Origin of the sequence: Polaromonas sp. CG_9.7, from assembly GCF_015752205.1 — a bacterium.
Taxonomy (GTDB): domain Bacteria; phylum Pseudomonadota; class Gammaproteobacteria; order Burkholderiales; family Burkholderiaceae_C; genus Polaromonas.
Genome location: NZ_JADOVG010000004.1, coordinates 226173 through 268589, shown reverse-complemented (window position 1 = coordinate 268589; position 42417 = coordinate 226173). Strand labels below are relative to the sequence as shown.

General features: G+C 63.1%; 29 protein-coding genes and 1 riboswitch. Of the genes, 13 read left to right on the top strand and 16 right to left on the bottom strand.

Annotation, left to right across the window (positions count from 1 at the left end; translation table 11 throughout):
* The first annotated feature begins 366 nt into the window (after nucleotides 1–366).
* Nucleotides 367–852 (top strand): glutathione peroxidase, encoded by a 486-nt coding sequence (locus IWX87_RS06355; RefSeq protein WP_196862670.1) that lies wholly within the window; start codon nucleotides 367–369, stop codon nucleotides 850–852.
* A 142-nt stretch (nucleotides 853–994) separates the two neighbouring features.
* Here the strand turns inward: IWX87_RS06355 and glcF are convergent, their stop codons facing one another.
* The 7 genes from glcF to IWX87_RS06320 form a co-directional block, all read right to left on the bottom strand.
* Complete coding sequence (gene glcF, locus IWX87_RS06350) at nucleotides 995–2242, bottom strand: glycolate oxidase subunit GlcF (RefSeq protein ID WP_196862669.1); 1248 nt, start codon at nucleotides 2240–2242, stop codon at nucleotides 995–997.
* Between the two features lie 8 nt (nucleotides 2243–2250).
* Nucleotides 2251–3015: a YoaK family protein gene (locus tag IWX87_RS06345; RefSeq protein WP_196862668.1), complete on the bottom strand. Its 765-nt coding sequence runs from the start codon at nucleotides 3013–3015 to the stop codon at nucleotides 2251–2253.
* An 8-nt stretch (nucleotides 3016–3023) separates the two neighbouring features.
* A complete protein-coding gene (gene glcE / locus IWX87_RS06340; RefSeq protein WP_196862667.1) occupies nucleotides 3024–4175 on the bottom strand; it encodes a glycolate oxidase subunit GlcE in 1152 nt (383 codons plus the stop codon).
* Between the two features lie 196 nt (nucleotides 4176–4371).
* Nucleotides 4372–5298, bottom strand: coding sequence for an SMP-30/gluconolactonase/LRE family protein (locus IWX87_RS06335; RefSeq protein WP_196862666.1), 927 nt, complete (start codon nucleotides 5296–5298; stop codon nucleotides 4372–4374).
* A gap of 144 nt (nucleotides 5299–5442) precedes the next feature.
* Complete coding sequence (gene amt / locus IWX87_RS06330) at nucleotides 5443–6969, bottom strand: ammonium transporter (protein ID WP_196862665.1); 1527 nt, start codon at nucleotides 6967–6969, stop codon at nucleotides 5443–5445.
* A 34-nt stretch (nucleotides 6970–7003) separates the two neighbouring features.
* A complete protein-coding gene (glnK, locus tag IWX87_RS06325; RefSeq protein WP_196862664.1) occupies nucleotides 7004–7342 on the bottom strand; it encodes a P-II family nitrogen regulator in 339 nt (112 codons plus the stop codon).
* Between the two features lie 50 nt (nucleotides 7343–7392).
* A complete protein-coding gene (locus IWX87_RS06320; protein ID WP_196862686.1) occupies nucleotides 7393–8160 on the bottom strand; it encodes a TorF family putative porin in 768 nt (255 codons plus the stop codon).
* Nucleotides 8161–8385: 225 nt separating this feature from the next.
* Here IWX87_RS06320 and IWX87_RS06315 point away from each other — a divergent pair, with 225 nt between their 5' ends.
* The 3 genes from IWX87_RS06315 (at nucleotide 8386) to IWX87_RS06305 (ending at nucleotide 15897) form a co-directional block, all read left to right on the top strand.
* Nucleotides 8386–9930 (top strand): YifB family Mg chelatase-like AAA ATPase, encoded by a 1545-nt coding sequence (locus IWX87_RS06315; RefSeq protein WP_196862663.1) that lies wholly within the window; start codon nucleotides 8386–8388, stop codon nucleotides 9928–9930.
* A gap of 667 nt (nucleotides 9931–10597) precedes the next feature.
* Nucleotides 10598–11254 (top strand): 4'-phosphopantetheinyl transferase superfamily protein, encoded by a 657-nt coding sequence (locus IWX87_RS06310; protein WP_196862662.1) that lies wholly within the window; start codon nucleotides 10598–10600, stop codon nucleotides 11252–11254.
* A gap of 11 nt (nucleotides 11255–11265) precedes the next feature.
* Nucleotides 11266–15897: an amino acid adenylation domain-containing protein gene (locus tag IWX87_RS06305; protein WP_196862661.1), complete on the top strand. Its 4632-nt coding sequence runs from the start codon at nucleotides 11266–11268 to the stop codon at nucleotides 15895–15897.
* A 30-nt stretch (nucleotides 15898–15927) separates the two neighbouring features.
* On the opposite strand, the gene metH is transcribed toward IWX87_RS06305, so the two are convergent.
* A complete protein-coding gene (metH, locus tag IWX87_RS06300; RefSeq protein WP_196862660.1) occupies nucleotides 15928–18768 on the bottom strand; it encodes a methionine synthase in 2841 nt (946 codons plus the stop codon).
* A 14-nt stretch (nucleotides 18769–18782) separates the two neighbouring features.
* Nucleotides 18783–18874: riboswitch (S-adenosyl-L-homocysteine riboswitch) on the bottom strand.
* Nucleotides 18875–18940: 66 nt separating this feature from the next.
* On the opposite strand from metH, the gene IWX87_RS06295 reads away from it, so the two are divergent.
* The gene (locus tag IWX87_RS06295) at nucleotides 18941–19525 is read left to right on the top strand and encodes a cyclic nucleotide-binding domain-containing protein (RefSeq protein WP_196862659.1); all 585 of its coding nucleotides are present in this window, start codon (nucleotides 18941–18943) and stop codon (nucleotides 19523–19525) included.
* A gap of 48 nt (nucleotides 19526–19573) precedes the next feature.
* Here the strand turns inward: IWX87_RS06295 and IWX87_RS06290 are convergent, their stop codons facing one another.
* Complete coding sequence (locus IWX87_RS06290; protein ID WP_196862658.1) at nucleotides 19574–20650, bottom strand: homocysteine S-methyltransferase family protein; 1077 nt, start codon at nucleotides 20648–20650, stop codon at nucleotides 19574–19576.
* A gap of 258 nt (nucleotides 20651–20908) precedes the next feature.
* On the opposite strand from IWX87_RS06290, the gene recQ reads away from it, so the two are divergent.
* Nucleotides 20909–22807: a DNA helicase RecQ gene (gene recQ / locus IWX87_RS06285; protein WP_196862657.1), complete on the top strand. Its 1899-nt coding sequence runs from the start codon at nucleotides 20909–20911 to the stop codon at nucleotides 22805–22807.
* 118 nt (nucleotides 22808–22925) lie between these two features.
* Here recQ and IWX87_RS06280 read toward each other — a convergent pair whose 3' ends face one another.
* Nucleotides 22926–25295 (bottom strand): ATP-binding protein, encoded by a 2370-nt coding sequence (locus IWX87_RS06280; protein ID WP_196862656.1) that lies wholly within the window; start codon nucleotides 25293–25295, stop codon nucleotides 22926–22928.
* A gap of 203 nt (nucleotides 25296–25498) precedes the next feature.
* Here IWX87_RS06280 and IWX87_RS06275 point away from each other — a divergent pair, with 203 nt between their 5' ends.
* On the top strand, nucleotides 25499–26701 hold the full coding sequence (locus tag IWX87_RS06275) for a threonine ammonia-lyase (protein ID WP_196862655.1): 1203 nt from the start codon (nucleotides 25499–25501) through the stop codon (nucleotides 26699–26701).
* Between the two features lie 358 nt (nucleotides 26702–27059).
* Here IWX87_RS06275 and IWX87_RS06270 read toward each other — a convergent pair whose 3' ends face one another.
* Nucleotides 27060–27668, bottom strand: coding sequence for an MOSC domain-containing protein (locus tag IWX87_RS06270; protein WP_231374624.1), 609 nt, complete (start codon nucleotides 27666–27668; stop codon nucleotides 27060–27062).
* The gene (locus tag IWX87_RS06265; RefSeq protein WP_196862654.1) at nucleotides 27649–28113 is read right to left on the bottom strand and encodes a glycine zipper family protein; all 465 of its coding nucleotides are present in this window, start codon (nucleotides 28111–28113) and stop codon (nucleotides 27649–27651) included. Before IWX87_RS06265 ends, IWX87_RS06270 begins: the two co-directional genes overlap by 20 nt.
* A 123-nt stretch (nucleotides 28114–28236) precedes the next feature.
* Here IWX87_RS06265 and IWX87_RS06260 point away from each other — a divergent pair, with 123 nt between their 5' ends.
* Together IWX87_RS06260 and IWX87_RS06255 are read left to right on the top strand one after the other, a co-directional pair.
* Nucleotides 28237–28398 (top strand): hypothetical protein, encoded by a 162-nt coding sequence (locus IWX87_RS06260; protein ID WP_196862653.1) that lies wholly within the window; start codon nucleotides 28237–28239, stop codon nucleotides 28396–28398.
* A 149-nt stretch (nucleotides 28399–28547) separates the two neighbouring features.
* Complete coding sequence (locus IWX87_RS06255) at nucleotides 28548–29195, top strand: ATP-binding cassette domain-containing protein (RefSeq protein WP_196862652.1); 648 nt, start codon at nucleotides 28548–28550, stop codon at nucleotides 29193–29195.
* A gap of 139 nt (nucleotides 29196–29334) precedes the next feature.
* Here the strand turns inward: IWX87_RS06255 and IWX87_RS06250 are convergent, their stop codons facing one another.
* The 4 genes from IWX87_RS06250 to IWX87_RS06235 all read right to left on the bottom strand — a co-directional run bounded on the left by IWX87_RS06250 (nucleotide 29335) and on the right by IWX87_RS06235 (nucleotide 35133).
* Nucleotides 29335–30615: a DUF445 domain-containing protein gene (locus IWX87_RS06250; RefSeq protein ID WP_370583786.1), complete on the bottom strand. Its 1281-nt coding sequence runs from the start codon at nucleotides 30613–30615 to the stop codon at nucleotides 29335–29337.
* 710 nt (nucleotides 30616–31325) lie between these two features.
* Complete coding sequence (locus IWX87_RS06245) at nucleotides 31326–32627, bottom strand: NCS2 family permease (protein ID WP_196862650.1); 1302 nt, start codon at nucleotides 32625–32627, stop codon at nucleotides 31326–31328.
* Between the two features lie 134 nt (nucleotides 32628–32761).
* Nucleotides 32762–34081, bottom strand: coding sequence for a guanine deaminase (guaD, locus tag IWX87_RS06240; RefSeq protein WP_196862649.1), 1320 nt, complete (start codon nucleotides 34079–34081; stop codon nucleotides 32762–32764).
* Between the two features lie 11 nt (nucleotides 34082–34092).
* Nucleotides 34093–35133, bottom strand: coding sequence for a LysR family transcriptional regulator (locus IWX87_RS06235; protein WP_196862648.1), 1041 nt, complete (start codon nucleotides 35131–35133; stop codon nucleotides 34093–34095).
* A 106-nt stretch (nucleotides 35134–35239) separates the two neighbouring features.
* Here IWX87_RS06235 and xdhA point away from each other — a divergent pair, with 106 nt between their 5' ends.
* The 4 genes from xdhA to IWX87_RS06215 all read left to right on the top strand — a co-directional run bounded on the left by xdhA (nucleotide 35240) and on the right by IWX87_RS06215 (nucleotide 42376).
* On the top strand, nucleotides 35240–36913 hold the full coding sequence (gene xdhA / locus IWX87_RS06230) for a xanthine dehydrogenase small subunit (protein WP_196862647.1): 1674 nt from the start codon (nucleotides 35240–35242) through the stop codon (nucleotides 36911–36913).
* Nucleotide 36914: 1 nt separating this feature from the next.
* On the top strand, nucleotides 36915–39338 hold the full coding sequence (gene xdhB / locus IWX87_RS06225) for a xanthine dehydrogenase molybdopterin binding subunit (RefSeq protein WP_196862646.1): 2424 nt from the start codon (nucleotides 36915–36917) through the stop codon (nucleotides 39336–39338).
* A 3-nt stretch (nucleotides 39339–39341) separates the two neighbouring features.
* On the top strand, nucleotides 39342–40208 hold the full coding sequence (xdhC, locus tag IWX87_RS06220; RefSeq protein ID WP_196862645.1) for a xanthine dehydrogenase accessory protein XdhC: 867 nt from the start codon (nucleotides 39342–39344) through the stop codon (nucleotides 40206–40208).
* 299 nt (nucleotides 40209–40507) lie between these two features.
* Entirely contained in the window at nucleotides 40508–42376 is a 1869-nt protein-coding gene (locus tag IWX87_RS06215; protein ID WP_196862644.1) for a phosphoenolpyruvate carboxykinase (GTP), read from the top strand.
* Nucleotides 42377–42417 lie beyond the last annotated feature (41 nt).

Sequence of the window (42417 nt, the reverse complement as noted above, 5' to 3'; positions counted from 1 at the left end):
AGTGGTTTCGGAGAATATCGCCCACAAAACTGGCAAAAGTAACCCAGCAGAAAAATTTAGACTTTAATTAACGAATCAGGTTGACTGTCTACTAGTGCCCCTACGTTAGAAGCATTTGCACATCAACTGTACAAATCGCTTTTCTTGCAAAAGGGTTGAACGCAATACGCGTGCCATCTTTTTTACCTGCGGATGGCCTGTCCGGCCATGGATTTGGCACCACCCTGATCCAGCCAGGTGCAGTTGGTCATTGCCCTTGCGGTTGCAGCGCATTGTGTTGGTGCGCAAAATACGCCTTGCCCCGCACACGTTATTCCCTGGCGCCTGCCAGCAGGTTCTTGTCAGGCCCTCATTCTTGGAGATTCCATGCCCAGTATTTACGACTATCAAGCCCGCCAGATCGACGGCCAGGACCTGGCCCTGTCGGCCTTCAGGGGCCAGGTCATGCTGATCGTCAACACCGCCAGCCAGTGCGGCTTCACGCCGCAGTTCGGCGGCCTGGAAGAACTGCACAAGACCTATGGCGGCAAAGGCCTGGCGGTGCTGGGGTTTCCGTGCAATCAGTTCGGCGCACAAGACCCAGGCCCGGACAGCGAAATTGCCAGCTTCTGCCAGGTCAACTACGGCGTGACGTTTCCGATGATGTCCAAGGTCGATGTCAACGGCCCGGCTGCCCATCCGCTGTACCAGTGGCTGTCGAGTGAGGCGCCCGGCCTGCTGGGCAGCAAGGCCATCAAGTGGAACTTCACCAAATTCCTGGTCGGCAAGGACGGCCAGGTGTTGAAGCGCTATGCGCCGCTGGACAAGCCGGCCGACCTGGCCAAAGACATTGAAGCCGCGCTGGCCGCCTGAGCCGGCGAAAGGTGTTCAGGGAAATCTGAAAATGCAAACGCAGGTGCGAAAACCTGTCGCTTGCGTCTCGCTTCAAACCCACCCCACCCTGTCAATTCATAGACAAAATGGCTGTTTGCGCAATACTGGCAAACACTGACAGCTATTGATTCAATAGCGCCGAATCCAGCACTTCAACCCAGTGCCGCACCGGCGTGGCCGTGCCGCTTTGCAGGTGGGTGATGCAGCCAATATTGGCTGACACGATCACCTCGGGCGCCATGTCGCCCAGATTGGCCAGCTTGCGGTCGCGCAACTGGTAGGCGATTTCTGGCTGGAGCACTGAATAAGTGCCCGCCGAGCCGCAGCACAGGTGCGCCTCGTTCAGGGACACCTTGATGTCAAAGCCCAGGCTGCCCAGGTGCTGCTCGACGCCGCCGCGCAGCTGCTGGCCGTGCTGCAGCGTGCAAGGTGGATGAAACGCCAGTTTGGGCGCGCTGGCAGCGATTTTTTTCACCAGGTCGGGCCGGCTGGCCTGCAGCGATTCGGCAATGACCGGCAGCAGCTCGCTCAGGTCGCGGGTCAGCTCGCTGATGCGTGCGGCTTTTTCGGCATACGCCGGATCGTCCTTCAGGATGAAGCCGTACTCCTTGACCGTGACGCCGCAGCCCGAGGCGTTCATCACCAGCGCTTCGATGCCGCTCTCGACGTGCGGCCACCAGGCGTCAATGTTGCGGCGCATTTCGGCCTTGCCACCGTCCTGGTCGTTCAGGTGGAATTTCACCGCGCCGCAGCAGCCGGCCTTGGCCGCCACGACAGTCTGGATACCGGCAGCGTCCAGCACACGGGCCGTGGCCGAATTGATGTTGGGCATCATCGCGGGCTGCACGCAACCCGAGAGCATCAGCATTTTTCGGGCATGCGAGCGTGTTGGCCAGGCGCCGGCGGCCTGTTTGGCGGGCACCTTGTTCTTCAGCGAATGCGGCAGCAGGCCGCGCACCGCCTGGCCCATCTTCATGGCAGGGGCGAAGAGGGGCGACGGCAGGCCTTCCTTGAGCGCCCAGCGCACGGCGCGGTCGCTGGCCGGACGCGGCACGCGTTCATCGACCAGCTTGCGGCCAATGTCGATCAGGTGGCCGTACTGCACGCCGCTGGGGCAGGTGGATTCACAGTTGCGGCAGGTCAGGCAGCGGTCCAGGTGCAACTGGGTCTTGCGCGTTGGCACTTCGCCTTCAAGCACCTGCTTGATCAAATAGATGCGGCCGCGCGGACCGTCCAGCTCGTCGCCGAGCAGCTGGTAGGTCGGACAGGTGGCAGTGCAAAAACCGCAGTGCACGCATTTGCGCAGGATGGCTTCGGCCTGCAGGCCGTCGGGTGTGTTCTGGAATTCGGGGGCGAGTTGTGTCTGCATGGTGTTCTTCAGGTACTTTGACGGGCGGTTTTGCGCCGGATGATGCGCACGAGGTCGGAATACAGCGGCGGCAGGCTCATCCCCAGCAGCAGCAGGGCCAGCGGAATGACCCAGGTGAAACCGACATGCTTGAAGCCCGCTGCGCCGACGATGCCGCCGCCGATAAAGGCCGCCAGCAGCGTGCCGAGCAGCCGCAGCTTGATGCGGTTGGCGCGCACGCGCGATTCGAACGGGCTGGCCGTGCGGTTCCAGTAAAACAGTTTGCCCAGCTCGATGCCGATGTCGGTCACGATGCCGGTCATGTGGGTGGTGCGGATTTGCGACGACGAAATCTTGCTGACCAGCGCGTTTTGCAGCCCCATGGTGAAGGACAGCACCAGCACGGTGAACGGGACGGCAAACGGCGTCTGGCGGTTCAGCGTGGCGCCCATCAGGCCAAACAGCAGCAGCAGCAAGGCTTCGACCAGCAGGGGCAGCGCATATTCGCTGCGCAACGAATGCTGGCGCGCCCAGTTCACCTGAATGGCGGTGAATGCCGCACCGCAGGTGAAGGCCAGCAAGGCCCCAATGGCGCTCAGCACCAGGCGCATGTTGCCCAGCACCAGGTTGTCGGCCAGCAGCGAGGCAAAGCCGGTCATGTGCGAGGTGTACATCGCCACCACCAGGAAGCCGCCGGCATTGATGGCACCGGCATTGAACGCCAGGATGCCGCCCAGCAGGCGGTTGGTGGACGCCGTCCGGTGCTGGCTGGTCAGGTGGCGAAAACGGCGCATGCGCTGCTTCAGCCGTCCATCGGCATGCGGCCCGGATTGAAGATGCCGGCCGGGTCAAACTGCTTTTTGAGTTCGCGCTGGATGCGCGACTGCACCGGAGACAGCGGCGTGAACACCGGCACGTTTTCCGGCATCAGGGCAGCGCGCCTGAACAAGGTGGCATGGCCGCCCGCCTGCGCGGCCAGCTGGCGCAGCTGCGCAGCCGCAGACGCCGGCGCCCAGAGCCAGCGCAGGCCGCCGTGCCATTCAACCAGGGAGGCATAGGGCAAATCCATCGCCGGCGCGGTCTGCGGCACGCTCAGACGCCACAGGCAGGCATCAGGCGAAGGCGGCTGCGCGAAAAACGGCAGGGTTTGCTCGCGGCAGGCCATCCAGTCGGCGCTGGCTTGCGCGTTGTCCATGGGCACCGCCTGGCCACCGGCCGCCTGCACATCGGCCACCATGCGCGGGCACGCGGCCTCGACGGCGGCCAGGGCACCGCGCAGGCGAACAAACAAGAAGTCCTGTGCCGGTGCAGCGCTTGCATCGTGCACCCAGCAGCTGGCGTTGAGCGGCAGCGGCTGGCCTCCCCAGCGGTTGAGCAGGTTCAGCGCCTTTTGCTGGCTCAAGCCGCTGCACATCAGCGTGGCTTCGCCGGGAACCACCGGCAGCACCTTGAGCGACAACTCCAGCAGCACGCCCAGCGTGCCCAGCGTGCCGGCCATCAGGCGCGAGACGTCGTAGCCGGCGACGTTTTTCATGACCTGGCCGCCGAAGGTCAGGCATTCGCCTTTGCCGTTGAGCAGCACCACGCCCAGCAGGTAGTCGCGCACCGCGCCGCTGCTGGCACGGGCCGGGCCGCTCAGGCCGCTGGCGACCATGCCGCCGACCGTGGCATGCGGGCCGAAGTGCGGCGGCTCGAACGGCAGGCACTGGCCTTGTTCGGCCAGCAGCGCCTCCAGTTCGGCCAGCGGGGTGCCCCCGCGCACAGTGACGACCAGCTCGCTCGGCTCATAGCTGATAACGCCCGAATAATCGGCCATGTCGAGCACGTCGCCGCTGAGCGTTTGGCCGTAAAAGTCCTTGCTGCCGCCGCCACGGATGCGCAAGGGCGTGCCTGCCTTTGCCGCGTCGCGAATGCGCGTGGCCATCAAAGTCGTCATGTCGGTGTCTGCATTCATGGCTGGAATGGTACGCGTGCATGACGTTCAGGAGGTTTGATTTTTTTGAATGCGGCGTGTGCGGTTTTTTCGCAGGCTGGCGGCTGTCGCCTGCGAGAGTCACATCATCTCAATGAACGCTATCAATAAAATAGCTGCATATTCTTTACTGGCGTGCGCAAATGCCTGTTTTTATCAATAAACAAAGGATTGGCCGTCAATCCATGAAGAAATTCACCGGCAGCCCCGGCACCTCGACCGGCATCGACAGCACGCAGCCCGAAGCGGGCCACTGCTGCAGTTCGCCGGCCGGGCGGTTGTGCCGTGCGGTCGCGAGGTAAAGCGTCTTGCGGTCGGCGCCGCCAAAGCAGGGCATGGTCGGGCATTGCGCAGGCACGCCGAACTCGGCCAGCAGCTCGCCGGCGGGCGATAGCTTGAGCAGCCGCCCGCCTTCATACATGGCGACGTAATAGTTGCCTTCGGCATCGACCGCCGCGCCGTCGGGGCGGCCGCCATAACCCGGACTGCCCGGCTGCCAGCCTTCGGGTTTGCCGGGCCATGCACGGAACACGCGCTCGCGGCTGAGGGTGTTGCTGGCGCCATCCCAGTCCCAGGCGCGAACCGCATGGCTCGGCGTGTCGGCCCAGTACAGCGTGGCCGCGTCGGGCGACCAGGCCAGGCCGTTGGCCGTGGTGGCATCGGCCGCCTTGACATCGAGGAAAGGCGTGCGGCCACCCCGGGCGTCCAGGCAGAAAAGCTGCGCCCGGGCCGCATCGCGCGGTTCGTAAATCGTGCCGGCCCAGAAGCGGCCCAGCGGATCGGCCTTGCCGTCATTGAAGCGCGTGGTGGCCGGGTCGTGCTGCGCAGGCGCGAGCAGCACCAGATCACCCCCCCACTGCCGGGCGCGGTAGATGCCGTCGCGCAGGGCGATGACCAGGCCCGCGCTCTGGCCATTGCTGCGGGCCGGCGCGATGCAGCCGGGCTCGGACGGCAGCGTCCAGCGCTCGACGCTGCCGTCCGAGCCTGTTGACCGGCAGACCTGCCGGGCGGGAATGTCCACCCAGTACAGACGCTGCTCGTCGGGGTGCCAGAACGGCGATTCGCCCAGTTCGCTGGGCTGTGAAATGGCGATTTGCCAGGGCATGTTGCTCTCCTTGGACGCGTGTGGTACAGCGAAGGGGTTCGCCACGAACTGCGACTTTAGCGGCAAAAAAAAGCCCGCTGGCGAGATGCCAGCGGGCCAAACTTCTCAAGGAGACTTCTGTCAGCTTCTCAACCCAAGCAATCTTTAACGGTTGTAGGCAGTTTCGCCGTGCGAGGTGATGTCCAGCCCTTCGCGCTCGTCTTCTTCGTTGACGCGCAGGCCGATGGTCAGGTCAACGACCTTGTAGGCGATGAAAGACACGACACCCGACCACACCACCGTGATCAGCACGGCCTTGGCCTGGATCCACACTTGCGAGACGATCGAGTAGTCGGCGGCAGTGATGCCGGTAGCCGTCACCCAGTCGGCGACAAAGCCGGGGCCGCCCAGGGCGGGCGAATTGAACACGCCGGTCAGCAGCGCGCCGACGATGCCGCCGACGCCATGCACGCCGAACACGTCAAGCGAGTCGTCAGCGCCCAACAGCTTTTTCAGCCCATGCACGCCCCAGAGGCAGGCAAAACCGGCGATAAAACCAATCACCAGACCACCGCCGATGCCGACGTTGCCGGCGGCAGGGGTGATGGCCACGAGGCCGGCCACGGCACCGGAGGCAGCGCCCAGCATCGACGCCTTGCCGCGCATCAGCGCTTCACCGAGGCACCAGGCCAGCACCGCAGCAGCGGTGGCGCCCAGGGTGTTGATGAAGGCCAGGGCGGCAAAGCCATTGGCTTCCAGCGCCGAGCCGGCGTTGAAACCGAACCAGCCCACCCACAGCAGCGAAGCACCGACCATGGTCAATGTCAGGCTGTGCGGTGCCATGGCTTCCTTGCCGTAGCCAATTCGTTTGCCCACCATGAAGGCGCCGACCAGACCGGCCACGGCCGCATTGATGTGCACCACGGTGCCGCCGGCAAAGTCCAGCGCGCCCGACTGCCAGATATAGCCGGCCTTGCTGGTCATGGCGTCCACCACATCCGGGCTGGTGTAGGCGTCAGGGCCCATCCAGAACCAGACCATGTGGGCCATCGGCGCGTAGCTGAAGGTGAACCAGATGACCATGAACAGCAGCACGGCGGAGAACTTGATGCGCTCGGCAAAGGCACCGACGATCAGGCAGCAGGTGATGCCGGCAAAGGTGGCCTGGAAGGCGGCGAACACGATTTCAGGAATTACCACACCCTTGCTGAAGGTCGCGCCATTGGCAAAAGTGCCGGCGACGTTGTCCCAGATGCCTTTCATGAACAACCGGTCAAAGCCGCCGATGAAGGCATTGCCCTCGGTGAACGCCAGGCTGTAGCCGTAGATGAACCACAGCACGACGATCAGGGAGAACGTCACCATGACCTGCATCAGCACCGACAGCATGTTCTTGCTGCGCACCAGGCCGCCATAAAACAGCGCCAGGCCGGGCACGACCATCAGGATCACCAGAATGGTCGAGACCATCATCCAGGCGGTGTCGCCCTTGTTGGGCACCGGGGCTGCTGCGGCGGCAGGAGCCACTGCGGCAGCCGCTGGTGCAGCCATGGCAGTGGTTGTGGCGGGAGCCGCGGATACGGAGGAGGAGGCAGCAGCGGCAGGCGTTTCTGCCGGGGTTTGCGCCAGAGCGAAAGCGCCGGTGCCGAGCAAGCTCAGTCCGAGTAGCAGGGAAGCAATCAATTTTTTCATGGCAATGGTTCTCTTTTATTTCAGGAGGGAGACGTTAGAGTGCGTCATTGCCGGTTTCGCCGGTACGGATGCGCACGACCTGCTCAAGGTCGTACACGAAAACCTTGCCATCGCCGATCTTGCCGGTGCGCGCCGAGGTCTCTATGGCTTCGATCACGCGTTCCACCAGATCCTCGGACACGGCTGCCTCGATCTTCACCTTGGGCAGGAAATCGACAACATACTCGGCGCCCCGGTACAGCTCGGTATGGCCCTTCTGACGGCCAAAGCCCTTGACTTCGGTCACGGTGATGCCTTGCACACCCATGCCTGAGAGGGCTTCGCGCACCTCGTCCAATTTGAACGGTTTGATGATGGCAGTGACAAGTTTCATTTCAGTTTTCCTCCAGGATGAATAACGGGGCGGCAACAGATCCCGCCGCTCTACAAGGTTTTTGTAAGCATCACGACCAGCGTGTTTTTATTGATGGAGCGGCCGCTGGTGTCCACCACGGCAGGATAGACATAGCTCGACTTCTTGTCCGCGCCCACCAGCGCGCCCGACAAGGCCAGGCCATTGCCCAGGTCATAGCTGGCGCCCACGCTGTAGTCCATGTAGTCAGGCAGGCTGGCCGAATTCACGCCGCTCTTGAAGTTGGTAAAGCCCAGGGAAGCCTTCAGGGTGACTTTGGGCAGGAGTTCCTGGGCATAGGCCAGGTTGAAATAGCCGGTCCCGCGTCCATCGCCGATCAGGAATTCCTTGCCAATGCCGAAATAGCCCTTGGAAACCGTATGCGAATACTTGGCACTGACCGGTCCGTAACCGGCCCCCAGGTAAACCTCGGTCGTGTTGGCGCCGCTGGCGCCGGGGTAGAGATAGGTCAGGGCGCCGACATCCATGGCCAGCGGCCCGGCATTGAATTTATAACCGCCGTAAATATCGATTTCAATGTGGTTGCTCGGGTTTGACGGCAGGTACTTGGTCCAGTTCACCGTCGAGTTCCAGTTGCCAAGGTAAAAACCGCTGTCAAATGCGTAATCCACACCGCCTTGCAGGGCAGGCTTGAAAGCCTTGGTCTTCGACTGATCCTGGTCCTGTCCCCGGAATTTGTAGTTGCTGGCCAGCGCGAGGTTGAATGACAACGGCGATGCAGCAGGCTCGGTAGGTGCGGCGCTTTGGGCAAAGGCGGCGCCGGACAGCATCAAAGACATGCAACAAGCCAGGGGAACAGTGATTGGATTCATGACAACTCCGGGATTTTTAAAAAATGGATGAATTGCTTTAGCAGGGACCGTGCCAGCTACTTTTTTCCTCGCCTGCAAGCACTTGGCCGATTGCAACCGCTACCGGTTACGCTAGAGGATTACAAGATGTTACGCACCGTTTTGATGCGTCCAATGCGCACAACTTTGATGCATAAATAAGAAAGCAACCGAATGAGCCTGTCTTTAGTGCACAGCCGTGCCTTGTTGGGACTTGAAGCGCGTCCGGTGTGCGTTGAAGTGCACCTGGCCAACGGCCTGCCGAGTTTCACACTGGTCGGACTGGCCGATACCGAGGTCAAGGAGGCGCGCGAGCGGGTGCGCTCGGCCATCCAGAATGCCGGGCTGGAGTTTCCGGGCAACAAGCGCATCACGGTGAACCTGGCGCCCGCCGACCTGCCCAAGGACTCGGGCCGGTTCGATTTGCCGATTGCACTCGGCATATTGGCTGCCAGCGGCCAGATCGATGCGCGCAAGCTGGCGGGCTATGAGTTTGCCGGTGAGCTGTCGCTGGGCGGTGATCTGCGGCCGGTACGCGGCTCCCTGGCCATGAGTCTGGCGATTGCCCGGCCGCCGCACGGCGCGCCGCAACCCCTGCCCCGGCTGGTGCTGCCAGAAGGCAGCGCGCAGGAAGCCGCGCTGGTGCCGCAGGCCGAGGTCTACCGCGCGCAGCATCTGCTTGACGTGGTCAGGCAGTTCTTGCCGGGCGATGCCGTTCCCGAAGCAAGCGACGGCTGGACGCGCGCAGCTTCAAGCGCGCCTTCGCGGCAGCCCGCCTATCCCGACCTGGCCGATGTCAAGGGACAGGCCGCCGCCCGCCGGGCACTGGAAATCGCGGCGGCCGGCGGACACAGCATCTTGATGGTGGGCGCGCCGGGTTCGGGTAAGTCCATGCTGGCGCAGCGCTTTGCCGGCCTGCTGCCCGCCATGACCACCGACGAAGCGCTGGAAACCGCCGCTGTCGCCTCGCTGGGCGGGCGCTTCACGCTGGACCACTGGGCCGTGCGGCCGACCTGCGCGCCGCACCACACGGCCAGCGCGGTGGCGCTGGTGGGCGGCGGCTCGCCACCGCGCCCGGGTGAAATCTCGCTGGCGCACCGGGGCGTGCTGTTCCTTGACGAACTTCCGGAGTTTCCCCGTGCCGCGCTCGAGGCACTGCGCGAACCCCTGGAGTCGGGCCACATCACGATTTCGCGTGCTGCGCAGCGCGCGGAATTCCCGGCGCGCTTTCAACTGATTGCCGCGATGAACCCCTGCCCCTGCGGCTACCTGGGCTCCAGCCTGCGCGCCTGCCGCTGCTCGCCCGAAGGCATTGCACGCTACCAGGGCAAGCTCAGCGGACCGCTGCTTGACCGGATCGACCTGCATGTGGAGGTCGGCAGCCTTACCGCCGATGAACTGGTGAACGCGCCGCCGGGCGAATTCACCGAGGCCGTGCGCAGTCGGGTGGTCAAGGCCCGGGACCGCGCAATGGACCGGCAGGGCAGCGCCAACCAGGCGCTCGAAGGCCAGGCCATCGACGTCCAGTGCCAGCTGGACCCGGCTGCTGCCAGGTTCCTCAATGTGGCAGCAACGCGGCTGGGCTGGTCGGGCCGGGGCATTCACCGCTGCCTGAAGGTGGCGCGCACCATTGCCGACCTGGCCAGTGCCAAAACAGTGCAGGTCACGCATGTCGCCGAGGCGGTGCAATATCGACGCGTCCTGAAGGCAGCGCACTGAAGCACAAGGCTCCAGGATCAGGAATCCCGGCTTTTAGTCAAGTTTGAAGCATGATCAAAACTCATCAATGGAGTTATTTTTAGTAATTTAAGCAAGAAAATAAAATTTATTTTCTTGCTTGCAAACACTCTCAAAAAAACGCCTCTCTTGCTGAAATCACTTTTTCAGGGACAACACCGCAGCGGTTTTCCGGAGCCCGGGTTACCCATCAACACAAAAGCTTGCCGGCAATCAGTGTTTACAAAAAAATCTTCTTTTGCTACTATTTTTATAGCTAACAAGCCAATGCTTTATTGCGCAAAAGGCAATACTTAGCAAAAAAATAATTGTTCAGGCCTGTCTTTTTTTGTTATGAAAATATTACGCAGCTGCGGTTGTCGTAAGGACCGAGGCTATTTGAAATGGTTGTGAACGCAATGTAGCTTCCCTACAATTAATTTCTAATTGAGAGGAAACTTTGAGCATTGATGAAGCTGGCGGTATCCATATCTGGACAGCGCGCCCCAAGGATATTGAGCCGGCTCAATGGCCACAATTGACTGCGTGGCTTGGTGCACCGGAGCTTCTTTGTGCAGCAAAATTTCGGCACGATGAAGATCGCCGCGCCTACATCCTGGCGCATGCATTGCGGTGCCTGGCCGTGGCGACCCTATTGGGCGTGCCGTCCATGTCCCTTGCATTTTCCAGCGAAGCCAGCGGAAAACCTCTCCTGACAGTTCCGCCAGACCAGGCCATCTACTTCAGCCATACCTACGGCCGCACACTGGTGGTGTGTGCCGTCACGCGCATCGGCGAGGTCGGTATTGATGCCGAACCCCTCCAACAGGGCAACGCCGACATGGCGCTGCTGCGCGGCCTGATAGCGCTGCCCGATGCGCAGCAACGCCAGGCGGCGCCGGGGAGCGACAGCACGCAGCAGTTTTTCTTCTACTGGACGCTGCTTGAGGCGTACTGGAAATCCAAGGGAAGGGGACTGTCGTTTGACCATCCAGCGCTGCATTGCCAGCCAACACCCCAAGGCTGGTTTGAGGTTTCCACATCGCAGGCAGGCCTTGGCGGGCACGGCTGCCGCGGCGAACGCACATGGGCCATGGCAGTACAGGGGCCTTCCGACTGCGTGATCATGCTGGCCGTGACAGCAAGCCTTGCCCATGCAGCAAACAATGCGCTCCGACTGGTCCACCACACACCGGTCTTTGAACCGGTCCTTGCGACGCAGCACGGCCGCCTTCAAAAGCCGCGCCCGTTGCACCGGCTTTACCCGCCTGACGCGCCAGCCAGCGCTGCATCAAGCATGCAAGCGGCCACCTGCGTCAGCGCATGAAAGGAATGAGTATGAAAAGCCATCGGGCCAGCGCCCTGTTTGCAGGCCATGAAAGCCTGCTGATTCACTGTGCCGAGGCTTGGCTCAATGCCGGTCATGCGGTGCATGCCGTCGTCAGCACCGAGCCAGCCATCGTTCAGTGGGCGCGCACGCGCGGGGTTTCGGCCTTTGCCGATGAGGCGTCGCTGATGCAGCAGTCGGGGCAGACGTTCGATTACCTTTTTTGCCTGGACAAGCCGTGCAACGTATCGCGCGATTTGATGGCGCAGGCGCAAGCACTGGCCATCACGTTTCACGACGCACCACTGCCGCAGCACGCGGGCTGGCATGCGCCGGCGTGGGCGCTGATGGCGCAGGAAAGGTCGTATGGCGTTACCTGGCACGAAATGACGCCTCTGGGCGAAGGCCGCATCGTGCGCCAGGCACACTTTGCCATTCCGCCGGGCGAAACGACACTGGGCTTGCAGGCGCGCTGCTACGAAGCGGGCCTGCAAAGCTTTGAAGCCCTGGCCGATGCGATTGGACGCAACGACCTTGTCTTGGGCGAAGCATTGCCCGCCAGCCCTTGCGTTGACCGCCAGCAGCGTCCGCCCACACTGGGCACGCTTGATTTTTCACGCCCGGCCGCAGAACTGGCGGCGCTCGTCGCCGCGCTCGACTTTGGCCCTCACCCCCATTTCTCCAACCCGGTGGCCCGCGCCAAGCTTTACTTGGGCGATAAAACACTGCTGATAAACACGGCGTGCGCCCTGCCCGTCGCCGAGTCCTCCGGCGCGGCACCCGGCACGGTGCTGCAGGCCGATGCAGACAGCGTTCGGGTGGCCACGGCAAACGGCGACATCGTGCTGTGCGGGTTCACTGCGCCCTGGGGCACTGCACCTGGCCACGGCCTGCTGTCAGGCATGGCGCTGCCCTTGCTCGACAGCGTGACATGCGCCAAGCTGGCCGCCTGCGCCCCTGAAATTGGCCAGGGTGAACACTTCTGGCAACAGGCCTTGCGCACGCTGGCGCCCGTGGAACTGCCTTATCCGCAAAAAACAGGCGTGCTGCAGTTCGCTTCAGTGCCATTGCGGCAACTGGCGCGCGTGCCCCTTGCACTGCCAGCGCGCGGCGCGGCAACAGTGGCCGGTTTTTTCGGCTGGCTATCAGCCCTGACCGCGCAGCAGCGCATTTCCATGCTGTACGGTGACAGCACGCTGCAAGCCAGCGCCCAGGGGCTGGAATACTGGCTGTCGCCCTGGGTACCGCTGACGCTGGACACCGCGCCCGATCGGTCGGCACAGCAAGTCGCAGAACACGCGCAGGCACAGATTGACCAGATGCACCGGGCCGGTGCCTGCCCGCGCGACCTGCCGGCGCGGCTTGGCGGCACGCCGGAGGCCGGCGAACGCTGGAGCAAACTGGGAATCAGTCTGGAAGGCGCTGCCGTGCCGCCCGGGGCCGAACTGATCCTAATGAGCGAAGCGTCCGGTCAGCAGCTCGAACTCGTCGGCGACACGGCTGTTTTTTCAAGCGAAACCCTGGAAGCGATGGCCAGCCATCTGGCGGTTTACCTTCAGGCGTTTGAAGGTGCCGACCCGATCGCGGCGATTGCCCTGACACCTGACGTTGATACGGCTTCACTGGCGCACCTGAACGCGACCGCCACACCGTATGACACTGCATTGGGCATTCACGAAGCCATTGCCGCACAGGTGGCCCGCACGCCGCTCAGCACCGCCGTGTCCTTCCGGGGCCAGACCCTGAGCTACGACGCACTCCACGCGCAGGCCAGCGCGCTGGCAGAACGCCTGCGGCTGAGCGGTGTGCGCCCGGGCGACGTCATCGGCCTGTGCCTGGATCGCGGCCCTGACATGGTCGTTGGCATGCTAGCCATCCTGCAGACCGGCGCGGCCTACCTGCCGCTGGACCCGGACTACCCGCACGACCGCCTGCTGTACATGATCGAGGATTCCGGCGCGCCGCTGGTGCTTTCCAACCGCGCCGTCACTGCCCGGCTGCACCTTCCGCCGGAAAAGGTGTTCCTGCTGGATAAAGCTGAAGCCGGGGCGGGCTTCGCGCCAGTCCTGACGCGAAGCCCGGCGCCAGAGAAGGCGCGGCGCGCGGCTTACCTGATCTACACCTCCGGCTCAACCGGCCGCCCCAAGGGCGTGGTGGTCACGCACCAGAACGCGCTCAATTTTTTCGCCGGCCTGAACGCGCGTATTCCGCATGCGCCACCCGGCCGCTGGCTGGCCGTGACCAGCGTGTGCTTTGACATTTCGGTGGTTGAGTTGCTCTGGACATTGACGCACGGCTTTGCCATCGAGCTGCATTCCAACACCCTGCCCTACCTGTCGGTGGCCGACGCCCTGCGTCAAGGCCAGGTCACGCACCTGCAATGCACCCCGTCCATGGCCTCGATGCTGGTGTCGGACACTGCCGGACGCCAGGCGCTCTACGGCCTGGCGGTGCTGATGGTCGGCGGCGAAGCGCTGTCGATGAAACTCGCCCAGGAGTTGCGGGCGCTGGTGCCGGGGGCTTTTTTCAATATGTACGGTCCGACCGAAACCACCGTCTGGTCCACCGCCTGCGACCTGGCGACGCTGGACGACCTGGTGCCGCTGGGCCAGCCGATTGCCAACACGCAACTCTCGATCCGCACGCCGCGCGGCGCCGAATGCCCGGCGCTGGTGGCCGGCGAGTTGCTGATCGGCGGCGACGGCGTGTCCGACGGTTACTGGCAGCGGCCCGAGCTCAACGCCGAGCGCTTCCTGGAGGACAACGGCGCACGCTGGTACCGCACCGGCGACCTGGTGCGCCGCCATCCCGACGGCACGCTGGAGTTCCTCGGCCGCATCGACCACCAGGTGAAGATTCGCGGCCACCGCATCGAGCTCGGCGAGATCGAAAGCGTGCTGCTGCGCCAGCCTGGCGTGAAAGAAGCAGTGGTCATCGCCCGCGAAGATGCCGCCGGTGACTGGAGCCTGGCCGCTTACGTGACGCCGCAGGCGGACACGTTGCTCGACACCGACCAACTGCGCCGTGGCGTGGCCGAAAAGCTGCCCGACATCATGGTGCCCAAGGCCATCGCGGCGCTACGCGCATTTCCGCTGACGCCCAATGGCAAGGTGGACCGGCGCGCCTTGCTGCCAGCACGGTCACCGACCGCCGATGCGGGCGGGCTGCCGCAAAGCCGGTTTGAAAAAGCCATTGCCGCTGCTTGGGAGCCGATCCTCGGGCAGTCCGGCGTGCGCACCGGCGACAGTTTTTTTGATCTTGGCGGCAGTTTGTTCTTGGCCGTGCAGGTGCAGCGCCGGTTGCAGGAAACCTGCGGCCTCAACGTCCCGTTGGCTGACATGATGCGTTTTCCGGTCCTCGGCGAACTGGCCGGGCAGCTCGATGCCAGCGTGCCCGGCCAGTTCGCCGCAGCCATGCTGCACAACGGGATTGCCGCCGGTGCCGCCTTGGCACTGGCGTTGCCTGATGCCAGCCCGGTGGCGCAGGCAGTGCCAGTGCGTTCCTCCATCGAATCTGGCATTGCTCGGATGTGGCGCGAGTTGCTGGACATGCAGGACATCGCGCCCGAGGATGACTTTTTCGCGCTCGGTGGCCATTCGCTCACGGCCGTGCGCCTGTTCGCCCAGATTCGCAGTCAATTCGCCGTTGACCTGCCCTTGGCCACCCTGTTTCAGGCTTCGACCCTTGCAGGCTTTACGGCCATCGTCGCCAAGGCCTGCGAGATTTCGATGGCGCACATGCAGGCGGCAGCCAGCGCATCCGGCGCGCTGGCGCCTGCCGTGCCCAAGTGGTCTCCGCTGGTGGCCATTTGCCAGGGACAAGCAGACCAGCCCCCGCTTTTTTGCATTCATGCCGCCGGTGGAAACGTGATCAATTTCAAGCGCCTGGCAACCGAGCTGGGGCCGGCACAACCCTTCTATGGGCTGCAGGCCCAAGGCGTTGACGGCCACCGTCCCGCACTGGCGACCATTCAGGCCATGGCCGCGCAATATGTCGAGGCCATCCGTTCCGTAGATCCTCACGGTCCGTATTGGCTTCTCGGCTATTCCGCGGGCGGCGTGATTGCCTTCGAGATGGCACAGCAGCTCAGGCAGGCCGGCGCGGAGGTGGCGCTCCTGGGGATGATCGACACGCTGTCGCCAGAGGCGGCAGAGCGCAACATCTCATTTTTGAGAAGACTGTGGCTGATGCGGAACTGGTCTCTGAAGTTCATCAGGGAACGCTCCGAGCGCCGCCGCCAGACAAAACTCCTTGAAGAAAATCTTGCGTTGAAGCTGGGAGAATTTTCCCCCGGCGAACCCGTGACGCAAGACCTTATCGGGCATCACCTGTACCACCACTTCTTTGTGGCCCTCAAGCTCTACAGGCCCAAGCCCTACCCTGGGCCGATGGTTCTTTTCAAGGGCGCGTCCCATCTGGCCGAAATGCCTTATTTGAACGCCGGACAAAGCCTGGGCTGGGAAAAGCACATCCAGGGCGGCATTCGCCCGGTCACCATCGTCAGCCATCACGCCTCGATGATGGAGGAGCCCGGTGTGCTGCAACTGGCCCAGGCGCTGCAGCGGGAACTGGCCCGTACCGTCGATGCGCAGGCTGGAGCGCGGACGCGGATCAGATTGCAAGCCGGGCCGTTGCCGGCCTGAAGAAGCGCCCGCCCGGACGCGGCCCGCGCTTCAAAGATTGGGCGCCAGCAGGCGTTGCAGGTCTTCGGCCCGCGCGCCACGTCGCTGCGCCAGATCGTGCAGCTGGTCGTCGCCGATCTTGCCAACGCTGAAGTAACTGCTTTGCGGGTGGCTCAGGTAAAACCCGCTGACGCTGGCGGCGGGCGTCATCGCCAGGCTTTCCGTCAGCGCCATGCCGATGTCGGCGCATTGCAGCAACTCGAACATCTCTTTTTTTGCGCTGTGGTCCGGGCAGGCCGGGTAGCCGGGCGCCGGGCGGATGCCCTGGTATTGCTCGGCGAGCATCGCGTCCTTGTCGAGCGCTTCGGCGGGCACATAGCCCCAGAGGTCCTTGCGCACCCGCTGGTGCAGCGCCTCGGCAAAAGCCTCGGCCAGCCGGTCGGCCAGCGACTTGAACATGATGGACGAGTAGTCGTCGTGGTCGTCGAGGAAATACTTGTCCTTCTTCTCGGCGCCCAGCCCGGCGGTGACGGCAAAAATACCGATGTAATCGGCGATTTTTGAGCCATTTTGGCCGTTTGCGCATGTCTGGCTTGCACGAGCAGCTATTAATTCAGGAGTAAGCACCTTGGGCGCGACAAAGTCGGCCAGGCAGCGGCTGGGGCGCATCACGCCGTCAACGGCTGTTTTCTCGGTCTGCTGGCGCAGGCCGTACCAGGTCATGGCGACTTCGCTGCGCGTCTCGTCGGTGTAGATCTCGATGTCGTCGCCGACGCTGTTGGCGGGATACAAACCCATCACGCCACTGGCGGTGAGCCAGCGTCCCTCGATCAGCCGCTTGAGCATGCGCTTGGCGTCGGCATAGACGCGCACGGCCTCGGTGCCCACCACCTCGTCCTTCAGAATCGCCGGGAACGGCCCGGCCAGGTCCCAGGTCTGGAAGAACGGTCCCCAATCAATGAACTCGGCGAGTTCGGCCAGGTCGAAATTCTTGAAGACGCGCCGGCCGATAAATTTGGGCATGGGCGGCGTGTAGCTCGCCCAGTCCATCGCCGTGGCATTGGCCCGCGCCTTGGCCAGCGGCCACATCGGCACCTGCTTCTTGCTGGCGTGCTGGATGCGCACCTTCTCGTAGTCGGCGTTCAGCTCGGCGATGTACTTGGCGGCGTTGTCAGACAGCAGGCTTTGCGCCACGCTGACGCTGCGCGAGGCGTCGGGCACGTACACCACCGGGCCTTCATAATGCGGCGAAATCTTCACCGCCGTGTGCACGCGGCTGCAGGTGGCGCCGCCAATCAGCAGCGGAATGTTGTTGAGGCGGAAATGGTCGTCTTTTTGCATCTCGCTGGCGACGTACTGCATTTCCTCCAGACTCGGCGTGATCAGTCCGGACAGGCCGACGATGTCGGCGCCTTCGGCCTTGGCCAGCGCCAGAATCTCGTGGCACGGCACCATCACGCCCATGTTGACAACCTCGAAGTTGTTGCACTGCAGCACCACGGTGACGATGTTCTTGCCGATGTCGTGCACGTCGCCCTTGACGGTGGCGATGATGATCTTGCCCTTGGTCTTCACGTCGCCGCCGGCGGCCTGCAGCACCAGCTTTTCAGCCTCGATGTAGGGCAGCAGGTGCGCCACGGCCTGCTTCATCACCCGGGCGCTCTTGACCACCTGCGGCAGGAACATCTTGCCCTGGCCGAACAGGTCGCCGACCACGTTCATGCCGTCCATCAGCGGGCCTTCGATGACATGCAGCGGCCGCCCGTTTTCGGCAAGGATGGTCTGGTACATCTCCTCGGTGTCTTCGGTGATGAATTCGTTGTTGCCATGCACCAGCGCGTGCGACAGGCGGGCGCGAATCGGCAGCGCGCGCCATTCGTACTTCTTGCTCTCGTCGCGCGCACCGCTCTTGGCCGTTTCAGCCACTTCAATCAGGCGCTCGCCGGGTGTGAGGTGTTCCTCGCCTTCCTTGTAGAGCGGCTGGCGGTTCAGCACCACGTCTTCGACGCGCTCGCGCAGCACCGGCTCCAGGTCGTCATAGACACCCATCATGCCGGCGTTGACAATGCCCATGTCCATGCCGGCCTGGATCGCGTGGTACAAAAATACCGTGTGGATGGCTTCGCGCACCGGGTCGTTGCCGCGAAAGCTGAACGACACGTTTGACACGCCGCCCGAGACCTTGGCACCGGGCAAATTGGTTTTGATCCAGCGGGTGGCGTTGATGAAGTCAACCGCGTAGTTGTTGTGTTCGTCAATGCCGGTGGCAATGGCGAAGATGTTGGGGTCGAAAATGATGTCTTCGGGCGGAAAACCGATCTCGTCCACCAGCAGCCGGTAGGCGCGCTCGCAAATGGTGATTTTTCGCTCGTAGGTGTCGGCCTGCCCCTGTTCGTCAAACGCCATGACGACGGCCGCAGCGCCGTAGCGCTTGAGCAGTTTCGCCTGCTGCTTGAAGGCGTCCACGCCCTCCTTCATCGAAATCGAGTTGACGATGCCCTTTCCCTGGATGCAGCGCAGGCCGGCCTCGATCACGCTCCACTTGGAGCTGTCGATCATGATGGGCACGCGGGCAATGTCGGGCTCGCCGGCGATCAGGTTCAAAAACCGAACCATGGCCGCCTGGCTGTCGAGCATGGCCTCGTCCATGTTGATGTCGATGATTTGCGCGCCATTTTCGACCTGCTGGCGCGCCACCGCCAGCGCCGCTTCAAAGTCGCCGTTCAGGATCATGCGGGCGAAGGCCTTGGAGCCGGTGACGTTGGTACGCTCACCAATGTTGACGAACAGGGAATCCGGTCCGACAGTGACCGGCTCCAGGCCGGAAAGCTTCATGGGCGGGACGTTCGGAACGGGTGGGGCGACTGGCGGGATAGATTGAATTGCGGACATGGCTCACCTTGGAACAAAGGTGAGCGTCGTTGCCAAAAAGAGCGTTTTGCGCCCTGTTGACCCAAGCCTGACGAAACGGTGTTTCGCTGCAACGCTCCTTGAGTTAAGCTCGATTTTAAGCACCAATGCCGGCAGGCCGGTTTCAAGCCATCAAATTCCACCGGGTCGACCCATGACAAGCACCTTCCTTAGAAAAAAAAGCTTCCCGTCGATCAGTCCGCCGCATGACGCTACCGAAGGTTCGGAAACGGCCGACCTGGCGGCCCGCTTGCTGGTGGCGCCCACCGCATTGATGCAACTGACGATGCCAGAGGCGCGCACGGTGGTGCGCTACATGCAGCCGCAAATTGTGTCCAAGGACACTGTCTTTATCCGCGAAGGTGATGTTCTTGACACCGGATTCCTGATGCTCCTGCTCGATGGCGAAGTGACGGTGGAAACACAGGTGGTCAGCCGTGCCGAGCCCATCGTCATCACCTTGCTGGGCCCGGGCAGCCTGATTGGCGAACTCGGCATGTTCGACGGCCTGCCCCGCTACGCAAGCTGTGTTGCGGCCACGCAGTTGCGCTGCGCGATCCTCACCCGCGCAGGACTGAGCCGCCTGATGGAGGAAAACCCGGGCATTGCCGCCAAACTGCTGCTGGCCGTGTCGCTGCGCATCGGAGCGCGCCTGCGCGAAGTGACCGACAAGCTCAAGATGTATGTCCAGCTGACGCAGGCAATGGAGCAAGAGATCGGTTCGCGGCCCGAGGCCTGAACGGTCGTGCGCCACAAAGGCGCCCGAAGGCTCGTCCTGACCCTGCTTTCAGGCCGTTTCGGCGTAGAAGACACCGCGCTGCAGCTTGCGTCCACCCACCAGCGCCACCGACTGGGCAATCGCCGCGATGTGCTCGGGCGTGGTGCCGCAGCAGCCGCCCACGATATTGACCAGTCCTTCGGCGGCAAACTCGTGCAGCAGGCGCGAGGTCACGTCGGGCGTTTCGTCAAAACCGGTGTCGCTCATCGGATTGGGCAGCCCGGCGTTCGGGTAGCAGCTGATGAAGGTGTCGGGCGCGGCCTTGGCCAGTTCCTGGATATAGGGACGCATCAGCGCCGCGCCCAACGCGCAATTCAGGCCCACGGCCAGCGGCTCGGCATGGCGCACGCTGTGCCAGAAGGCCGTCACCGTCTGGCCGCTCAAAATCCGGCCTGACGCATCGGTCACCGTGCCGCTGATGATCAGCGGCAGGCGTTCACCGGAGTTGTCGAAGTACTCGTCGATGGCAAACAATGCCGCCTTGGCATTGAGCGTGTCGAAAATCGTCTCGACCATCAGCACGTCGCTGCCGCCCTTGACGAGCGCCTCGGTCTGCTCGTAGTAAGCCTTGCGCAGTTCTTCGAAACTGGTGTTGCGCGCGCCCGCGTCGTTCACATCGGGGCTGATGCTGGCGGTCTTGGGCGTGGGGCCCAGCGTGCCGACGACAAAGCGCGGCTTGTCCGGCGTTGAAAACTTGTCGCACGCCACCCGGGCAATGCGGGCCGATTCGTAGTTCATCTCGACCGCCAACTCGGCCATGTCGTAGTCGGCCTGGGCCACGGTGGTCGCGCCAAAGGTGTTGGTCTCGATCAGGTCGGCACCGGCGGCCAGGTAGCCTTCATGGATGTCGCGGATCACGTCCGGGCGCGTGAGACTCAGCAACTCGTTGTTGCCCTTGACGTCACGGTGAAACGCCTTGAAACGCTCGCCCGACCCACCGGGGCCGGCGTAGCCTTCCCCCCGGTACTGCGCTTCACTCAGCTTGAAGCGCTGGATCATGGTGCCCATCGCACCGTCAAGAATCAAAATGCGTTGCGCCAAAAGGGCGGGGAGTTGTGCGGCGCGGGTGTAGGGTATCGGCTTCATGGCGTGCATTCTAGGACGCGGTTCATGGCCGTTGACTTTCCCTGACAATACGGCAGTTGCCTGCTGGCGTTTGCTGAAGACCGTGCTGAACCGGCAACCGGCCCGAACAAGGGGACGCAAGCCTGCCGGCAAACGCTGCGAAGCGCTGATTAGAAAAATAGTGATTAAATAGGGTCTTTGCGCCCGTGTGCCTTTCGCAAGCAGCTATTTTTTTCATAGCAATCCGGATTTCACACCGCCAACTTGTACGTACCGAACTTGTCATCATTGCCTACTTCTTCCTCCCAGCCCACGCCGCTGGACGTGCTTGGCCAGGTCTTTGGCTACAGCGACTTTCGCGGGCCGCAGCAAGCCATCGTGCAACACGTCGTGCAGGGCGGCGACGCGCTGGTGTTGATGCCGACCGGCGGCGGCAAGTCGCTGTGCTACCAGATTCCGGCCATCGTGCGGCAAAACGCCGGGCACGGCGTGACCATCGTGATTTCACCGCTGATTGCGCTGATGCACGACCAGGTCGGCGCGCTGACGGAAGCCGGCGTGTCGGCGGCCTTCCTCAATTCGACGCAGACCTACGAGGAAAGCAGCGCGCTGGAAAAGCAGCTGCTGGCAAACAAGCTAACGCTGCTCTACGCCGCGCCCGAGCGCATCAACACGCCACGCATGAAGGGCCTGCTGGCCTCGCTGCACGAGCGCGGGTTGCTGAGCCTGTTTGCCATTGACGAGGCGCATTGCGTGAGCCAGTGGGGCCACGACTTCCGGCCCGAATACCGCAGTTTGAGCCTGCTGCACGAATCCTTTCCCGACGTGCCGCGCATGGCGCTGACGGCGACGGCCGACCACCTGACGCGCCAGGACATGGTCGAGCGGCTCAAGCTCGAAGAGGCGCGCGCGTTTGTCAGCAGCTTTGACCGGCCCAACATTCGCTACACCATCGTGGAAAAAGTCGACGCGACGCGTCAGCTGCTTCGCTTCATCCAGTCCGAGCACGACGGCGAGGCGGGCATCGTCTATTGCCAGTCGCGCAAACGCGTGGAAGAAATCGCCAGCATGCTGGAGGCCGCCGGCATCAAGGCGATGGCCTACCACGCCGGGCTGGACGCCAAGCTGCGCCAGCAGCGCCAGGACCGGTTTTTGCGCGAGGACGGCATGGTGATGGTGGCGACGATTGCCTTTGGCATGGGCATCGACAAGCCCGATGTGCGCTTCGTCGCGCACCTGGACATGCCGAAAAACATCGAAGGCTACTACCAGGAAACCGGCCGGGCCGGGCGCGATGGCTTGCCGGCCGACGCCTGGATGGTCTATGGCCTGCAGGACGTGGTGAACCAGCGCCGCATGATCGACACCAGTGAAGTCGCCAGCGAAGAATTCAAGGCCGTGATGCGCGGCAAGCTCGATGCGCTCTTGACACTGGCCGAAGGCACGCGCTGCCGGCGCGTCAGCCTGCTGGGCTACTTTGGCGAGCCAAGTTCGCCCTGTGGCAATTGCGACAACTGTTTGAATCCGCCCGCTGTTTGGGACGCGACCGAGGCGGCGCGCAAGATGCTCAGCTGCATCTACCGCGTGCAGCAAGCCAGCGGCATCAGCTTTGGCGCCGGCCACATCATGGACATCCTGCGCGGCAAGCCGACCGAAAAAGTCGTGCAGTACGGCCATGACCAACTCAGCACCTTCGGCATCGGTGCCGACCTGGCCGAGCCGCAATGGCGCGGTGTGCTGCGCCAGCTGATCGCCAGCAACCTGGTGCGCGTCAACGCCGAAGCCTTCAACACGCTGCTGCTGCTGCCCGATGCACGCCAGGTGCTCAAGGGCGAAGTCAGCGTGCTGCTGCGCCAGCAGGCCGTCAGCGCCAAAGCCGAGCGACCCAGACGCGGCAGCAAAACGCCGGCGAAGAAAACATCGGCCAAGGGCATGGCCGAAGCCACGCTGAACGCCGGCGCTCTGGAACGGCTGGCACGCCTGAAATCCTGGCGCGCCGACGTGGCACGTGAGCACAACTTGCCGGCCTTTGTGATTTTTCACGACGCCACGCTGCGCGCCATTGCCGAGCAGGCACCCAAAAGCCTGCGTGACCTGGAAGGCATCAGTGGCATGGGCGTGAAGAAGCTGCAGGCGTATGGGGCCGAGGTGCTGCGGGTGTGTGGCGAAGAGGGTTGACAAACTCCACGCGTGGCTTTGCTGGGGCCGATCCGGTGGCCCTAATCAAAATTTACAATTAAAGTGACTCGGGCGCAATGCAGGCAAGCGATATAAGCTATGAATTATGTAGCAATTATCAACGCATGAACCCTATCGAGCGCCCTTCCCGCACCTCGGGCTTGATGCGGTGTTCAGCTTCGAGTTGCGCAAGGAATTCTTCGGCGGACAGTTCTGTTTCCAGAATCACCCCCTGCCGCTTGACCGCTGCAAAGTCGCCGGGGCACAGCTGTGTCAACAGGGCGAGTCTTTTTTGCAGCGGCGGCGTGAGCAAGGAAACATCGCCTGCCAGCGCTTCCGTCACGAACATCGTTTCGCGCTGCTCGCGCGTTAGCGGCATGAACCTGATCTTGAAGGTAAAGCGCCGCAACGCCGCCTGGTCCAGGCTTTCCAGCAGGTTGGTGGTGCAGATGAAAATACCGGCATAGCGCTCCATGCCCTGCAGCATCTCGTTGACCTCGGTGACCTCATAAGTGCGCTGGGCGCCGCGCCGGTCCTGCAGAAAGCTGTCGGCCTCGTCCAGCAGCAGCACGGCTTTTTCATTCTCGGCTTCGCGGAACATGGCGGCCATGGCCTGCTCGGTTTCGCCGACGTACTTGCTCATCAGGTCGCTGGCCTGCTTGATCAGCAGCGGCTGCTCCAGCGCCTGGGCGATGTGCTCGGCCAACGCGGTCTTGCCGGTGCCGGGCGGGCCGTAGAAGCACAGGCTGCCGTGGCCCCGGCTTTTCAGCGCCTGCACGATGCGCGCAATCTCGAACCGCGACTCGACGTTGAGCATTGCCAGGTCATAGGTCGTCACGTTGCGCCGGCTTGAGGCTTCGGCCTTGTTGCCCAACGCCACGTCGGCGTTTTTCAGCTGGCGTTCGATCAGCGACTCCATCAATGACGGCCAGCCGCCCGCCAGGATGGCCTGCAATCCGGCGCCATCGACCTGCGCGTCCATGGTTTTTTCAGGCGCGCTGGCCAGCCGGGCAAAGCGCACCGCCGTGCGGATTTGCGCCGGCGTCAGGCCTTTGCGGGCAGTGAGCCTGGCGATGAAAGCATCGCTGACCTGCACGCCTTCGAGCGTTTTGCGGACAATGCCTTCGCGCGCGCCGGGGGGCGGCGAACGTAGTTCCAGGTGGTAAGCAAAGCGGCGGCGAAACGCCGGGTCGATCTGCTCGATGCGGTTGGTCACCCACAGCGTGGGCACGGGGTTCGATTCGAGAATCTGGTTGACCCAGGCCTTGCCGCTGACCGAATGGCTGCCGGGCGCGCTCAACTGCTCGGAGCGTGCCATCAGTTGTGCGGCTTCGCTGGAAATGGGTGGAAACACGTCTTCCACCTCATCGAACAGCAGCGCCGAATGCATGCTGCCCTTGAGGAACACCTGGGCAATCTGCAGCGAGCGGTAGCGGTCGCGCCCGCTCAGGGAGTTGCCATCGCGGTCGGCATATTCGACCTCGAACAAATCCAGTCCGGCAGCCTGCGCCACCACCTTGGCCAGCTCGGTCTTGCCGGTGCCGGGCGGGCCATAGAGCAACACATTCACGCCCTGCTCTTTGGCGGCCACCGCATGGCGCAGCAGCGACACCAGCACTTGCGCGTCTTCTTCGACAAACGCAAAGTCGGCCAGCCCCAGTTGGCTGCGGGTCGCCGGCCGGGTAAAAACCGCCATCAACTCGCCGTGGTCGCGGTATTTGCGCATCAGGACCGGCGGCAGTTTTTCGCTGACCTTCATCAGGTCGGCCAGGTCGGTGATGTTGTGTTCGGAAATCAGGTTCTCGACCATGCCGATGCGTTCCAGCCGCGAGCCGGGCCGCAGCGCCTCGGCCACTTCGGGCGCCTTGACGCCGGCGACATCGGCAATCGCCGCATGGGCTTCGGGCGCGTTGTTGACCTTGAACTCGACCAGAAGCGAGCGCAGGTCGCGCTGGTAGCGCGCCAGCGTGCCGTAGAGCAGCAACGCGCGCTCGGCGCGGTTGAGCTGCAGCAAACTGGCCAGCGACTCGATGTTTTTCTCGACCAGCGTCGACTGCTTTTTCAGTGCCAGCGTCAGCCAGTCGCCGGTGGCGCTGAGCACCGACAGCAGGTCCTTGGGCTGGTCCTTGGCATGCTCGTCAAGGTAGAAGAACAGCGTGCCTTCTTCATACGGGCCGCGCCAGACGCCATGGCGCGCCATGAACTCGGCATCGCTCAGGGCTTCATGGTCTTGCCAGAACTCGTTGCCCTTGCAGCGGCGGCCCAGGAATTCACGCAGCCGCTGAAATGCCGGCAAGGGCCAGACCAGGTGCCGGCCAGACAAGGACAGCAGGCTGGTCAGGTCGCGCCGCACATTGAACTTGGCGCCCTGGCGCGCGGCCAGGGTGAGCACGAAATGCGAGCACATCAGGTCCAGCACCGGCGCGTCTTTCAGCCCGGGGGACAACAGCCACTGCTGCGGATGCTCGACAAGTGAACGCTTGTTCATGGACAGACTCCAGTTTCCAACGGTATCGCCAACTCCCCCACGCCAGGTTTTTATTTATGTACAGAAGCTTCACCATAACGCATGCAGACGCCGCATGGAAGACACTACTTCAATAGTGGCGCCTGACCATTTCTGCTGTATGCGCTTTAAAGGCACTGAAAATGCCTGCCACCCGCTTCAAGCCGTGTTTTAAAAGGAAATCCATGCTCAGCCTGACCGATATCGAACAAGCCGCCCAGCGCCTGCATGGCCATTTGCTGAACACGCCCTGCGTCGAGTCGCGCACGCTGTCGCAGCTCACCGGCGCGCAAATCTACCTGAAATTTGAAAATTTGCAGTACACCGCGTCGTTCAAGGAACGCGGCGCCTGCAACAAGCTGGCGCAGCTCAGCGACGCCGAGCGCCAGCGCGGCGTGATTGCCATGAGCGCGGGCAACCATGCGCAGGGTGTGGCCTACCATGCGCAGCGGCTGGGCATTCGCGCGGTCATCGTGATGCCGCGTTTCACGCCGGGCGTGAAGATCGAGCGCACCCGGGGCTTTGGCGCCGAGGTGGTGCTGCACGGCGACACGCTGGATGCATCGCGCGCCCATGCGCTGGAGATGGCCGAACGCGAAGGCCTGGTGTTTGTCCACCCCTACGACGATGAAGCCGTCATTGCCGGCCAGGGCACGGTGGGGCTGGAAATGCTGCATGCCGTGCCCGACCTCGAAGTGCTGGTGATTGCCGTGGGCGGCGGCGGGCTGATTGCCGGCATGGCCACGGCGGCCAAGGCGCTGAAGCCGGGCATTGAAGTCATCGGCGTGCAAACGTCGCGCTTTCCCGGCATGGTCAACGCCATCAAGGGCACGCACCATCCGCAGGGCAGCAGCACGATTGCCGACGGCATTGCCGTGGGCACGCCGGGCGTGATCACGCAGGCCATCATTGCCCGGCGCGTCGATGACCTGTTGCTGGTAGACGAAGGCGACATCGAGCAGGCCATGGTGATGCTGCTGGAAATTGAAAAAACCCTGGTCGAGGGCGCAGGCGCGGCTGGACTGGCGGCACTGCTGAAATACCCGGCGCGCTTTGCCGGCCTGAAGGTCGGGCTGGTGCTGTGCGGCGGCAACATCGACCCGCTGCTGCTGGCGGCCATCATCGAGCGCGGCATGGTGCGCGCCGGGCGGCTGGCGCGTCTTCGTGTCAGCGCGCGCGATGTCCCCGGCTCGCTCGCCAAAATCACCGCCACGGTCGCCGACGCCGGCGCCAACATTGAGGAAGTGCACCACCAGCGCGCCTTCACCATGCTGGCAGCGCTGAACGTCGAGATCGAGCTGGTGGTGCAGACGCGCGGCCGGCCGCACATCGAGCAGGTGCTGCAGGCTTTGCGGGCGGCCGGCTTCGAGGCCGAAGAGCAGCACTGAGCCGATGGGCCATTGCGCCTTCGTTTTACCCCGTCAACCTGATTCAAGGTAACAACTCAGTCCCTAGAGGGCTTTTCATTTTTTCTGGCATTGCGGACTTGATCCGACATCCAGGACCCGCCGTGAGTGGAGATGGATCCCGGGTCAAGCCCGGGATGACAGAAGCGGCAAGGAACAGTACAGGCTCTTGTCATTGCACGTCACCTGAAAATCGACCCAAGTCGTTGCAATTTTGGCATCAAAAAGGGCTCTTGCTCACGACTGGCTTGCGTATTAAGCTATTTATTCAGTAGCAAAAACTGTAGTCTATCCTGCGTGCCATGACCAAAGGCCAGGGTCGATTTCGCGCAACCGGCGGTCAGCGCAGATGCTTGGACAGCTTGGCGGCAAACAACGCCGGAATGCCGACACTGCGCCGGCCTGCAATGACGTCGAACGCATCGCCGGCTCGCAGCGTTCCAGGCGTTTGCACCGCCAGGTAAAAGCCGCAAAAGCCGCTTTGCGCCATCAGTTTTGAAGCCCGCGCAAAGCCCATCGCCGCATTGAATTTGTAGCAAGGCTCGCGCGGCAGCGTCACGCGCAGTTCGCAGTTGGGAAACTTCAGCACGTCGCCGGCCCAGACGCCGGTTTCGAGCAAGCCTTCAAGCGTCAGGTTTTCGCCCAGGCTGCCAGGCGGCAGGCTGTCGTCGATGGCGTCAAGGCCGGCTTCGCGCCGAGCCGCCTGCCAGAAAGCGTAATGCTCCGACGGATAGGCATACACGGCTTTTTCCAGTCCGCCGTGAACCGACAGATCCGCCTGCTCGTCGCCCATCAACCCGAGCGGCAGCACCGGCACGGCGCCCGCCACCGGCTGCTTGCCGTAGGCGCTCAAGATGCTGCGCTCGCCGACCCTGATGCGGCGGGCCGACCCCACCTGAACCGAAACAACCTGCGGCATGGCGCGCAAGTCAGTTCCAGCCAATGACATCAAAGCCTTTTTCGCTCAGGCAGCGCTGCACAAAACTGCGGTAAACGCCATTGGGCCGGTCGTTGTGGAATGCGCCCGACACCGCGCCGGCCGAGCCGCCCACGGCAGCGCCCGTCGCGCCGGCGCGCAGCATGCCTTCGCCGCCCCGCCCGGTGATCAGTGCCCCGATGGCCGACGCTACACCAGCCACCGCGGCCCCTTCGCCGGCACGGCGGCCCACTTCGTTGCTGTTTTGCGACGGACTCAAACCCGATGCCTGGGCGCGCGACAGGCAGGCGTTCACTTCTATCCGGCCCTGCGCTTCACCCACGCGGTTGAGCGTGGCATTCGGGTAGAGCACGGGCGTGGCCGAAGCGCTGCTGGGGCCGCTGCTGGCACAACCGGCCAGTCCCAGCACCAGCGCGGCACTGGCGGTGAGCGCAAAAAGGCGGCTTGAATAATTCATGAAAGGGTGTGCGGACGTCTGCATGTCGCAAGCGTAGCGCAATTGCACAAGGCCGCAATAAACCCCCGGGCATGCCAAGAAGGTAAACTTGCAACAGTTTCCCCAAGCATTCCAGGAGCCCCCATGACCCCAGAACACACCACCAACGCCGCCCACAGCAGCCCGACACCCGCGCAAGAGATGGACGCGGTCGAAGCCATCGTTCCGATGATTCCTTTCGTGCTGCCCATCGTCGGCGGCGTGCTGATTTTCCTGCTGGCCTTCATCGCCGTGTTCATGGCTTGATCTGGCCTTGCGGCTGCCACGCCTTCTGAAAAAGTCCGCCGCGTGCGGATTTTTTTTCGCAGGCAAGAAGTGCAGCGGTGCAAAAACCCAAGCCAAAACAGTCATCACCTCCGGAACTACAAACACCGGCAACCATTCAAAGGGCCCGCATGCTGCCTCCGCAAGCGATCGTTTTAGAAGCACAAAGCCTGGTCTTCAGCCATTCGCCCGCAGCCACGCCGCCGCTGTTTGACCGCCTGTCTTTTGTGATTCCGCCCGGGGTGACGTGGCTCGGCGGCGACGAAGGCAGCGGAAAAACCACCCTGCTCCAGTTATTGGCCGGCGCCCTGCCAGGGAGCGCGGTGCAAGGCCAGCTTCAACTCCACGGCGTTCGCCTGGCGCAAGACCCGGCTGCCTACCGACGGCAAGTCGCCTGGCTGGACCCGCGCGATGACGCTCGCGATGCCCAGACCGCCCGCGCGATTTTTGCCGGCATGCCGGCGCACCACGCTGGCTGGAACGCGGCCGCGCTGCAGGCGCACCTGGTCGGGCTGAGCCTGGCGCCGCATCTGGACAAGGCGCTTTACATGATGTCCAGCGGCACCCGGCGCAAGGTGCTGATCGCTGCTGCACTGGCGGCCAGCGCGCCGCTGACCCTGCTCGACCAGCCCTTCATGGCGCTGGACCGTCCCTCCATCGACTATTTGCTGCAGGTGCTGCAACACGCCAGCCGGAACAGCGACCGGGCCTGGGTGGTGGCGGATTACGAAGCGCCTGCAGACGTGACGCTGGCCAGCGTGATTGCGCTGCGCGCCTGACAGCGAAATTCAAGCCAAATCGGCCATTTGCGCATACTGGACAAGGGCAAGAAGCTATTTATTTCGTAGCAAAAAAAGCCGTTGTCAAGTGCGCTCGACTTCCGTGCGCATGCAAACGCGGCTGGGTCAATGCCCGCCGCTATCCGAACACCACCACGGCATGCAGCAACAGGCCGATCAACCCGCCCACCACGGTGCCGTTGATGCGGATGAACTGCAGGTCGCGGCCCACGTTGAGTTCGAGCTGGCGCACCAGCTGCTCGTCGTCCCAGGCTTTGACCGTCTGGGCGATGTGCGTGGTGACGGTGGCGCGCAAATCGGTCGCCAGGTTTTCGGCGGCGCCCAGCAGATGCTCGTTGACCGAATCGCGCAGGGGGGTGTCGCTTTCCAGCCGGTGGCCGATGGCGCGCAGGCCGCGCTCTGCATAGTTGGCAACTGTCGAATTGTCACGGCCCAGGTCATCGTGCAGCAACTGCTTGATGTCGCGCCACAGTGACGCCGCATACGCTTGCACGGCCGGATCGGTGATGGCTTTTTCCTTCAATTGCTGCACCGAGGCAATCAGTTCGGGGTCGGTGCGCAGCCGCTGGACAAAGGCCGTCAGCCACGCTTCGTACTGCAACCGCACCGGGTGATCGCGCTGGGCCAGCACGTCGCGCAGCTCGTCCAGCATCGAAGCGCTGAGCTTGTCGGCCAGGTTGTCGGCCAGCTCGGACACGTTGGCCACCATTTCGAGCGTGCCGATGATCTTGGGCCACTCCTTGCGGGCATGCTTGAGCATCAGTTGCGCCACCTTGGCCTTGACCTCGTCCTGCAACAAATACCCCGACAGCTTGTGCAGGCCGGCTTCGAGCAGTTCGTGGTGGCGGCCGTTCTGGGTGAGCAGGCCCAGTACGTCACCGGCGGTGGGCGCGGCATTCCAGCGGTGCAGCTGCGCCACGACCAGCTCCAGCGCGGCTTTTTGCAGGCGCTGGTCGTCAAAGGTTTCCAGCAGGCCGCGCGCCCAGCCTTGCGCCTGCCGAACCCAGAACGGCAGGCGTTCCGGGTCAACCAGCCACTGGCCCAAGCGGCGCGCCGGATCGAGTGCGGCGATTTTGGCCAGAATCGTCGCCGGGTCCAGGAAATGGTCGCGAACGAATTCGGCCAGGCCGTCGGCAATGCGGTCCTTGGCTTTCGGAATGATGGCGGTGTGCGGAATCTTCAGGCCCAGCGGATGACGAAACAGCGCCACCACGGCAAACCAGTCGGCCACTGCGCCTATGGCCGATGCCTCGCAAAAAGCCCGCAGCCAGCCCCAGCCGCCTTGTCCGCCCATGGCGTGCGCCAGCACCAGCCCGCACAAGGCCAGCAGCAGCAAGGACACGGCTATTAACTTCATGCGCTGGAGCGGCGCAGCGCGTGGATGGGGCGAGGCGGGCAGGTTCATGGGCAAGCGCTCAGAGGAAAACGTTGGCATGACGATCACAGCGCTGCATCGGCGAGAACACGCGAACATGCAACAGTCATTTTTACTACTTTTTTCATAGCTGCTCCAGACCCTCTGTGTTGGCCTGGATACCTTTTTAACTTGAAAATCGCTACCTTGGCATCATTCATTCATCAAGGCTGGGCACCGGCATGATGACACCGATTGACGGGGTGCAAAAGATAACGACACAACAATAAGTCACATATAAATATAAAAATTACAGTTTCATCGTTAGTGCTTATTGACATACGCAGGCACTTTCAGTCAGACAATGCAAATCCTTCCACCGATTGCCCTTTGCGTCCCTGGCTGACCAAGTGGGGTATTGCCTCGCAAACACTTTACCGTCACGCTTGATCCAGTTCAGAAGCGTCAAAGAAAATACCGATTCAAATGTCATTTCCAGATATACCCACAGCGCTTGGCCAAGGGAAAATCATCTGTCCGCGATGCAGTGACCCGGCCTGCCGCGTCAAACGCACGCTGCGCGATCGATTCATGAGCTTATTCAAGCCCTTCAAGCGTTATCGCTGCGACTATTGCGGCTGGTCTGGAACGGTTTGACCACGCCCGCGAGGCCAGTGCGGGCAGGTTGCCAGAGCGCCGCCAACCCGGCCTCACGCATTCAGCTGCCGGTGGGTTCAAGCAAAAACCCCCTGCGCTCATTCCCCGCCCATGTAGATGAACTTGGCCAGGAATACCGCGGCGATGATCCAGGTCATCCAGTGCACCTCTTTGGCCTTGCCGGTGAAAAGCTTCAGGGCTGCGTAAGTGATAAAACCGAACGCCAGGCCGTTGGCGATGTTGTAGGTGAAAGGCATCATCAACGCGGTCACGACGCCCGGCACGACTTCTGTCGAATCGTCCCAGTTCAACTCGGTCAACTCGCGCAGCATCAGGCAGGCCACGAAGAACAAGGCCGGAGCCGTGGCATATGCCGGCACGACGCCGGCGAGCGGCGAGATGAACAGGCAGGCGAGGAAGAGGACCGCCACCGTCAACGCCGTCAGGCCGGTGCGCCCGCCCGCCTGCACGCCGGCCGCACTTTCGGCGTAGGCCGTGGTGCTTGAAGTGCCGAGGAGCGATCCGGCGAAGATCGCCGCGCTGTCCGCCAGCAGCGCCTTGTTGAAGCGCTCCATCTTGCCCGGCACCAGCAGCCCGGCGCGCTTGGCCACACCCATCAGGGTGCCGGTCGCGTCAAACAGTTCGACCAGAAAGAACACCAGCACCACGTTCAGAATGCCGCCCTTGAGCGCGCCGCTGATGTCAAGCTGCAAGAAGGTGGGCGCGATCGACGGTGGGGCCGCGAAGAGGCCGGCGAACTTGTTGCCGCCAAAGAAGAACGACATCACGGTGACGGTCACGATGCCGATCAGGATGGCCCCGGGCACGCGGTATTTGTCAAGCACGACAATCAGGATGAAGCCAATCGCGGCCATCGCCACCGCCGGTTTGTGCAGATCGCCCAGGGTCACCAGCGTGGCCGGCGACGCAACGACAATGCCCGCGCTTTTCAGCGCGATGATGGCCAGGAACATGCCAATGCCCACGACGATCGCCGTGCGCAGCGACTGCGGTATGCCGCGCACAATCAGCTCGCGCAGGCCAAACAAGGTGATTGCCAGGAACAGGCAACCCGAGATGAACACCGCGCCCAGTGCGGTTTGCCAGGTGTAGCCCATCGCCCCAACCACGACGAATGCGAAATAGGCATTCAGCCCCATGCCCGGCGCCAGCGCGATCGGGTAGTTGGCGTACAGCCCCATGATGGCGGTGCCAAGGGCGGCAATCAGGCAGGTCGCTACAAACACGGCGTCCGGCGGCATGCCGGCGGCCGACAGGATCGAGGGGTTGACGAAGATGATGTAGGCCATCGTCAGGAAGGTCGTCAGGCCCGCGACGATCTCCGTGCGCACATTGGTGCCGTGCGCTTTGAGCTTGAAAAGCTTCTCTAGCAATTGCATTTTTTGTCTCCAGGAATAGCTCTTGGTTGTGGTTTCTCCGGCGCTTTGCGCTTCGGCCCGCAGTCACTTTTTTTGGATTGTGTTTGTTGTGCTTGCCCCCTGGTGTTTCCTGAATCACGCCGTGCCCTGCGGCATCAGGCGCCGGTTTTGCCGTTGTAACGATTCACGCCCGCCACATAGGCGCAGACCAGGTTGCGCTCGTCCGACAAGGTCATCCAGGCAAACACCCGCTCATGCAGGCCGGTTGCCATGGCGTCGCGGCGCTGCGCAACCGGCCCGCTGGCCCAGTCCCAGACACAAACATCGGCAGTGCAGCCAATTTCGAACGAACCGATTTCGTCGGCCAGGCCCAGCGCCTGTGCCGAACCGAGCGTGGCCGCGTGCAGCGCCTTCCACGCGGTGAGGCGCTGGCCGTTCAGGGCCTGGATCTTGTAGGCGTCGGCCATGTTGCGCTGCATCGACAGGCTGGTGCCACCGCCCACATCGCTCGCCATGCTGACAGCCACACCCGCCTGCAATGCGGCGCGCCAGTCGAACAGACCGCTGCCGAGGAACAGGTTGGACGAGGGACTGTGCGCGATGAGCGCGCCGGTGTCGCGCATTACGGCGCGGTCGTTGTCGTCGAGCCAGACGGCGTGCGCGAGCACGCTGCGCGAATGCATCAGGCCGGCGCGGGTGTAGACGTCGAGGTAGCTGCGCGCCTCGGGAAACAGTTCGCGCACCCAGCGCACTTCGCCGCGGTTCTCGGCCACATGGGTCTGCATGTAGGTGGTTGGATACGCAGCGCAAAGGCGCCCTGCCATCGTGAGTTGCGCGGGCGTGCTGGTCGGCGCAAAGCGCACCGTCACGGCGTACGCCAGGCGCTCTTTGCCGTGCCAGCGGTCGATCAGGTCGATGCAGTCGGCTTCGGCCTTGGTCACGTCGTCGCACAGGCCGGCGGGGGCGTTGCGGTCCATCAGCACCTTGCCGGTGATCAGGCGCATGCCACGGGCGCGCGCGCCAGCAAACAAGGCCTCGACGCTGACCTTGTGCACGGTCGGAAACACGACGGCGCTGGTCGTGCCGCTGGCCAGCAGCGCATCAAGGAAGCGCGCCGCACCGGCCTGCGACTCGGCCGGGTCGGCAAAACGCATTTCGGCCGGAAAAGTGTAGGTATTGAGCCAGTCCAGCAATTCGGTGCCATAACTGGCAATGATGTCGATCTGCGGGCTGTGCACATGGGTGTCGATGAAGCCCGGCAGCAGCAGCTTGCCGCGGTGGTCATGTTGCGTCCAGCTTGCATCGGGCAGTTGGTCGCCGGCCTGCACGCCCTTGACGCGGCCATTCTCGATGAGCAGCCAGTGGTCGGCGCGAAAGCGCACGGCAGTGGAATCAACTACCCCCCATTCAGGCGTGCCGGTGAAGTCAAGCAGGTCACCGCGCAGCGCGACGCGGGTGGGTGAGGTGGTGTTCATGGGTTGCGGGCTCAGTTGGTTCGGGGATGGATGTTTGTTTCAAAGGGCGGGGCGGACGAGGCGCCTGGCCGGCGGCGTTGCAGCATGCCGTGGCCGGCCAGGTTGCGGGCCACGCCCTGCACCTGCTCGCGCAACCAGCGTCCCGAAGGCGATGCATGCGTCAGGTCGTGCCAGAGCTGGTAATACTGCAGCGTAGGAAACGGCGCGGGGCAGCGCACGATGCGCACCGGCAGGGTGTCAACGTAACGCGAGCAGAACAGCCGCCCGGTGGTCAGCACCAGCAGGCTTTGCGCCACCATCAGCGGGATCAGGCTGAAATGCGCGCTGCGCACGGTGATGTTGCGCGCCAGGCCAAGCGACACCAGATGCTCGTCGATCACACCGGGCGCGGCGCCCTGCGCACCGGCGTGCAGCGGCATCGGCGCGACGTGTTCGCAGGCCAGATAGCGCTCTGCCGTCCAGGCGCGCGTGCTGGCGGTGCGCACGACCGGGTTGTCTTCGGCCACCAGGCAGACGATCTCGTCGGACATCAGCGGCCCCAGGTGCAACTCGTCCGGAGGCTTGAGCCAGTTGCCGATCACCAGATCGACCTGGCCGGCCGCCAGACTGCGCCGGTAGTCAAATTCCCCGGACAGCGGCAGCAGTTCCAGCCGCACCAGCGGCGCGGCCTTCTTGATGTGCGCGACCAGTTCGGGCAGGAACAGCGGGTCCAGGTAGTCGCTCGCAGCGACACGAAAGGTGGTGCTGCTTGAGAGCGCGTCAAAACCGCGCTGCCGCGAATGCTGGCTGAACAACCGGTCCGCGTCTTTCAAAATCCGGCTGGCCGGCTCAAGAAGTTCGAGCGCCGCCGCAGTCGGCAGCATGTCGCCGCCCGCCCGCACCAGCAACGGGTCACCCGTCAGTGCGCGCAGCCGTTTAAGCTGGGCACTGACAGCGGGCTGCGTGCTGTGCAAGCGCATGGCGGCCCGGGAAACGCTGCGTTCGGAGATCAATGTGTGCAAGACCCGTATGAGGTGGAGCTCGATCTTGTCGAAATTCGGACGTTCAACCATATTCGCAAACAGATAGTTAATATGCTTGCAAGAATATACCGATCGTTCCAAAAAGGACTAACTTTCGGGATGCACAAGATTCACCCCTCCTTCACGTGAGCGCTCCATGAAAACCCGTCCGATCCGCTTTTTTCACCACGGCGCCGTTGTCGAAGTCAGCGGTGCCCACCCGACCCGCAGCGTGCTCGACTGGCTGCGCGAGGATGCCCGCTGCACCGGCACCAAGGAAGGCTGCAACGAGGGCGATTGCGGCGCCTGCACGGTTGTCATCGGCGAATTGCCTGAACACAGCGCGTCAGCCGGCAGCGCGGTGCGCGGCCTGTCACTGCGCACCGTCAACGCCTGCATCCAGTTCCTGCCCACGCTGGACGGCAAGGCATTGTTCACAGTCGAGGACCTGAAGGCGATGGGCGAGTCAGCGCAGTCAACGCAATCGGTCACACCGCCGCCGCTTGAATATGACAAACCACACGCCGTCAAGGCCAGCGCGCTGCACCCGGTTCAGCAGGCCATGGTCGAGTGCCACGGCTCGCAATGCGGCTTTTGCACGCCGGGCTTCGTGATGTCGCTGTGGTCCACCTATGAACACCACAATGCCTGCGGCACCCGGCCGACACGCCAGCAACTGGCAGACGATTTGTCGGGCAACCTGTGCCGCTGCACCGGCTACCGGCCGATTCTGGACGCTGGCCAGCACATGTTCGAGCTGCCTGCGCTGGCGCTGGACACCACGCCGGTGATCGCCGCACTGAAGGCGCTGCAGGCTGAATCGGGCAGCACACCTGGCACTTTCAGCTACGCCGGCCTCAACGCCGACAAGCGCATCGACACCTTCCATGCGCCAAGGACGCTGGCCGCGCTGGCCGAATTGCGTGAGCACAATCCGAAGGCGCAGTTGCTGGCCGGTTCGACCGATGTGGGACTGTGGGTCAACAAGCTGTTCCGCGACCTGGGCGACATCATTTTTCTTGGCAACGTTGACGAGCTCAAGCGCATTGACGAGCGGGTTGGCGCGCACGGCGCCGAGCTGTACATTGGCGCAGGCGCCTCGCTCGAAGCCGCGTGGAGCGCACTGGCGAGCCGCTTTCCCGCGCTGGCCGACGTGTGGCTGCGCTTCGCGTCACCGCCGATTCGCAACGCTGGCACCATGGGCGGCAACGTCGCCAACGGCTCGCCGATCGGTGACTCGCCGCCGGTGCTGATGTCGCTCGATGCGCAAATCGAACTGCGGCGCGGCGCCCGTGTGCGCCGCATGCTGCTTGAAGACTTCTACCTTGATTACATGAAGAACCAGCTGGAGCCGGGCGAGTTCGTGCAGGCGCTGGCGATTCCGCTGACCGTGACTTCGCGCCAGGTGCGCGCCTACAAGATCAGCAAACGTTTCGACTGCGACATCTCGGCGCTTTGCGCGGGCTTTTCGATCGAACTCGACGGCGATGTCGTCAAGACCATTCGACTGGCCTACGGCGGCATGGCGGCCACCGTCCGGCGCGCGGCCGGTGCCGAAGCCGCGCTGCTCGGGCAACCCTGGAGCCAGCAAGCCGTGAACGCCGCCAGGACCGCGCTGGCAGGCGACTACCAGCCGCTGTCCGACATGCGCGCCAGCGCAGGGTATCGCGTTCAGGTCGCACAAAATCTGCTGCAGCGTTTCTGGTTAGAGACCCGTCGCCAGAATCCCTTGCCCGCCCAGTCAACCAGCGTCTTCAGCGTGATGCCGCATCAGGCGGCGCATAAACTGCCCGGCATTGCCGCTTTTGCGACCCAAAACACGGGAGCCTGAGATGAACAAACCCATCGATGCCCTGCTGCTGCTGCTGCCGTCCGAAGCCTTTGCCGACTACCGCAAAAACACTGCAGCGCGGATCGACCAGAGCGCCGAAGCCAATGCCATGCGCAATGGCGCCCGCGTGGGCGTGAGCCGCCCGCATGAATCAGCCCACTTGCACGTAGCCGGTGAAGCAACCTACATCGACGACATTCCCGAACTCGCCGGTACGCTGCACTGTGCGCTCGGCTTGTCGCCGGTGGCGCATGGCAAGCTGACCGGCATGGCACTGGACACCCTCCGCGCCCTGCCCGGCGTGGTGCTGGTGATTTCAGCCTCCGACATTGCGGGTCCCAACGATTGCGGCTCCATCGTTCACGATGACCCGATTCTGTGTGACGGTGAAATCCGCTACCTTGGCCAACCCGTGTTCGCGGTGGTGGCCAGCACGCGCGAAGCCGCCCGCCGCGCTGCGGCGAAGGCCGGGGACGTGCTGACGATCGCCGCCGAACCGCCGGTGCTCACGCCCCAGCAGGCGCACGCCAAGGGCCAGTATGTGCTGCCGCCGATGCACCTGGTGCGCGAAACCCACGGCGGCGCGCAGGCGGCGATCGCCAAGGCGCCGCATCGCCTCAAAAGCACGTTTGAAGTCGGTGGTCAAGAGCAGTTTTACCTCGAAGGCCAGATCAGCTACGCAATTCCGACCGAAGGCGGCGGCATGCACCTGTACTGCTCCACGCAGCACCCGAGCGAAATGCAACACCTGGTCGCGCATGCCCTGCAGCTGCACGCCCACGATGTGCATGTCGAATGCCGGCGCATGGGTGGCGGCTTTGGCGGCAAGGAGTCGCAGTCGGCGATCTTCGCGTGCGTCGCGTCGGTGGCGGCCGCCAGGCTGAAGCGACCGGTCAAGCTGCGGCTCGATCGCGACGACGACTTCCTCATCACCGGTCGGCGCCACTGCTTCTGGTACGAATATGAAGCCGGTTACGACGACGAAGGTCGCGTACTGGGCGCCGAGATCACGATGGTTTCGCGTGCCGGCCATTCGGCCGACCTGTCCGGCCCGGTGATGACGCGGGCGCTGTGCCACTTCGACAACGCCTACTGGCTGCCCGATGTGGCGATGCACGGCTTTTCGGGCAAGACCAACACGCAAAGCAATACCGCGTTTCGCGGCTTCGGCGGTCCGCAGGGCGCCATTGCGATCGAGAACATTCTCGACTCGGTGGCGCGCGCGCTTGGCAAAGACCCCATGGACGTGCGCCGCGCCAATTTCTACGGCAAGGACAACAACAACGTCACGCCCTATGGTCAGGTCGTCACCGACAACATCATCCACGAGCTCAGCGCCGAGCTGGAGGCGAGCAGCGACTACCGTGCGCGCCGTGCGGCCATCACTGCGTTCAACACCACCAGCCCGGTGCTCAAGCGCGGCATCGCACTGGCACCGCTGAAGTTCGGCATCTCGTTCAACGTCAAGCATTTCAACCAGGCCGGCGCGCTGGTGCATGTGTACAACGACGGCTCCATCCTGGTAAACCACGGCGGCACCGAAATGGGCCAGGGCCTGAACACCAAGGTTGCGCAGGTGGTCGCGCACGAACTGGGTGTGAGCTTTGACAGCGTGCGCGTGACAGCGACCGACACACAGAAGGTCGCCAACACCTCGGCCACCGCCGCCTCAACCGGAGCCGACCTGAACGGCAAGGCCGCACAAGACGCCGCGCGCCAGATTCGCGAGCGACTGGCCGTGTGCATCGCCGGCCACCACGGCGGCGCGCCCGAAGCCGTGCGTTTTGCCAACGACAAGGTCGAGGTCAACGGCCGAAGCCTGCCCTTTAGCACTGTCGTCGCCCAAGGCTACCTGGACCGTGTGCAGCTCTGGTCCGATGGTTTCTATGCCACGCCGGGCCTGAGCTGGGACAAGGAAAAAATGTTTGGCCGCCCGTTTTACTATTTCGCCTATGGCGCGGCGGTCAGCGAAGTCGTTGTTGACACGCTGACCGGCGAATGGAAACTGCTGCGCGCCGACATCCTGCACGACGCGGGCAAGTCGCTGAACCCGGCCGTTGACATTGGCCAGATCGAGGGCGCGTTCATTCAGGGCATGGGCTGGCTGACGACGGAACAGCTGGTCTGGCACCCGACCACCGGCAAGCTGATGACCCATGCCCCCAGCACCTACAAGATCCCGACCGCCAACGACTGCCCGCCAGTTTTCAACTGCCGGTTGTACGACGGCCAGAATGTCGAGGACAGCATTCACCGCAGCAAGGCGGTTGGCGAGCCGCCGCTGCTGCTGCCGTTTTCGGTGTTCTTTGCGATTCGCGACGCCGTTTCGGCAGTGGCAGAACACCGTGTCGACCCGCCACTGACAGCACCGGCCACCAGCGAAGCCATCCTGCGTGCCATCACTGCCGTTCAGACGGCAGCGTGAACCATGATTTTTCTGCGCGACATTGCCAGTGACTGGCTGGCGGCAGGTCGCCCGGCTGTGCTGGTCGAAGTGACCGGCGCGCGCGGCTCGGTGCCGCGCGAGGCGGGCACGCGCATGCTGGTCAGCGCCTGCCACGCCGCCGGCACGGTTGGCGGCGGCCATCTTGAATTGAAGGCCATCGAACAGGCGCGTTCGATGCTGGCCAATGGAAGGGCTGCGCCGAAAACCGTGCATTACCCACTCGGGCCTGCGCTGGGCCAGTGCTGCGGCGGAGCGGTGACGCTGGGTTTTTCGCTGCTCGACCGGCAAGCGCTGGCGTCCTGGCCGCAAGCCGCGCCGCGCTTTTATTTGCAGCTGTACGGTGCAGGCCATGTCGGCCGCGCTATCGTGCGTGCGCTGGCGCCGCTGAACTGCGTGGTGGACTGGATCGACGAGCGCGAAGAGGAATTCCCGGCCACCTTCGACGAATCCGGTGGTGCGTGGCCGGGACACATCCGCAAGGTCTGCGTCGATGCGGTGCAAGCCGAAGTGGCGCTCGCCCCGCCCGGTGCCTTTTATCTGGTGTTGACCCACCAGCACGACCTTGACCAGCGCATCAGCGAAGCTGTCTTGCAGCGCGGCGATTTCGGGTTCTTCGGGCTGATTGGATCCAGAACGAAAAAACAGCGTTTCATCCACCGCTTTGAGCAACGCGGTTTTCAGGCATCCCTGATCGAGCGCATGACCTGCCCGATCGGCATCGAGGGCATCGAAGGCAAGGAGCCTGAAGTGATTGCCCTCTCGGTCGCAGCGCAACTGCTGCAGGCTTCGCAGTCGATTGAAAAGTCTGTGTTGCCGTCTTGTCCAGTGAGCGAACAGACCACTTGGTAGCGCGGGTGCGGACACGAACAACCCTCACGGCCATAAAATTTATTGCATAAAGTCATGCATATTTTGCATAAATTTTACGCTCAACTCTCGGACATGCAGGCAGCAAGTTCATAAAATGCTCTCATCGGGCGCCCGCTGAGGGCCGCGCCATCTCATCGCTACAGCTTGAAAAATCTGATGCCGTGTTTGGTGGCACTTCTCCATGGTCAAGCCTCATTTCGAAAAATGTTTTCCACCACCGCCATTGTGGTGACGCCACGTTTTTCGAAATAACGCTTTTTAACCTTGGAGTTTTTTCGATGAACCAACCTGCGATGCAAGGGCTTGAAATCAATACGCCCGCTTACGTCAAGAATGCAAAACTGATCGCCTGGGTCGCCGACATGGTCGCCCTGTGCAAGCCCGACACGGTCTACTGGTGCGACGGCAGCGACGCTGAATACCAGCGCCTGTGCCAACAACTGGTGGACGCCGGCACCTTCAAAAAGCTCAACGAAGCCAAGCGCCCCAACAGCTTTCTGGCCTGCTCCGACCCGACCGACGTGGCACGGGTTGAAGACCGCACCTACATTTGCTCGGCCCAGAAAGAAAACGCTGGCCCGACCAATAACTGGATGGAGCCGGCCGAAATGCGCGCCACGCTGCAACCACTGTTCGACGGCTGCATGAAGGGCCGCACGATGTATGTCGTGCCGTTCAGCATGGGTCCGCTGGGCTCGCCAATTGCGCACATCGGCATCGAACTCTCAGACAGCCCGTATGTAGCCGTCAACATGAAGATCATGACGCGCATGGGCAAGGCCGTGTTCGACGTGCTTGGCACCGAAGGCAATTTCGTGCCTTGCGTGCACACTGTCGGCGCCCCGCTGGCACAGGGCCAGCAAGATGTGAGCTGGCCATGCAACAAGACCAAGTACATCGTGCATTACCCCGAAACGCGCGAAATCTGGTCTTATGGCTCGGGCTACGGTGGCAACGCGCTGCTGGGCAAGAAATGCTTTGCCCTGCGCATCGCGTCCAACATGGGCCGCGACGAAGGCTGGCTGGCCGAGCACATGCTGATCCTGGGCGTGACGACTCCGGAAAACAAAAAATACCATGTGGCGGCCGCATTCCCGAGCGCTTGCGGCAAGACCAACTTTTCGATGCTGGTGCCGCCTGCAGGTTTTGACGGCTGGAAGGTCACCACCATCGGCGACGACATCGCCTGGATCAAGCCTGCCGCTGACGGCAAGCTTTACGCCATCAACCCCGAAGCGGGTTATTTTGGCGTCGCCCCCGGCACCAACATGCTGACCAATCCGAACTGCATGCTCAGCGTTCGCGGCAACACGATTTTCACCAACGTGGCGCTCACCGACGATGGCGACGTGTGGTGGGAAGGCATGGAGCAGGACGCACCCGGCAAGGCATTGCCAGCGCACCTCATCGACTGGCAGGGCAAGGACTGGACGCCGCAAATCGCCAAGGAAACAGGCGCCAAAGCCGCACATCCGAATTCACGCTTTACCGTTGCCGCCACCAATAATCCGGCCCTCGACCCCGCTTGGGACGACCCAAAAGGCGTGGCGATTGACGCCTTCATCTTCGGCGGCCGCCGCTCGACCACCGTGCCCCTGGTGACTGAGGCACGCAACTGGGTTGAAGGCGTGTACATGGCAGCGACCATGGGCAGCGAAACCACGGCAGCCGCCACCGGCCAGGCCGGCGTGGTGCGGCGCGACCCGTTCGCGATGCTGCCCTTCATGGGCTACAACATGAGCGACTACTTCCAGCACTGGCTCGACCTGGGCGAAAAGCTGGCCGCTTCCGGCGCCACGCTGCCAAAAATCTACACCACCAACTGGTTCCGCAAGGGAGACGACGGCAAGTTCGTCTGGCCTGGCTATGGCGAGAATATGCGCGTGCTGGCCTGGATGATCGACCGCATCGAAGGCAAAGGCCAGGGCGAAGACCATGTGACCGGCGTCAGCCCGAGCTACGAAGACCTGAACTGGACCGGCCTGGACTTCAGCGCCGAGCAGTTCAATACCGTCACCAGCATCGACAAGGCGGCGTGGCTCAAGGAACTGGAACTGCATGACGAGCTGTTCAAGCAGCTGGCTTACCACCTGCCCAAGGAACTGGGCGACACCAAGGCCGAGATCGAGCGCCGCCTGGCGGCCTGATACCGCATTGACTTGAAGCACTGGCCTCCCTGAAGAGGCCA

What these genes read in the sequence shown, in the direction of transcription:
- xdhB (WP_196862646.1), top strand. Translation starts at nt 36,915, where the DNA reads ATGAACAAACCCATCGATGCCCTGCTGCTGCTGCTGCCGTCCGAAGCC.
- IWX87_RS06265 (WP_196862654.1), bottom strand. Translation starts at nt 28,113, where the DNA reads ATGAATTATTCAAGCCGCCTTTTTGCGCTCACCGCCAGTGCCGCGCTG.
- IWX87_RS06290 (WP_196862658.1), bottom strand. Translation starts at nt 20,650, where the DNA reads ATGAAGCCGATACCCTACACCCGCGCCGCACAACTCCCCGCCCTTTTG.
- glnK (WP_196862664.1), bottom strand. Translation starts at nt 7,342, where the DNA reads ATGAAACTTGTCACTGCCATCATCAAACCGTTCAAATTGGACGAGGTG.
- IWX87_RS06215 (WP_196862644.1), top strand. Translation starts at nt 40,508, where the DNA reads ATGAACCAACCTGCGATGCAAGGGCTTGAAATCAATACGCCCGCTTAC.
- xdhC (WP_196862645.1), top strand. Translation starts at nt 39,342, where the DNA reads ATGATTTTTCTGCGCGACATTGCCAGTGACTGGCTGGCGGCAGGTCGC.
- IWX87_RS06355 (WP_196862670.1), top strand. Translation starts at nt 367, where the DNA reads ATGCCCAGTATTTACGACTATCAAGCCCGCCAGATCGACGGCCAGGAC.
- guaD (WP_196862649.1), bottom strand. Translation starts at nt 34,081, where the DNA reads ATGAACACCACCTCACCCACCCGCGTCGCGCTGCGCGGTGACCTGCTT.
- IWX87_RS06295 (WP_196862659.1), top strand. Translation starts at nt 18,941, where the DNA reads ATGACAAGCACCTTCCTTAGAAAAAAAAGCTTCCCGTCGATCAGTCCG.
- glcF (WP_196862669.1), bottom strand. Translation starts at nt 2,242, where the DNA reads ATGCAGACACAACTCGCCCCCGAATTCCAGAACACACCCGACGGCCTG.
- IWX87_RS06310 (WP_196862662.1), top strand. Translation starts at nt 10,598, where the DNA reads ATGTCCCTTGCATTTTCCAGCGAAGCCAGCGGAAAACCTCTCCTGACA.
- glcE (WP_196862667.1), bottom strand. Translation starts at nt 4,175, where the DNA reads ATGAATGCAGACACCGACATGACGACTTTGATGGCCACGCGCATTCGC.
- IWX87_RS06335 (WP_196862666.1), bottom strand. Translation starts at nt 5,298, where the DNA reads ATGCCCTGGCAAATCGCCATTTCACAGCCCAGCGAACTGGGCGAATCG.
- IWX87_RS06260 (WP_196862653.1), top strand. Translation starts at nt 28,237, where the DNA reads ATGACCCCAGAACACACCACCAACGCCGCCCACAGCAGCCCGACACCC.
- xdhA (WP_196862647.1), top strand. Translation starts at nt 35,240, where the DNA reads ATGAAAACCCGTCCGATCCGCTTTTTTCACCACGGCGCCGTTGTCGAA.
- IWX87_RS06315 (WP_196862663.1), top strand. Translation starts at nt 8,386, where the DNA reads ATGAGCCTGTCTTTAGTGCACAGCCGTGCCTTGTTGGGACTTGAAGCG.
- IWX87_RS06345 (WP_196862668.1), bottom strand. Translation starts at nt 3,015, where the DNA reads ATGCGCCGTTTTCGCCACCTGACCAGCCAGCACCGGACGGCGTCCACC.
- amt (WP_196862665.1), bottom strand. Translation starts at nt 6,969, where the DNA reads ATGAAAAAATTGATTGCTTCCCTGCTACTCGGACTGAGCTTGCTCGGC.
- IWX87_RS06255 (WP_196862652.1), top strand. Translation starts at nt 28,548, where the DNA reads ATGCTGCCTCCGCAAGCGATCGTTTTAGAAGCACAAAGCCTGGTCTTC.
- IWX87_RS06320 (WP_196862686.1), bottom strand. Translation starts at nt 8,160, where the DNA reads ATGTCTTTGATGCTGTCCGGCGCCGCCTTTGCCCAAAGCGCCGCACCT.
- metH (WP_196862660.1), bottom strand. Translation starts at nt 18,768, where the DNA reads ATGTCCGCAATTCAATCTATCCCGCCAGTCGCCCCACCCGTTCCGAAC.
- IWX87_RS06270 (WP_231374624.1), bottom strand. Translation starts at nt 27,668, where the DNA reads ATGTCATTGGCTGGAACTGACTTGCGCGCCATGCCGCAGGTTGTTTCG.
- IWX87_RS06280 (WP_196862656.1), bottom strand. Translation starts at nt 25,295, where the DNA reads ATGAACAAGCGTTCACTTGTCGAGCATCCGCAGCAGTGGCTGTTGTCC.
- IWX87_RS06235 (WP_196862648.1), bottom strand. Translation starts at nt 35,133, where the DNA reads ATGGTTGAACGTCCGAATTTCGACAAGATCGAGCTCCACCTCATACGG.
- IWX87_RS06305 (WP_196862661.1), top strand. Translation starts at nt 11,266, where the DNA reads ATGAAAAGCCATCGGGCCAGCGCCCTGTTTGCAGGCCATGAAAGCCTG.
- IWX87_RS06245 (WP_196862650.1), bottom strand. Translation starts at nt 32,627, where the DNA reads ATGCAATTGCTAGAGAAGCTTTTCAAGCTCAAAGCGCACGGCACCAAT.
- IWX87_RS06275 (WP_196862655.1), top strand. Translation starts at nt 25,499, where the DNA reads ATGCTCAGCCTGACCGATATCGAACAAGCCGCCCAGCGCCTGCATGGC.